The organism is Kitasatospora sp. NPDC059408 (assembly GCF_042751525.1).
Lineage (GTDB): Bacteria > Actinomycetota > Actinomycetes > Streptomycetales > Streptomycetaceae > Kitasatospora.
In genome coordinates this window covers 1-55,340 of record NZ_JBHYWI010000022.1, presented here as the reverse complement: position 1 = coordinate 55,340, position 55,340 = coordinate 1, and the positions used below count along the sequence as shown (strand labels likewise).

Sequence of the window (55,340 nt, the reverse complement as noted above, 5' to 3'; positions counted from 1 at the left end):
ATACCGGGCAGTAGCTTCACGGTTGCTCCAATCGCGGTCCGACCGGTTCCGCCCCGCTGCCGAGGGGCGGCCGACCGGCCGGCCGCGGAACGCTGTCCGCGCCAGGACAACGTGCCAGTGACTGCCCAATCCACCCACTCCAGGGAGCGCACATGGCCATGTCCGAGGAAGCCGCCGCCGGGGCGGAGGCACCCGACACCCCGGCCGGGCCCGGAAGAGGACGCGTCCGGCTCAAGCGGACCGCCCTGATGGCCGTCCCGGCCGTCGTCGCGGGCGGCGTCCTGATGACGCTCACCGCGCAGGGCGTGCTCGCCACGCAGTTCTCGATCTCCGGCATGCCGTTCACGATCACCGCGACCTCGCTCCACGGCGACGGCTTCGAGCAGTTCGGGAGCCTCGACCACATGATCAAGAACAGCCCGAACCAGGGGCACACCGGCGGGCAGGTGCTGGTCGCGGTGACGGCGATCAAGACGGCCCAGATCACCAACCTGTGCCAGAGCGTCGACCTCGGCGGCATCAACCTGGTGATCCACGCCGGTGACGCCGGAACCCCGGTCACCGCTCAGAACCTCACCAGCGACTCCGACATGATGTCCGGCGACGCCTCGTTCTCCAACATCGAGATCGGCGGCGACGCCAGCGAGTACACCAAGGCCGGGGTTCAGGGCAAGCCGGGCGTCTTCGGCCAGCAGGCCGACACCATCGACATGGTGAACGTGAACCAGCACAACTACGCCAGCACCGCGGCCAGCTTCAAGCTGCCGCACCTGAAGCTGAGCTTCAGCTCGAAGGGCTGCTGATGACGGAGCCCACACCGCCGAGCGCCCGTGGCGGAGGGGGCGGGGCCGAGGGGACGGCTCCCGCTCCCGCCGCGGCGAGCGCGGCCGGGTCCGGCCCTGCGCCGGTCCCTGCGCCGGTCCCCGTACCCGTCCCCGTGCCCGCGCCGACCGCCGGGGCCGCGGCAGCCGTCGCGCCCGCCCGGCCGGTCAGGCGCGACTGGCGGGGACAGCGACCCTTCTGGGGCGGCCTGCTGGTGACGCTCGGGGGCGCCGAGATCCTCTTCACCCTGCGGGCGCCGCTGCCGGTCGTCCTGCACATGGGGATGCAGGGGATCGCCGGCTACCTCGTGCCGGCGGTGATGGTGCTCTGCGGCGTGCTGATCGTCTTCAACCCGGCGCAGCGGCTGTTCTACTCGTTCATGGCCGTGCTCGCGTCGCTGGGCAGCTGGCTGACGTCCAACATGGGCGGCTTCCTCTTCGGGATGCTGCTCGGCGTGATCGGCGCCTGCGTCACCTTCGGGTGGGTGCCCGACCAGCCGCTGCGGCGCGGCCGGGCCCGGCGCGAGCGGCGCAGGGCGCAGCGGCGGGCGGCGGGCGGCGGCGGGGCGGCCGGTCCGGCCGGGGCGTGACAGTGCCCCGTCCTCGGTGTCGGGAGAGCACCGAGGACGGGGCGTCGCGTTCCGTGGCCGGGGCGGGCTCGGATGGTCGCGGGGTCGCGGGGTCGCGTTCCGTGGCCGGGCCGGGCTCAGATGGTCGAGGCGTCGATCACGAAGCGGTAGCGGACGTCGCTCGCCAGCACCCGCTCGTAGGCCTCGTTGATCCGGTCGGCGCTGATCAGCTCGATCTCGGCGGTGATGCCGTGCTCGCCGCAGAAGTCCAGCATCTCCTGGGTCTCCGGCAGCCCGCCGATCATGGAGCCGGCCAGCGAGCGGCGGCCGGTGAGCAGCGCGTGCGCGTTCACCGTGACGGGCTTCTCCGGCGCGCCGACCTGGACCATGGTGCCGTCGACGCGCAGCAGTCCGAGGTAGGCGCTGAGGTCGAGGTCGGCCGAGACGGTGTTGACGATCAGGTCGAAGCGGCCCGCCAGCTCGGTGAAGGTGGCCGGGTCGGAAGTGGCCCGGTAGTCGTCGGCCCCGAGCTTCATACCGTCCTCGCGCTTGCGGAGCGACTGGCTGAGCACCGTGACGTCCGCGCCCAGGGCGTGGGCGATCTTGACACCCATGTGGCCGAGCCCGCCGAGGCCGACGATCGCGACCTTCTTGCCCGGGCCCGCGCCCCAGTGGGTGAGCGGCGAGTACAGGGTGATGCCCGCGCACAGCAGCGGCGCCGCGGCGTCGAGCGGCAGGTTGTCCGGGATGCGCAGCGCGTACCCCTCGTCGACGACCAGCTCCGTCGAGTACCCGCCGTACGTGGGCCGGCCGTCGCGGCCGACGCCGTTGTAGGTGGGGGTCATTCCGCCGCCGGTGCAGTACTGCTGCAGGCCGGACGTGCAGTTGTCGCACTCGCGGCAGGAGTCGACGAAGCAGCCGACGCCGACGCGGTCGCCGACCTTCCACTTCGTGACGCCGGGGCCGGTCTCGCTCACGACGCCGGCGATCTCGTGGCCCGGCACCATCGGGAAGATGCCGGTGCCCCAGTCCTCGCCGACCTGGTGGATGTCGGAGTGGCAGATGCCGGAGAACCGGACGTCGATCACGATGTCGTGCTCGCCGACCGCCCGGCGCTCGACGGTGGTCTTCCGGAGCGGGGAGTTCGCGGTGAGCGCCGCGTAGGCGGCGGCGGTGCGGGTGGGAGCCTGAGCCGTGTCGTTCGTGATGCCCGTGTTCGTCATGTCCTCAAGGCTGCGCCGGACCGTACGGGCCAACCAGACCAACGATCAACGTACGCAACCCCGACGTACGCAAACCCGACGTAGGGAAGCGGAACGTAGCAGCGCGCAACCTACGCACGGCAGTATCACCCTCGCCCGCCCCCGGGAGCGGCTGCCCGCCCGCATACTGCAGACATGGACCAGCGCACCGAACTCAGCGAGTTCCTCCGATCCCGCCGCGCCCGGCTGCGGCCCGAGGACGTGGGCCTGCCCGACCTCGGCACCCGTCGCCGGGTGCCGGGGCTGCGCCGCGAGGAGCTGGCCCAGCTGGCCGGGGTCAGCACCGCGTACTACACGCGGCTGGAGCAGGGCCACGGTGAGAGCGTCTCCTCCGCCGTCCTGGACGCCATCGCCCGTGCGCTGCGGCTCGGCCCGGCCGAGCGCGAGCACCTCGGCCGGCTCACCAAGCCCGCCCGCCGCCGCCCCGGCCGCGCCGCCGCCCGGATCCAGCAGGTCAGGCCCGCGCTGCAGCAGTTGCTCGACGCGATGGAGGGCGTGCCCGCGTACGTCCTCGGGCGGCGGCTCGACATCGTCGCCTGGAACCGGCTCGGCACCGCCCTGCTCGGCGACTTCGGCGCCATGCCGCCGGAGCAGCGCAACATGGCCTGGCACGTCTTCCTCGATCCGGCCGCCCGCGAGCTGTACCTGAACTGGGAGGGCAAGGCCAGCGACGTCGTCGGCATCCTGCGCCTGGACGCCGGACGCGACCCGGACGACCCGCGCCTGGCCTCCCTGATCGGCGAACTCTCCCTCAAGAGCGAGGAGTTCCGCCGCATGTGGGCCGCGTACCGGGTGCAGGACAAGGGCCACGGCACCAAGGAACTGCACCACCCGGTGGTCGGCCGGCTCAGCCTCCAGTACGAGACGCTGCGCCCGGCCGGCGACGACTCCGACCAGGTCCTCGTCACCTACCACGCCGAGCCCGGCTCCGCGTCGGCCGAATCCCTGCGGCTGCTGGCGAGTTGGGCGGCGACGGAGCTTGCAGCGCAGGAGCTCACAGCGAAGGATCTGGCGGCGAAGGCCGAGGGGGAGCCCCGGCCGGTCGCCGAGAGCCGCACGTCGGAACCCAAGGGCTGACGTCCGGTCCGACGGTCCCGGGTGTCCCGGGGCCATCGGACCGGACGCCGGCCGCTGGCGGCCGTGACCTCCTCCCGGCCCCGGGCGGCGGCCACCGCTGGAGCGGCTACCGGTAGCAGTACGAGTCCGACGAGGCGTCGCCGCCCGCGAGGTGCGTCTGGTGCACCCGCAGCCCGCGGAACTCCTCGCCGTGCGGGAAGAACCGCTCGTCCACGGTGAGCCCGCCCGCCTCGGTGTCCGCGTCCAGCTTGACGATCCACGGCTCGATGCCGTCCGGGTAGAACTGGTCGTCCCACGCGCCGTACAGCGAGTTGGTGAGGTAGAGCCGCCGCCCGTCCCGGCTGATCTCGACCATCTGCGGCGCCCCGCTCAGCGGCCGCAGCGGCTCGGCCGGGTGCGGGGTGCGGGCGGTGACCCCGCCCAGGCGCACCGAGGCGGTCCTCCGGGGGTGGAACGGGTCCGACACGTCGAACTGGAAGATCTCGCCGGTGCCCCACGCCGACACGTACAGCCAGCGGTCGTCCACCGACAGGTTGATGTCGGTGACCAGCGGCGGCACCGCGCCGAACGGCTGGAGCGCGGGCGGCAGGTCCTCGGTCTTGGCCGGCTCGGCCGGGATGTCGATCACCTTGCGCGCGGTGAACGCCGGCCCGTCCCGGTACCAGAGCCAGACGGAGGACGAGAGGTCCTCGACGTTCGCGACGACGCCCGCGAAGCCCCACTCCGCCTGCGGGTCGTGGGCCGGGCGCAGCTCCAGGACCATCTGGTACTGGTCGCCGAGGTCGACCCGCTGGAGGTGGCGGCCCGAGTCCAGCTCCCAGAAGTGCAGGGCGTGCCCGTACTTGCGCCCGAGCAGCAGCTCGGGCACCACCCCGTCCTCGACCATCCGCGGCGTGCCCCACTCGCTGGTGATGCCGACGTTCGTCCCGAGGTGCCACCACACGTCGTACGCGAGGTGCTGCGGCCCGCGCTCGGTCTCCCACGGGCGCAGCACGTCGAAGGTGGTGTGGTCGAGCAGTGCCACCCCGCCCGGCCCGTCCGTCCCGTCCCCGGCGCCGAGGCAGGACAGGAACACCCCGCCCGGCCCGCAGTGCAGCGTGTGCGGCCGCGAGTACCCGGCTCTGGCCGCCAGCTCCTGCGCCTCCACCGTCTTCACCAGCCGCGGCCGCACCGGATCGGGCCGGGTGTCCATCACGTGCACCCGCGACGACCGCAGCCCGGGCAGCAGCAGGTAGCGCCGCTCCGGGTTCTCGTGGCAGGCGTGCGCGAGCGCGCTGGAGCAGGCGTTCCACCCGAAGTGGTGCAACTCGTCCCCGAGGGTCGGCAGTTCGGCGAAGTTCAGCACCCGCCCGTAGCTCGCCGAAGCCGGGTCGACGTCCACCGTCAGCAGCGCGTCCGGCCGCCGCCCCGCCCGGTCGAACCCGGCGACGTACGCCAGCGTCTCGGCCGGCGCGGCCATCGCCTCCGCGGCCGACCGGTACAACGACGGATCGGTGTGCCCGGCCGTCGAACCCTCGTCCTGTTGCACCATCTACGGACCCCCTCAACTCGCCTGCCGGTCACGGGAAGTGACGCGCGTCCGGGTAGCGTTCCACACCCTCACCGGCGCACCACAGGCGCACGGGGAGCGGTCCGGTGGTGCGCCGCCCGCCCACCCGCGGCCAGTACGCTGGGGAAGGCCCGCCGCGAGGGGCAAGGCCCGTGCAGGGCACCGGGCCTGTATCCGAGTGGGTGGGGTGGCGTGGGGTCGAGCCGCAAGTCGGACAAGAGGCGGTCGAAGAGTGCGAAGGTATCGAACGCGGTCATCGGCGGGACGTTCCACGGGCATACGATCCAGGCGGGGACCGCCCATGTGACCGTCCATGACCACAGATCCGGAGGCGTCCTCCACACTTCCGCATCACCGCTGCCGCCGCTCCCGCCACTGCCCGTTGCGTTCACCGGCCGCGACCGGGACGTCGACGACATCCTCGCTTCGCTGGCCCCCGACGGGGTCTCGGGCGGCGATTTCGCCGGGCTGATGCTCACGGGGCTGGGCGGGATCGGCAAGACGACCGCCGCCATCGCGGCCGGCCGTGCGGCCGTGGACCGGGGCTGGTTCCGCGGAGTGCTCTTCGTGGACATGCGTGGCTACGACGACACCCGGATGGAGGCCGGACAGGCGCTGGACACTCTGCTGCGGATGCTCGGCGTCCCCGCGGAGAACATCCCGCCCGACACCGAAGCGCGTGCCGCGTTCTTGCGGGCGGAACTCGACCGGAGCGAGTCGGGTGTTCTCGTCATCGCCGACAACGTGTCCAGTGCCCGGCAGGTCATCCCTCTTCGGCCTGCTTCGGCTCGCCATCGTCTGCTGGTGACCTCTCGGGAGATCCTCCCGGGGCTGGGCGCTCGTGTGCTTCGACTCGGCCTGCTGGATCCCGAAGCGGCCCGGGATCTCATGGCGTCGGAGGTGAGAGCGGCCTGGCCGCATGACGACCGGGTGGCTGCGGATCCCGATGGTGCGCTGCTCGTCGCGGAGTTGTGTGGGTACCTGCCTTTGGCGCTGCGACTTGCGGCCGCGCAGCTCATCGTCGATCAGCACCTGCAACTCGGCTTGCTGGCGAAGGACTTGACGGACTCGGCCGGCCGGCTGGACCTGCTGCAGGACGGGGAAACCGGAATTCGGCTGACTCTGGACAGTTCCCATCGGCGCCTCTCCGTTTCGCAGGCCGAGCTGTTCCGCCTGCTCGCGCTCAATCCCGGCCCCGAGATCTCCACCGTGGCGGCCGCGGTCCTGGCGGGCCGGACGCTTCGTGAGACCAGGATCATGCTCGCCCAACTCGCCCGTACCGCCCTCGTCTCACAGACCCCCGAGGGGGGCAGGTGGTACCTGCACGACCTCGTTCACGTGTTCGCCGCCGAACGGGCCCGGATGCATCCGGAGCCGAGTCGGCAAGCCCGGCGACGCCTGTTGGAGTTCTACGTCGCCGCTGCGGGTGCGGCCAACGACTCCGTGACGGCACTGCCCGACAGTCCTCCTGAACTCGGCGTGTTCCACGACCGTTCGCATGCGCTCACGTGGATGGATCGTGAACGTCCGAACCTCGTCGGGACGGTGCAGGCAGCGGTGGCGACGAATCATCCTGAGCTCGTCACGGAGCTGGCCCCGGCGCTGGGCTCCTACCTGATCAGGAGGTTCCGGACGGACGACGGTCTGACGGTCACCCGTGCGGCCCTGGATGCGGCTCGTGCCCTCGACAGCACGTCGGACGAGGCTGCCGCCTGGAACAACTTCGGTCTGGCACTGCACGAGGCCCGTCGCTTCGACGAAGCCGCAGAGGCCTTCGGACGGTCCGGCGAGCTCTTCCGTCAGTGCGGCAACCGCAGGGGCGAGTCCAGCGCGCAGGGCAACCTCGCCAACTCGCTGCGCAAAGTCCGGCGCTTCGACGAGGCGCTCGCGGCCCACCAGCACGCCCTCGCCATCGATCGGGAGCTGGGCCACCGCCGTCGTGAGGGCGGGACCCTGAACAACATCGCGGCCACCCTGCAGGACATGCGGCGCTTCGACGAGGCCATCGAGATCCTCGAGTGCGCCCGCGACATCCATCGCGAACTGGGTGACGTGGACGGGGAAGCGACGGTGTGGTCGAACCTCGCCATGGCCATGCGGGAAACTCGTCGCTTCGACGAGGCCGTCGAGGCCGGTCGGCATTCCGCCCGACTCGCGAGAGGTCTCGGGGACCCCCACCTCGCGGCGACGGCGTTGGAGGAGATCGGGGCGGTCTTCCAAATGACCGGCCGATTCGAGGAGGCGATCGCAACCCACCAGAAGACGTGCATCGGGTTCCGCGAACTCGGAGACCGTCATGGTGAAGCCCTGTCGTGGGGGAACCTCGGGCTCGCCCTGGGGGCCGTCCGGAGGTTCGAAGAGGCGGTGGATGCGCACGAGAACGCCCTGGCCATACATCTGGAACTAGGAGACCGCCACGATTGGGCCCGTACCTGCGGCAATCTCGGCGCGGCCCTGAACGGACTGGGCCGGTTCGAGGAGGCCGAGGACGTACTCCGGCCGGCACTGGCCGTGTTCCAGGAGCGCGGTGACCGGCACGGTGAGAGTGCGGTGTGGAACAACCTCGGTGCCGTGCTGGAGGAAGCAGGCCGTCGGGGCGAGGCGATCCAGGCCCACCAGGAGGCACTGCGTGCTGTGCAGGAGGTGGGTGACCGACTTGCGGAGAGCCGGTCCTTGACCAACCTCGGCGACGTGCTCCGGGAAGCAGGCCACGTCGGCGCGGCGATTGCCGCTCACGAACAGGCCCTCGAAATCCATCGGGCTCTGGGCGATCGCCACGGTGAGGCGAAGCTGCAGGACAAACTCGGTCTTGACTTCGGTGAGGGAGGTGATCATCAGGCCGCAGCCGACGCCTTCCAGCGGGCCCGGCGGCTGTACCTGGACCTCGGTGACGAGGACGGTGAGGCCGTGGCACTGCTCGGTCAGGCTGATGCCCTCTGTTCTCGGAGCGGGTTCCAGGAAGCAGCGGACGCGGCCCGCGAGGCTCTCGTGTTGTTCCGGCGGCTCGGCTCGGCCGACGGCGAGGCGGCGGCCTGGTACTGCCTCGGCGATGCCTTGCACGGGGTGGGCGAGACGGCTGAGGCCGAGACGGCGCTCCGGCGGGCCGAGACCTGTGGCCAGGTGCTCGATGCCGACGGTGACGACGGGTCGGGCCCGGACGCGGTCGCCGATTGATTCCCGCCGGGTGGGCACCGCCGCGCGGGGCGGGGCTACCGGCCGGTATCGTCGGGGCTCGGGAACGGTGGAGACCTGCTGCGGCGGGCCCGAGTGCGGATAGGTGCGGCGAGAAGCGATGGAGTTTCGGGAAGACATCCTGGGTGCCCCTTACGAGGCGGTCGAGCTGCCGCTGCGGCGCGACTACGAGGGCGAGGTCTGCGCGACGCTCGTGCGCCGGCTCGTGCCGGGGTCCGAGAAGGCCGTGCTGTACGTCCACGGGTACAACGACTACTTCTTCCAGACCAACCTCGCCGACCACTTCGTCGCGCTCGGGTTCTCCTTCTACGCGCTCGACCTGCGCAAGTACGGGCGCTCGCTGCGCCCGCACCAGTCGCCGAACTTCGTGCGCGACCTCGTCGAGTACGACGAGGAGATCGACGAGGCGGTGCGGATCGTCCGCGAGGCGGACGGGCACCGGCAGGTGCTGCTGAACGGGCACTCCACCGGCGGCCTGATCGGGGCGCTGTGGGCCGGACGGCGCTCCGGGCGGGGCCTGATCGACGGGCTGTTCCTGAACAGTCCCTTCCTGTCCATGCCGGCCTCGGCCGCCGCCGTGACCTTCGGCGGCCCGGCCGTCTCGGCCATCGCCCGGGTCGCGCCGACGCGGGTGCTGCCCTCCGGGCTGAACCCGCACTACACGCACAGCCTCCACAAGGACCACCGCGGCGAGTGGGACTTCGACCTCCGGCTCAAGCGGCCCGAGGGCTTCCCGCTGTTCGCCGGCTGGCTCGCGGCCATCCACCAGGGGCACCGGCGGGTGCGGCGCGGGCTCGGCATCGACGTGCCGGTGCTGCTCATGGCCTCCACCGCGTCGATCTCCACCACCAAGTGGCACAACGCCCTGCACCACGCCGACGGCGTCCTGCGCGCCGACGACATCGCCGCCCAGGGCCCGCACCTCGGCCGGCACGTCACCATCGTCCGGATCGAGGGCGGCATGCACGACCTCGTCCTGTCCGGCGAGAGCGCCCGCACGCAGGTCTTCGCCGAGCTCGACCGCTGGCTCGACGCCTACCTGCCGGCCGTGCCGGTCGGGGAGCCCGCGTGACCGACGAGCCGGTGCCGGTCGGGCGGCCCACCGACCTCGGGTTCGCCAAGCTCATGCCGGACATCGACCGCGACGGCGGCTGGCTGCTCACCCTCGACGGCACGCCGCAGTCGTACGTCGACCTCGCCGACCCCACGCACCTGGAGTTCGAGTACACCCGCCGCCTCGGCCACCTCGCCGACGCGCTCGCCCCCGCCGGGCATCCCCTCGACGTGCTCCACCTCGGCGGCGGGGCGCTCACCGTGCCCCGGTACGTCGCCGCGACCCGGCCCGGGTCGCGGCAGCAGGTCGTCGAGGTGGACGGTCCCCTGCTCGCCCTGGTCGAGGAGCACCTGCCGTGGCAGGGGCCCGGCGTCGACATCACGGCGACGGTCGGCGACGCCCGCGCCGCCCTGGCCGCCGTCCCCGCCGGATCGCTGGACCTCGTCGTCGCCGACGTCTTCCACGGTTCCCGCACGCCCGCGCACCTCACGTCGGTGGAGTTCCTGCGCCTGGCAGCCGCCGCGCTGCGCCCCGGCGGCTGCTACGCCGCGAACCTCGCCGACGGCCCGCCGCTGGCCTTCGCCCGCGCCCAGGCCGCGACCGTGCGAGCGGTGTTCCCCGAGGTCTGCCTGATCGCCGAGGCCCCGGTGCTGCGCGGCCGCCGCTACGGCAACATCCTGCTGGCCGGCTCGACCGCCCCGCTCCCGGTCGCGGACCTCTCCCGCGCCCTGGCCGCCGACATCTTCCCGGCCCGCCTGACGGACGGCACCGACCTCGCCACCCTGGTCGGCCGCACGCCCCCGGTGACGGACGCCGACGCCACCGACTCCCCGCCACCCCCGGACGGCGCCTTCAGCGTCGGCTGAGGCGGCTGGCCCCTTCCGGTGGGCCCGGCCGCGCGTCGGCTCGCGCGGCCGTCGTCCCGGGGTGTGAGAATCGGCGGGTTCGAGCGGGTGCTCGGGTGGACGGCGGAGGGAGAGGGCGATGGGCGGCGTGGAGCGGCCGGACTTGGGGGAGGTGCCGGAGACGGCGCTGTGGACGCTGTGGCACCGGGCGGTGGAGGCCCGGCGGCCGGACGCGGTCCTGCACGACCCGAAGGCGGTCGAGCTGGTCGGGCGGATCGACTTCCCGTTCGAGGAGCGGTTCGGGCGCCGGGCGGCGGTCGCACAGCTCCAGGCGCTGCGGGCGGCGTGCTTCGACCGCGAGGTGGCGGACTTCCTCGCCCGCAACCCGCGCGGCACCGTCGTCTGCCTGGGCGAGGGCCTGGAGACGCAGGCCTGGCGGGTCGACAACGGGCGCGCCCGCTGGATCTCCGTCGACCTGCCGGAGACGGCCGCGCTGCGCGAGCGCCTGCTCCCGCCGGACGAGCGCCACCGCATCGTCGTGTGCTCCGCCACGGACCCGCGCTGGATGGACGAGGTGGACCCGGCGCAGGGGGTGCTCATCAGCACCCAGGGCCTGCTGATGTACCTGCGCCCGCCCGAGGTCCGCGGGCTGATCGCCGCCTGCGCCGAGCGCTTCCCCGGCGCGACCTTCGTCCTCGACGCGGTGCCGCGGTGGTTCAGCGCGCGGGCCGTCCGGGGGAAGCTGCGGGACAAGTACTACAAGGCGCCGGCCATGCCGTTCGGCATGGACGCGGGCGAGCGCGGGAAGCTCGCCACCGCCCACCCGGCGGTGACGGACGTCCGCGAGGTGTACCCGGAGGGCGGGCGCGGGATCGTCCGGGCGCTGCTGCCCCTCGCGGCCCGTGTGAACGGCAGGCCGTCCGTGGTCGCACTGCGCTTTGCCAAAAAGAGGGAATCGGCCGAAGGTAGCGGAACCTCCGCCGCGGCCCGTACGTCGTAAGACCAGGTAAGACCAGGCGATCGGCGGGGAGAACACGACCGGCCGGCACGTTAGGCTGCCTGGTCAGAGGGGGAGCGGCCCGCGTGCCGCCATCGGAAGACCGCCGGGACGGGCGCACCGCACAGGGGCGCGCCCGCACCGACCTGCCACGGAGGTACTGGCCTTGCACATCGACGCCTGGATCGAGAGCGTCCCCCCGGGGGCCGTGTACGGCCTCGTGGGCTTGATCATCGGTCTGGAGTCGCTGGGCATCCCGCTGCCCGGCGAGATCGCGCTGGTCACGGCGACGCTGATGGCCGTCAAGGGCGTCGTGAGCCCGTGGGGCATCGCCGGCGTGGCGATCGCGGGCGCGATCATCGGCGACTCGATCGGCTACTCGATCGGGCGCAAGGGCGGCAAGCCGCTCTTCGAGAAGCTCGGCCGCAAGTTCCCCAAGCACTTCGGGCCCTCCCACCTGGCCACCGCCGAGCGGTCGTTCCAGCGCTGGGGCATGTGGGCGGTCTTCTTCGGCCGCTTCATCGCGCTGCTGCGCATCTTCGCGGGGCCGCTGGCGGGCGCGCTGAAGATGCCGTACTGGAAGTTCCTGATCGCGAACGTGCTCGGTGGCGTGGTCTGGGCCGGCGGTACGACGCTGCTGGTCTACAAGGTCGGCAAGAGCATCGAGCCGTGGCTGTCGCGCTTCTCGTGGGCCGGGCTGGCGGCGGCCGTCGTCGTGGGCGCCGGCTCGGCGTGGTTCATGAAGCGGCGCGCCGCGAAGGCGCACGCCGCGCACGAGGCGGCGGAGGCGGCGGCGTCGGAGAGCGTTAAGGAGCCGGTGGCGGACTGACGTTCGGGCCGCGGGGTCACCTGCGTCGGCGGCGGTGCGGAGTAGCGTGTGATCACGCACGGCCCGCACCGAGCGCACCGCCCGCACCGCACCGAGCACTGGAGGCCCCGATGACGCAGCCGACCTGGGACGCCGTGGACGCGTACTTCTCGGACACGCTGGTCGGCCACGACCCCGTCCTGGAGGCCGCGTCCGCCGCCGCCGACGCGGCGGGCCTGCCGCACATCGCCGTCGCCCCCAATCAGGGCAAGCTGCTGCACCTGCTGGCGCTGACGGTCGGGGCCCGGCGGATCCTGGAGGTCGGCACGCTCGGCGGCTACAGCGCGATCTGGCTGGCGCGCGCCCTGCCGGCCGACGGCACGCTGATCACCCTGGAGATCGACCCGAAGCACGCCGAGGTCGCCCGCGGGAACCTCGCCCGCGCCGGGCTGGACAAGGTGGCCGAGGTGCGGCTCGGCAGCGCCCTCGACTCGCTGGCCGTGATCGGCGCGGAGGGCGGCGAGCCCTTCGACCTCGTCTTCATCGACGCCGACAAGGTCAACAACCCCGCGTACTTCGCGTGGGCGCTCAAGCTGACCAGGCCGGGCTCGCTGATCGTGGTCGACAACGTGGTCCGCGGCGGCGCCGTCGCGGACGCGGCCGGCACCGACCCCGCCGTCGTCGCCACGCGTAGGCTGCACGACGTGATCGCGGCCGAGCCGCGCGTCACCGCGACGTCCGTGCAGACCGTCGGCAGCAAGGGCTACGACGGCTTCACGCTGGCGCGCGTGCAGAACTGAACCACCGCAACACCTTGGAGGACCCTGTGCGGATCGGACTGCTGGGCACCGGCCCCTGGGCGGAGCGCGTGCACGCGCCCGTCCTCGCCGACCACCCCGGGCTGGAGTTCGCGGGCGTGTGGGGACGCCGTCCCGAGGCCGCCACGGCGCTCGGCGCGGCGCACGGCGTGCCCGGGTACGCGGACCTCGACAAGCTGCTCGCCGAGGTGGACGCGGTCTCGATCGCGCTGCCGCCGACCGTCCAGGCCGACCTCGCGGTGCGCGCCGCCGAGGCCGGCTGCCACCTGCTGCTCGACAAGCCGGTCGCGCTGACCGTCCCGGACGCGCGGCGCGTCGCCGGGGCCGTCGAGCGGCACCGCGTCGCGTCCGTCGTGTTCTTCACCGTCCGCTTCGGCGGCGACCAGATCCCGTGGATCGAGCAACAGGCCGCGCTGGGCGGCTGGTTCACCGGCCGCTCGGACTGGCTCGGCTCGGTGTTCGCCCCCGGCAGCGGCAGCCCGTACGCGGCGTCGCCGTGGCGGCAGGAGAAGGGCGCGCTGTGGGACGTCGGCCCGCACGCGCTGTCCGTGCTGCTGCCGGTGCTCGGCGACGCGACGCGGGTGACGGCCGTGGCGGGCCCGCTCGACACGATCCACCTGGTGCTGCGCCACGCGGGCGGCGCGTCCAGCACGCTGGCGCTCAGCCTGACGGCGCCGGTCGCGGCCGGCGGCACGGGCATGGAGATCCGCGGCGAGCACGGCGTGGCCCACCTGCCGGAGCGCGGCGAGGGCCCGATCGCGGCCCTGCACCGCGCCCTGGACGCTCTCCGGGACTCCGCGCGCACGGGCGAACCGCACGCGTGCGGCGCGGAGTTCGGGCTGCGCGTGGTGGAGATCCTCGCGGCCGCCGAGCGCTCGCTGGAGTCGTCGGCGCCCGTCGAGGTCTGACGGGGCCACCTACCGTCCCTTGGCCTACCGGCCCTTGGCCTCGAAGCGGACGAAGTCCCGCCCGGCGGGCCCGGCCTGGAGGCCGAGGGACTGGCCGATCACCGCGGTCGGCGCGCCGACGAGCTCGCACAGGCGGCGCATCAGCTCCTCCCCGGAGGTCCGACTGCCGTCCGGCGCCGGGTCGTTGCGCAGTGCGGCGAGCGCGGCCGGGTCGGCGAGGCCGGCCTTGCGCGCGATCTTCCCGCAGTAGGAGTCCCAGTCGGCCCGGTGGGCGGCGTACTCGGCCGGGTCGGCCGGCGGGGTCCAGTCGCGGGCCCAGCCCATGTTCTCGTACCCGCCGCCGGGGAAGCAGACGGTGACGCACAGGCCCCACTCGGCGTCCTCCAGCAGCCACACCGTCGTCTTGGAGTCGACGGCGAGCATCCAGGCCGGGTCCATGATGCGGCTGCGGCTGATCCGGCCGAAGCGCGGCTTCGGCGGGTCGAACAGCAGGCCGGTGCCCTGCGGTCCCCGGTAGAGGTAGCCGCCGCGCTTGCCTCGTGCGAGGGCGGTGAGCACCTGTTCGGAGCGGGCGGAGGTGATGGCGGCGTACGTGGGCACGGTGGATCCTCGGAAGTGATGGTCGGGTCGGTGGCGGTCGGCGCCGGTCGGGTCGGGGCCGGTCGGTCGGTGCCGGTCGGTCGGTGCCGTCAGTCGGCGCTGCGCAGCGCGGAGGCGTGGTAGACGAGGTGCGCCGGGACGGCGGCGTCGACGGCCCGCGCGGCCGCGCCGATGTCGCCGATCAGGTCGGGGACGACGGGCACGAAGCAGGTGCTGTGCCCGTACACGATCCGGGCCGGACCGCGCACCTCGACGGCCGCGATGTCGTCGAACGGCACGTGGTGGATCTCGCCGTCGGGTTCGCGCGCCCACACCCCGGCGTGGTTGACGACGAACCGGGTCTTGCGGGCCGCCGAGTAGCGCAGCCGGTCGGCCAGCGGGGGCTTGAACACCTCGCCGTCGGCGGGCAGTTCGGTGTGGTGGGTGCAGCGGTGGCGGGGCACCGGGGTGCCGTCGGGCAGGACGGGGGAGACCTCGACGCCGCAGGGCACGACGAGCAGGGCGGTGCGCAGCGCGTCCGCGAACGCCCGGCGGGCCCGGTCGGGGGTGACGGCGGCGAGGGCGTCGAGGCGCGCGGCCGTGTCGCGATAGGTCTCGCCGAACAGCGACCGGGCGGCGGCGTGGCCGAGTTCGGCGATCGTGTTGCGCGGGTCGGTCCAGACCTCGCGCATGCCCTCGCGCTCCTCGGCGAGTTCGGCCTCGGTGACGCCGTCGCGGGCGAGCCGCAGCGCCTCGTGCCAGAGCAACTCGCTGACGGTCTGCTCCTGGCCCTCGCGGGCGTCGAGGTAGACGGTGTGTTCGCCGGTGGCCGCGCCGGCGTTGTCGAGGCTGCCGCCGACGTCGTAGGTGAGGCCCAAGGCGTGCCGGGCGCTGTCGCGCAGGCGCTGAGCGAACACGGCGACGGCCGCCATGAGGGCGGCGTCCGCCAGTGCGCCGTGCAGCGCGATGCCGGGCCCGGGGACGTCCTCCTGGCGCCAGGACCGGCCGCTGAGCAGCGCGGGCCGGGCTCCGGCGCGGTCGGGCCGCGTGCCGGCGGGCAGCGGCAGGCGCAGCCCGGCGGGCGGCGGGCCGGTGAGGACGAGGACGGCGTTGCCGGCGTGGAAGTACCGGAACAGCGTGTCCTGGACGGCCTCGACGGTGATCCGGTCGGCGCCCGGCCCGCGGTAGGCGGCGAGCCCGAGGCCCTGGACGCCGTACCGGTGCGAGAGCAGCTCGGCGGTCTGGGGGACGGCGACCCGGCCGTCCTCCGCCTCCAGGACCCCGGCCTCCCGGTCGATGCGGTCCAGCGGCAGCTCGCTCAGCGCGGCGCACACCCGGCCCAGGTAGTCCACGACCTGCTCGGGCTGCCCGGAACACGTGAACCGGGTGAGTTCGAGGTCGACGGACGCGTTGTGGTCGTGGTGGAGCCGTGGCAGCGTGCTCATCGCCAGGTGCTCCACGAGGTGGACCACCCCGAGCGTGCGCAGCGTCTCGTCCCGCGCCCCGCACCCGAAGATGAGCTCGGCCTCCAGCGGGCCGGGCGCGGGGGCCCACAGGACTGGTATTCCGTCGATGACCTCGTGATTCACGCGGCGATCATAAGGGGTGAAGTTCTTTACCCAGTAATGACCCCCATTTTGCCTGCTCGCGAGATGCGGCCCACGGCGGGCCGGGGGACTCCTCGCGAAGCACGTCGATCCGCTGTCGGCCCTCGTCCGGCCGGTGCCCGCCGGGGCTTGCGGGGACGAGGACGGCCCCGGTCGCCGATACGAGAATGAAACGTCGTCACACGAAGCTGATGTGACCGATGAATGAATGAAACGCGGTCCAGACGAGAACCTGATGTCCCGTCCCTACAGTGCCGCACATGTCACATACCGATTGCCGGAATCGCCTTCGCCGCAGCCGGACCCCCGGCCGAGCGTGCACCCAAGCCGCCCTGACCGCAGTCGTGTTGGCCGCCGGCCTCGCGCTGGCCCCGTCCGCAGGGGCGGTGCCGGAGGACGGGGCCGCCACGAGCCGGGTGGCCGTCCATCCGGAGGCGGTCACGGCCGCGCAGCAGCAAGCCGTCCTGGACTACTGGACCCCGGCGCGGATCGCCGCCCTGACCCAGCCGTCGTCCGGCAACCCGCCCAGGAGCGGCCCCGACGGAGCCCCGTGGACCGGTGCCGCCACCCTGAGCGGGACGGTGGGCAGGCTCTTCTTCACCAACCACGGCGAGGACGAGAGCTGCACCGCGACCGTCGTGAACAGCGCCAACCGCAGCACCGTCGTCACGGCGGCGCACTGCGTCAACAGCACCGACCTCCTCGGTGAGGACGACGAGTGGCTGTCGAACGAGATGTTCGTCCCGGGCTACCACGACGGCCTCGCGCCGTACGGCAGGTTCGTCGCGCGCGCCGGGGTCGCCGATGCCACCTGGCTCCTCAACGACCAGCAGAACGGCCTGAAGTTCGACGCGTACGACCAGGCGTTCCTGGTCCTGAACGGCAACGCCGCGGGCCAGCGCGTGCAGGACGCCGTCGGTGCCGCACAGCGCATCGGCTTCGACCGGCCGGGCAACGCGTCGGTCCACCAGTTCGGCTACCCGCGCGAGGCCTCGGGCGACCCCTCGCGCGCGGGTCTGCCCGAGTTCACCGGGGCCAGGCTCGCCCACTGCGCGGGTCGGACCCGTGAGTACCCCGGTACCAAGGAGCACCCGGAGCCCCGGGGCGAGTGGGGCGCCCCTTGCGTGATGGGCGGCGGTTCCAGCGGCGGTCCCCGCGTCGCCGACTTCGACCCGTCCTCGGGGATCGGCACCGTCGTGGGCGACAACACCCAGGGCGCCTTCTTCGACTCCTCGGGCCGGGTGTGCGAGCGCGGCACCGCCTCCTGCACCCGGCACCTCGTCGGTCCGCAGTTCACCTCCGCGATCACGGAGCCGCTGTACCGGGCCGCCGAAGCCGCACCCGTCGCCTGATCGCGACCGTCCCCCGAAACGAACCGGACCCTACCGAGAATGGCAACGATGTCAGCCGAACACCGAGCATTCCCCCGCAACCTCGCCGCCGCGGGAGCCCTCCTGCTGAGCGCGGCCACGGCGGCGGCCGTCCTGCTGCCGGCCGCCGCCCACGCCGCGGAACCGGAGCCCATCGCGATGCACGCCGGAGCCACGACCGACCAGGAGCGCAGCCGGATCGACGCCTACTGGACCCTGGCCCGGATGAAGCTGGCGGGCGCGGTGGTCCCCGAGATCACCCCCGTGCCCGAGGACGACAACACGCCCGACGATCCGCTGCCGCTTCCCCCGAACACGCCGGACCCCGGGACGACCTGGACGCACGGCGGCGCGGTGAACGAGAGCGTCGGGCGGCTCTTCTTCACCTTCTCCGACGGCTACGACGGCAGCTGCACGGCGACGGTCGTCGAGAGCGCCAACCGCAGCACCGTCGTCACGGCGGCGCACTGCCTGCGGGGCGTCGGCCCCTCCGCCGCCGACGGCACCTGGCGGCACAACGTCTACTTCGTGCCCGGCTACCGCAACGGCACCAAGCCGCTCGGCGGCTTCAGCATCAGGAGCATGGCCACCTCCGCCCGCTGGGACGCCGACCCGGCCACGACGACGTCGAGCGACGTCGCCGTGGCCGGCCACGACACGGGAGTCCTGGTGGCGAACCCCTCGGCCGGGGGACGGCGCATCGCGGACGTCACGGGAGCCCAGCGGATCGCGTTCACCAGGCCCGCCGAGGGGGAGTTCATCCACACCTTCGGGTATCCGAAGGACCGGCTCAACAACCCCGCCGCCAAGTACGCCGGCTCGCGGATGATCCACTGCGCCGGACCGGCCCGCCCCGGCCCCAAGGCCCCCCTCCTGTGGGGCGAGTCCTGCGACATGTCCCACGGAGCGAGCGGCGGCCCGCACCTGGCCCGCTTCGACACGCGCACCGGCGTCGGCACCGTCGTCGGCGTCACCACCACCAGCGAGGACCTCGCGGGCGGGCAGACCAACACGCTCTACGCCACGCGCTTCGGTGACAGTGCCCGCCACCTCTACACCTGGGCCCAGACCCGCCAGGCCTGACCTCCCACCCCGCCCCTGCCCGGCCGGCGTCGCCGCCCGGCCGGGCAGGGCACCTTCTCGACGCAGCCGGCGGGCCGCCGTCAGGCCGGGGGCAGGCCGGGCCCGGCCTGGTCGGGGCGGCGGTCGGCGGGGCGGGTCGGGGGGATGACGGGGGCGCGGAAGTCGCGGGGGCCGGACCACAGGGCGGGGACGGCGTCGCTGCGCCGGGCGAGTTCGTAGGCGAGGGCCTCGTAGTTGACGCGCCAGCCGTTGAAGTGGCGCCAGGCGTCCTCGACCGGCCGCTCGCGGGTGAACCCGGCGGCGGTGATCATCGCGACGGCGCCGATGTACTCGGCGTAGGTGAGGCGGATCGGGGTGGCCGGGTCCGGGTCGGCGTCGAAGTCGACGCGCAGGGCGCGCGCGATGTCGCGCATCGCGGTGAAGCCGGCGCGGATCACCAGGCGGGCCTCGGGCGGGGCGGAGCGCGGGCACAGGGCGAGGTGGAGGGCGGCGGCGTCCATGACGGCGATCAGGCCGACGACCCAGCTGCGGTTGGGCTGCGGGGAGCGGAAGGAGAGCAGCACGGGGTAGTTGGAGTGGCTCTCGCCGATGTCGGCGGCCAGCCGCTCCCAGTCCCGGTAGAGCTGCGGCAGGGCCGTCTCGGTGTCGACGAGGGACTGCCGGGCCAGCAGCTCCGGGCCCCACGCGGGCTCGCCGGCCCGGGACTGGAGCAGCGTCACCTCGGTCTCGCGCCGCTGGTAGGCGGCGTAGAGGGTGGGCAGGTAGGCGATCTGCAGCGCGATGACGAGCGGGCCGCTGGAGGCGGCCATGAAGTCGATCACGGACAGGTGCAGGCGGTCGCCGCTGGCGAAGCCGAGCGTGAAGAGGCTGGATCCGGCCTCGCGGAACGAGACCGACCAGTCGAGCTCCGACGTGCCGTGCAGCAGCAGCGTGTACGCGAGCAGCATCCCGCTGAGCCACACCCCGAGCATGCCCAGCAGCACGAGCGGCGCGAGCCAGGTCAGTGCCCGGTCCTGCGCCCGGTAGGTGCCGAAGGGCGCGGCCCAGACGCGCAGCAGCAGCCGGAGCGCGGCCCAGAGCCGGAAGACGAGCGCCGAGTACAGGCCGCGGGGTACGACGAGCGTGCGCAGGATGCTGCCGATGACGAGCAGGAGCACGAGCACGCCGGCCACGGTGTGGATCAACCTCATGGGGTCATTCTGGCGGTCGTCCAGGTCAGGCGCGGCGCGGGGCGCCGACGGTGGCGGTTCGGCGGCGGGTACGGCGGTGGCTCGGCGGTGGTTCAACGCGAGCGGTCGTGTGCGGTATGAACATGATCACACCGATTTGGTGGCGTCCTGGCGCGGCCCCACAGGCGTCTACCCCTTTGACGGGGACTGCATCCACCGACAGATCGGAGACCGGGCTGTGCGTTTACACAGGGTCGGGGGCAAGGGCGGGGGCAAGGGCGGGGCCGACGAGGACCAGACGGGGTGCCGACGACGGCACCCGCTACGGCGGCTCGACTACCCGCGCCGGGGCCGGCGCGGGATCCGCCGCTGGCTGCCGTCGTGGCGGCAGCTGCTCCTGCTCACCGGTGCCGGAGCGGTGACGCTCACGGCGCTGGCGGCCTGGCTCTACGCGACCACCGAGGTGCCCGAGGACCTCAACGCCTTCGCCACCCAGCAGAACAACGTCTACTACTGGGCCGACGGCACCGAGATGGCCCGGATCGGCGAGACCAACCGCCAGGAGGTGCCGCTCGACCGGGTGCCGGAGCCGGTGCAGTGGGCGGTGCTGTCCGCGGAGAACGAGACCTTCTACTCGGATCCGGGGATCTCGCTCTCGGGCATCGGCCGGGCGGTCGTCTCGATGGCCACCGGCGGCGACACCCAGGGCGGCTCGACCATCACCCAGCAGTACGTCAAGAACAGCTACCTGAACCAGCGCCAGGCCATGTCCCGCAAGCTCCGGGAGGCCGTCATCGCGATCAAGCTCGACCAGCGGATGAGCAAGCGGGACATCCTGGCCGGCTACCTGAACACCAGCTGGTTCGGGCGCGGCAGCTACGGCATCGAACGGGCCGCCGCCGCGTACTACGGCAAGGACGTCTCGCAGCTGAACCCGAGCGAAGGGGCCTTCCTGGCGGCCCTGTTGAAGGGGGCGGGGCAGTTCGATCCGGCGATCAGCGAGGAGAACCGCGAGCGCGCCGAGGACCGGTGGTCCTGGATCCTGGACCGGATGGTGAAGGCCGGAAAGCTGTCCGCCGCCGAGCGCGCCGGCTACACGGAGTTCCCCGAACCGAGGCCCCAGCCGAAGGCGGCGGGGCTGAGCGGCCAGGTCGGCTACCTGGTGGACATGGCCAGGGCCTACGTGGAGGGCCACAGCGACATCACCCCGGCGCAGTTCGACCTCGGCGGCCACCAGATCTTCACCACCTTCGAGAAGCCGCGGGTCACCGCCCTGGCGGCGGCCGTGCAGGAGGCCACGAAGGGCATCGACCCGAACGCCCGCGAGGCCGACAAGCTGCTGAAGGTCGGCGCCGCGTCGGTGGCCCCGGACGGGCGGATGGTCGCGCTGTACGGCGGCCCGGACTACCTGAAGCAGGGGTACGACAACGCCAACGCCTCGTCGGTGCCGATGGGTTCGGCCTTCACCCCGCTGGTGTACGCGGCGGGGCTCGGCCAGGGCGTGCAGCGCCAGCGCGGCGGCGGCCGCTCGCCGGTGACGCCGGCCACCGTCTACAACGGCGACCACGGGGTGAACGTCATGACCCCGGAGGGGCCGTACTGGGGGCGCGACGGGAAGACCGCCAAGACCGCCAACGACGGCGGACGCAGCTGGGGCCCGGTGAGCCTGCGGAGCGCGATCGAGCAGTCCGTCAACGGGCCGATGGCGCAGCTCGCCATGGACGTCGGCCTGGACCGGGTGCAGCAGACCGCCACGGACCTGGGCCTCCTCCCGGGCAGCATGGGCGAGCTCGTGCCGGCCTTCGGTGTCGGCAACTCCACGCCGAGCGCGATCAGGGCCGCCGACGCGTACGCCGCCTTCGGGGCGAAGGGCAGCCGCACCGACCCCTACTCGGTGCTGCGGATCACCCGCAACGGGGAGGTGCTCGCGCTGCGGCTGCCGACGGCCGTCCAGGCGCTGAGCGCGGCTGCGGCGGGGGAGGTCGACGCGGCCTTGAAGGGCGCGGTTCGTGGCGGCAGCGCGCAGGCGGCCGCGGAGGCCGGACCGGACGTGGCGGCGAAGCCCGGTACCACCGTGGACCGTACGGCGGGGTGGTTCGTCGGCTACAACGCGCGTGTGTCGACGGCGGTGACGGTGTTCCGGGCGGACCTGAAGGACATGAAGCTGCTCTCTCTGGAGGGCCTCGGCGGGGCTGCCCCGGACACCCTGGACTCCGAGCTGCCGGCGCGGATCTGGACGTCCTTCATGAAGGCGGCCGGGTAGGGCCTACTGACCCCAGGGCCCGAGCTTCTCCGGGTTGCGGACCGCCCAGATCCGGGTGACCCGGCCGTCGGCGACGTCGAACGACGCCACCGTCATGACGACGCCGTTGCGCCGGGCCACCAGGCCGGGCGCGCCGTTGACCGACCGCTCCAGGAGCTCCATGCCCGGCGCCTTGTCGGCGATGGCGAGCATGTACTGGGCGATCAGCGCGCCGCCCTCGACCGGGCGCAGGACAGTGCCGACCAGCCCGCCGCCGTCGGCGGTCATCACGGCGGCGGGGTCGAGCACGGCGACGAGGGCCGCGACGTCCTTGTTCTTCCAGGCCTTCTTGAGGCGCCGTACGGTGTCGGCCTGCCCGGTGGCCGTCGCGGGGGCGGGAGTGGTGCCCACCCGCCGTCGGGCGGAGGCCGCCAGTTGCTTGCAGGCCGCGGGGGTGCGGCCGAGGACGGCGGCGATCTCGGCGAAGGGGTAGCGGAAGACGTCGTGCAGGACGAACGCCACCCGCTCGGCGGGCGTCATCGACTCCAGGACGACGAGGAAGGCCATGGCCACCGACTCGTCGAGGACGATCTGGTCGGCGAGGCTCTCCTGGCCGTTCTCGCGCTGGGGACGGTCGGGCAGCGGCTCCGGCAGCCAGGCGCCGACGTACCGCTCACGACGGGCCCGCGCCGAGCCGAGCACGTCCAGGCAGATGCGGCCGGTCACGGTCGTCAGCCACGCGCCGGGGGACACGATCTCGTCGCGCCGGCCGCCCGGCAGCGCGTACCAGCGGGCGTACGCCTCCTGGACGGCGTCCTCGGACTCGGCGAGGGAGCCGAGCAAGCGGTAGGCGATGTTGAGCAGTTGGCGCCGCTCGCCGGCTATGCCGTCCTGTGCCGATCCCATGATCTTCGGCCTTACCTTTCCCGGGCCTGTGTCGTCGTGTTCGTGAGACCTTACTGAAGAGAGGACCGAGACATGGCGACGACTCAGGCGACGCAGGCGACTCCCGTGCGGCGTACGTTCCCGTTGGTGCGGATCGCGATCGCGCTCCAGACCCTGACCATCTTCCTGCAGGCCGCCTCCGCCGGGTTGCTGCTGACCGCGTCCTACGGGGAGACGCTGCACAGCGTCGGCGCCCGCGTGATGTACGGGGCGTCGATGCTGTACGTGCTGGCGGCGGTGCTGGCGTGGAAGCCGGGCGGCGGCCCGGTGCGGCCGGTCTGGGAGGCGTCGGGCTTCCTGGTCCTCGCGTCCGTCCAGGTCGTGCTCGGCGTGGCGCACGTGCCGTCGGTCCACTTGCCGTTGGGCGTGGCGATGTTCGGGCTGAGCGTGCTGGCGCTGGCGCGGCGGTGACGTCCGGTCCCGGGGTGCGCGAGAAGTCGGTGAGGCCGACTTCTCGCGCAGCGCGCCCGTGGGGGGTGGTCACTTCACGAAGCGGGACCAGTCGGCCGGTTGTCCGGGGTCGAGCTGGCGGAGCTTGTCGAGGACCTTCGGGTCCTGGGCGTCGAGCCAGTCGGCGACCTGGCGGAAGGAGACGCAGCGGACGCCGTCGCGTTTGCACACGCTCTTGATCACGTCCTCGACGGCCTGCATGTAGATGCCGCCGTTCCAGGTCTCGAAGTGGTTCCCGATGAAGAGCGGGGCCCGGCTCCCGTTGTAGACGCGCTCGAACCCGGCGAGGTAGCTGTCCCGGGCCTCCTTCTCCCAGGCCGGGTACTTGGCCGGGTCGCCCTTGAGGTTGTCCCCGGACTGGCCGGCGAGGAAGTTGTAGTCCATGGAGAGGCCCTGCGAGGACCTTGCGGGGAACGGCAGCAACTGAAGCGGGAAGTTCCAGATGCCCTCCTTCTTGATCGGCCAGACCTGGAACTCGCCCTTGGAGCTGGCGTCGTAGCGGAACCCGCTGGCCTTCTCGGCCACGAGCAGGTTCCGCTGGCCCTCCAGACAGGGGGCGCGACCGCCGACCAACTCCTTGGTGTAGTCGAAGGGGAGGGGCGGGAGGTCCTTGTAGCCGGTGTTGGTCTTCCAGTTGGTGACGAAGGAGACGGCCTGGTCGAGCTCGCTCTTCCACTCGTCGGAGGTCCAGTCGCCGCCGCCGTTCGGGCCGCAGAAGTGCCCGTTGAAGTGGGTGCCGATCTCGTTCCCGTCCAGCCAGGCGAGGCGCAGCTGTTCGAGGGTGTCCTTGACGTGGGCGTCGGTGGCGAAGTCGATGGAGGCGGCGCCGGGGTCGTGCTGGGGCGGCTGGTAGAGGGTGCGCTTGGATTTGGGGAGGGTGTAGATGCCGGTGAGGAAGTAGGTCATCTGGGCGTTGTTGGCGGCGCCGAGCTCGCGGAAGCGCGAGAAGAGGTGCTCGTCGCCTTCGAGGGCGCCGTCCCAGGAGAAGACGACGAACTGCGGGGGCTTCTCGCCGGGTTTGAGCCTCTCGGGGGTGGGCTGCTTGGGCTGGGGGCCGGTGTAGGAGGTCGAGCCGTCGCCGAGGATTTTGACCTGCCCGTCCCAGGTCGGAGTTGGGGAGGGAGATGGGGACGGGCTCTCGGCGGCCGGGATCGGGGCGGGGTTCTCGGCGGGGGTCGTGCCGGCGGCGGTGGGTCTGCCCTGGGAGTCGGGCCCTCCCGCAGCCAGGGCGAGAGCCGCGAGGACCCCCACCGCCAGCAGACCGGCCGTGCCGCGAGAGACCCGCACCGTACCTCCGAGAATAGATCGACAGTTCGATCATCAGAACACTTCGATCGGTGCCTGTCGAGGCTGGAGTGGCGTGGGTGAAGGAGTTGAACTGGCAGGCACCTGTCGGACGTTGAACTGTGTCTGACGATCACTCATGGCAAGACTTGTTCGGCGGACATGCGGGAGGAGGGGACCTGCCTAAAGTCGGCACACCAGGAATCCGCCGAGACATGTGATCTTGAACAGCCCCTCGGTCGCGATCGTGGCGGCGACGATCGCGGCTGCCCGGTCGACGGTCTCGTGGAAGGGGACGCCGCATTGGTCGGCCCACGCCTCGTAGGAGGCAAGGTGGGCAACGACTGGTGCGGGGTCGGTGAGCTCGATGGTGCCGGGCAGCTTCCGGACTCGGATGTCCTTGAACGCCGTTCCGAGGTAGCCGGGTGCCTTCTCCAGGGAGAAGCGGGAGCTGAGGGAGACCCGTGCCGGCCCCTCGGGAATCCCGAGGACGTCGCCTGCGGCCCGGGCCCAGAGCCGGTCCAACTCCTGTTTGTCGGCTTCGCTGTTGGTCGAGGCAATGAGCACGCCGCCAGGCCGGAGGGTGCGGGCCAACTCCGTGATCGTGGCCTCGATGTCGCCGACGTGGTACAGCATGTGCAGGGCCAAGACGCCGTCGGCGCTGTTGTCGGCGACGGGGAGGGCCTGGGCGTCGGCGACCAGGACCGGCTTCTCGACGTCGGCGAGGATGCCCGCGGAGATGTCCATCCCGACGACCTGAAGGTCCGGCCGGTCCTTGTGCAGGCGGTTGACGAACTTGCCGTTGCCGCAGCCGACGTCGAGGACGATCCCGCTTGTGCCGGCCAGTTCTTCGAGGACGATCCCGGGCAGGTCGTACCGTGGCTGCTGCCACCGGTAGATGGACTGGCGGGCGGCCAGGTGGCGTCCGTCCGCGTAGGCGCTGTTCGCGAGGATGGATCTATCGGCGACTGCGGCGTCCTGCCGTGTGGTGTTGCTCGTCACTGGGGCAGCTCCGGAGAGTTCGTGAGTGCGGGTCGAGAGCAGGCTTCTCTGACATTCTCACGGAGACTCAGGACGATCGGGGAGCCTGCATAGACAGGCTCGGAAAGACGAGCGCTCAGGGCCCGAAGGCGGCTGGAGATGCTCGCTGTTCGCCGGTCCGGTGCGGCGTCCAGCAGCACCGAAAGCTTCTCCTGCACGCCGTCGAGGTCACCGTGGGCGAGGTGGGCGTTGGCGAGATCAAGGCGGGCGGCCAGCAGATCGCCGGAGGACTGTTCCTGGCGCGGTCCGGACTCGTACAGACTGATGGCCCTTGAGGACGCTGCGATGGCGTGGTTCACGTGACGGTCGCTGTTCAGGGCAAGGAGAGCGGTGCCGGCGTAGGCCCACTGCTTGGCCTCGGGAAACGTGAACACGCCGGGAAGATCCACGGCGGCCACCGTGCTCCGAGCCGTCTCGGCCGCTTCCACGGCTCGAAGCGCGCTTTCGGTGTCGCCGAGGGCGGCGGTGGCCCGTGCTTCGAGGCTGAGCAGACGAGCCGCGATCGTCCCGCTGTCCGCGTACGGCAATCCGGCTCTGGCCAGGTCGGCGGCCTGGCGGTGGTCCTGCTGCCAGTAGGCGATCAGGGACTGGACGGATCGGATCCAGGCCCGGAGACCGTTGTGGCCGGCTGACTCCGCGCAGCGCCAGGCCGTTCGCGAGTGGGTGGCCGCAGCTGTGTACTGGCCGAGGTCGAGGGCGACATGGGTGGCCAGGCCGCAGAGGCGTCCGGCCTGCAGGTAGAGATGGCTTGCCTGGTAGGGGTGTTGGCGGCCCCGGAGTAAGTCGAACACTCCTCGCCGGAGGGTTCCGATGTCGTGGAAGAGCTCGGACACCGGCCTGCTCACGTAGTCCCCTGCCAGCCTCGCAAGGTCCGCGTCGATCTGTTCGAGCAGCGTGTCGTCCACGTTGGACGCGCTCGCGAAGCGAAGGAACCACGCGGACTCTGCCGAGTCGGCTGCCACGGCCGCAACGAGATCGATGTCGCGGTTCGTGCGCCGGACAGGCGCAGTACGGGGAACATCTTCGACGGCCGTGGTCGGTGCTTTCAGCAGGTCGGCCAACTGGTCGACCGTGAGTTTCAGGGCGCGGGCGAGCTTCGGCCGCATCCAGGGCTGTGGGGCACTGCGACCGCTCTCCCATCGCCCCACGGTCGTGCGGTCCACGTCGACGGCTTCGGCCAGGGATTCCTGGGTGTGGCCGACCGCCTCCCTGCGCTGGATCAGCCGGGACCTCTTGGATGCCATCCCATGTCCCCCAGAGGTACGTCAGTTCGTGTCTCGCAGTAACAGAGCAGGTCATGCCCTGGTTTGCAGCACGGATGCCTCGTTGCTGCCTCAATTCTGCTCTGGTTCATCGGCGTTGGAGGCGGTTCTGTAGAGACCTGCCGGGTGAATCCCGGCGCGAATCGGCCCGCTGCCGACCTCGTCCCGGTGAAAGGTCCGCGCTCATGTCCGTCGCCACCCGGCAGGCCACTGCCCCCGCCCCGTTCGGCTTTCGCGTGTTGCCCAGTGCCGAGGCCGTGCCGACGGCCCGGCGGCGGGTGATACGGGCCGTGCGCGGTTGGGGCCTGCCGCTCGCGGAGGACGCGCTCCGCGATGTCGAGTTGCTGTCCAGCGAGCTGCTCACCAACGCTGTGTCCCACACTCACGCCGCGTGCGTCGTGTGCGTGTCCTGGGACGGTGACCGGCTGCGCGTCGAGGTGACGGACGTCGGCCACGAACTTCCGGCTGTCGGCGGGATTGATCTCGACGCCACCGACGGGCGAGGGCTGTTCCTGGTGGCAGCGCTCGCGACGAACTGGGGCGCCGAGCCGGACCCCGCCGGCAAACGGATCTGGTTCGAGGTCGGTACCACCTCCGCCGTTTCGGGCGACGAGCGACTCACCGCGCTGGTGAGGGCTGCGGCCCCGAAGGCACGGGACATCCTCCCGACCAGTGCCTGACAAGACTTCCTCCCGCCCCGACGCGGGCTTGGGGGATGCAGGTGGCCGTGCTGGTCAACAGCCATGCGGCAAAAGCACCTGAGGTTCCTAGCCAACGGCTTGCCCTGGCAATGGATCCATCGCTGCACCCACGACGGGGCCGGGCAATCGGCCCGCCCCATGAAACCGAAGGAGTGCTTCATGCCCGAGAACCTGACGACCAACACCGAGCTGGAGGGCGATGGCCTGCTGGTCGCCCGTTCGAAGGTCGCCGCGGCCCGCTCGCGTGGCGAGCAGTCGTCGGACGGCGGCTCCACCGGCCGAACCGACACCAACGACTGACGGCTGCATCACGATGACCGCCGAGCACTTCTCGGTGGTTGAGCGTCTGGGCGGGGATGACTTCCTCGCCCGGACGCTCGGCCGCAGCTTCAAGGTCGCACGCGGTGAAGCCGCGTCGCTCGCCGGGCTGATGAGCTGGGATGACCTCAACGCCATCCTGACCCATCACCGGTTCGAACCCCCTCGCCTCCGCCTCGCCGCCAACGGGGAACAGGTGCCCGCGCACACCTACTCCCGGCCGATCACCACCCGGCGCAACACCGTCTGGCACCAGCTCCAGCCCTCCGAGCTGCACCAGCGTCTCGCCGAAGGGGCCACGCTGGTCCTGGACGCCGTCGATGACCTCCACCCCGGTATCGGTGCTTTGGCCGGCCAGCTGGAGCGCTGGCTGCGGACCGGCGCGCAGGTCAACCTGTACGCCTCCTGGACCGGTACCGAGGGCTTCGGCGTCCACTGGGACGATCACGACGTGGTCGTCGTCCAGCTCGACGGCGCGAAGCGATGGCGCATCTACGGCCCCACCCGCGCGGTGCCGATGCACCGCGACGTAGAAACGCCGGAACCGCCGCCCGAGGAGCCCGTCGCCGATCTGGTCCTCACCGCCGGCGATGTGCTCTATCTGCCTCGGGGCTGGTGGCACGCCGTCGCCGCCTCCGAGGGCCAGCACTCGCTGCACGTCACGTGCGGGCTGCAGAGCACAACCGGCGCCGATCTGATCACATGGCTGTCTGAGATGCTGCGCGCCCACGAGGCCGTCCGAGCGGACATCCCGCGCTTCGGGGCCGCCGAGGAGCAGCGTGCCTTCCTCGACACGATCGGCAAGCTGATCGCGGCCGAGCTGGAGAACGACCGCCTGCTCGCCCGCTTCTCCTCCGCTAGCGACGCCACCGAGCGAGCCCGGCTCGCGCCGTCACTGCCCTACATCACGGCGGCTCCGCCGGATGGCGACCTGCAGGTTCGCCTGGTCGCCACGCGGCCCGCGCTCACGGCGGTGGCCGACGGCATCGTCCGGCTGACCGCCGGCGGCGAGGAGTGGACGTTCGTCGGCAAGGCCGGGCCGATGCTCGCGCTCCTCGCCGACGGGGAACCTCACCGGCTGGCCGATCTCGCTCAGGCCGCAGGCATCACGCTAGGCCAGGCGGCCGGTGTCGTGACGGAGCTGGTCGACGGCCAGGCCGCCGCGATCGGAAGCCCACGATGACCGTCCGGCTGGGCCTCGGCACCTACCGCTGCCTCGATGTGGCCGAGGCCGCGCTGATGGCCGCCTCCCGTGGTGCCGACTGGGTGGACACAGCGCCCAACTACGCAGGGGGCCGGGCGGAGACGTCACTCGCTGTGGTGCTGGCTGCCTACCCGGACCTGTGCGTCTCCACGAAGGTGGGCTTCGTCCCGGCCGGCGCCAGGCAGATCGGTGTGCGAGCCGGTGCTCTGTCCCCAGCGGATGCCGAACGAGGGCATTGTCTCGCCCCGGACTACATCACCTGGCAGCTCGCTCGCAGCAGGCTCATGCTCGGCCGGGTACCCGACCTGGTGTTCGTGCACAACCCAGAGTACGCCTGTCCGGACGGCGAGATCACCGGCCGGCTCTACAACGCCTTCCTGGCCCTGGAGGAGGCGTGCAGCCAACAGATCATCAGCGCCTACGGAGTGGCAACCTGGCACGGCTTCAGCAGCGGGCTCTTCGACGTACCCACGCTGGTCGAACTCGCGACCAAGGCCGGCGGGCCGAATCATCACCTGTGGGCCATCCAGCTCCCGATCTCCCTCGTCCACCTTGCGTCCGTCGCCCAGGCTCTCGACGGACACGGCCCGTTGGCCGATGCCCTGGATGCGGGACTGGAGGTGTTCGCCTCCGCCCCGCTCCACGGCGGCGAGATCCCTGGCCTGGTGACCCCGGAACTGTCCGAGCTGATCACCCCTGGCAAGACCCCTGCCGAGACCGCCCTCGCCGTCGTCGCTTCTGCCCCAGGGGTGAAGCGCGTGCTCCTGTCGACGGGAAACCCGGAACACTGGATGCGGGCCGCCGAAGCCGTCGGCCAACCGCCGTTGTCTCCGGACGTACTCCGAAGGGTCGTTGATGTACTCGGAACCTGAGCCGGATACCGCCAGGCGGATGCGCGAGATGCACGCCGTAGCAGCAGCGGAGCTCTACGCGACGCCGATCGGCTCGCGCGAGGCGTGGGGCTGGCGCGGACGTACCCTCAGCCGCCCGGTTGCCACGGCGTCCGGCGAGGGCTGGCTCCGCCTGGTGTCCGCCCCCGCCGACAAGGCCGGCGGAAAGCTCTGGGAGGGACCGCAGGAGGCAGAACGGCTCATGCCTCCTTCGGTACCCAGGCCACGCCTGCGGGAGCGGCGTACCTGGACCGAGGGCGAGCACGGCTACCTGGCGGAGCTGTACGACAAGATCACCGCCTCCACCATCACTACCCAGGAGCCGATCCTCCGGGAAGCTCCTGACCTGGACGACGCCTGGTGGGACGGACTCAGCACCGCCCTCGACGCCATTACCACCGTTCCCAGCGACCGGGTGGCGGTCCGGCAGGAATACCTGGACCGTGCCATGCCCCAGTACCTGGGCATCCCGATCGACACCAAGGTGCCCACCTGGACAACGGCCCACGGTGACCTGCACTGGGCCAACCTCACGGGTCCGGCCCTCACCGTCTTCGATTGGGAGGGCTGGGGCGCTGCGCCTGCCGGGTACGACGCGGCGCTCTTGCACTCGTACAGTCTTCTGGTGCCGGACATCGCCGCCCGGATCCGTCAGCAACTCGCCCATGTCCTCGACACGCCGGCTGGGCAGTTCGCCGAACTGGTCGTCATCACTGAACTTCTGCAGACCACGACCCGTGGCGACAACCTCGACCTCGAGGAGCAGCTACGAAGGCGGCTCTTCGCGATCATCGGGTGATTGTGCCGTTGTGCTACAGCTGCTGCAGCGGCAACGGTGGCTATTGTGTCGAGGCGGCGCCCGCCTGCTCCGGCCTTGTGCCCGTCCGTGACTCGAAGGACCCCGAGGGGCCGGATTTCCTCCTCCTCTCCTCTGCATGGTGATCGTTCGTGATGGCCCCGTCCGTCGGTGAGTTCGGCGACATCTGAACAAAGGTGCATCTCTGCGTGCCCCCGGACCGGGTCGGTCCGGGGGCACGCGTCATTGACAGGGGGAACGCCGGGATGAATGCTAAGCAAGCGCTTAGTCAACGAGATGGAACCGACGCCACCCCCAGGAGCCGCCCGATGCCCGAGACGACCCCCGCCGATCCGCCCGGGCTGGACCTGGGGCGCCTCCGGGCCCACCTGGACCGCGAGCTGCCCGGCCTCGTCCAGGGCCCTCTCTCTGCCTCGCTCATCGAGGGCGGGCGCTCCAACCTGACCTACGTCCTCACGGACGGCTCCTCCCGCTGGGTCCTCCGGCGGCCGCCGCTCGGGCACGTGCTCGCCACCGCGCACGACATGGGCCGCGAGTACCGCGTCATGACCGCCCTCCGCGACACCGACGTCCCCGTCCCGCGCACGCTCCACCACGACCCCACCCCGGACGTCCTCGGCGCGCCCTGGTACCTCATGGAGTTCGTCCCCGGCGTCGCTCACCGTGACCCCGCCCCCCTCGTCGCCCTCGGCGAGGACCGTGTCCGTGTCCTCGGCCGTCGCCTCGTCTCGACCCTCGCGGCCCTGCACCGGATCGACCCCGCCGCCGTCGGGCTCGCCGACTTCGGGCACCCGGACGGCTACCTCGAACGCCAGCTGCGCCGCTGGTCGAAGCAGCTCGCCGCCTCCCGCAGCCGGGACCTCCCCGAGCTCGACAGGCTCCACGACCTCCTCTCCGCCCGCCGCCCCGAGTCGCCCGCCCCCGCGCTCGTCCACGGGGACTACCGGCTGGACAACGTCCTCGTCGACGACGGCGACGCGATCGCCGCCGTGCTCGACTGGGAGATGTCCACCCTCGGAGACCCCCTCACCGACATCGGCCTCCTCGTGATGTACACCGAGGTCGCCGGCGTCGGCGGCGGCATCATCCCGGCCGCCATGACCGCCCCCGGCTTCCCGTCCAGCAAGGAAATGGTCGCCCACTACGCGGAATTGACGGGTCGTCAGGCCGAAGACCTCGAATGGTACGTCGCCTTCGCCGCCTTCAAGCTCGCCGTCGTCGCCGAGGGCATCCGCTACCGCTTCCAGCAGGGCGGCACCCTCGGCGCCGGCTTCGAGCGGGCCGGCGAGATGGCCCCGATCCTCGCCCGGTACGGCCTGACCACCCTGAAGGAAGCAGCCTGATGGACTTCGCCTACGACGCCCGCACGAACCAGCTCCGCGAGCAGCTGCTCGCCTTCATGGACGCGCACGTGTACCCCGCCGAGCCCGTTCTCGAAGAGCAGCTCGCCGACCCCGCCCGCCCCGCCTGGAGCGTCCCGCCGATCGTCGCGGACCTCCAGGCCGAGGCCCGCAAGCAGGGCCTGTGGAATCTCTTCCTCCCTGGCGACGAGGGCGCCGGCCTCACCAACCTCCAGTACGCCCCGCTCGCCGAAATCACCGGCCGCAGCCCCCAGTTGGCCCCGCCCGCGTTCAACTGCGCCGCCCCCGACACCGGCAACATGGAGCTCCTCGCCCAGTTCGGCAGCCCCGAGCAGCGCGAGCGCTGGCTGCGGCCCCTCCTCGACGGCGAGATCCGCTCAGCCTTCGCGATGACCGAGCCCGAGGTCGCCTCCTCCGACGCCACCAACATCGCCACCCGCATCGAGCGCGACGGCGACGAGTACGTGGTCAACGGCCGCAAGTGGTACATCACCGGCGCGATGAACCCGCAGTGCCGGATCCTCATCGTGATGGGCAAGACGGACCCGGCCGCCGCCAAGCACCGCCAGCAGAGCATGATCCTCGTGCCGCGCGACACCCCCGGGGTCACCGTCAAGCGCGGCATGAAGGTGTTCGGCTACGACGACTCCGACCACGGCGGCCACGCCGAGGTGCTGTTCGAGGACGTCCGCGTCCCCGCCGCGAACCTGATCGGCGAGGAGGGCGCCGGCTTCGCCATCGCCCAGGCCCGCCTCGGGCCCGGCCGCATCCACCACTGCATGCGCGCAATCGGCATCGCCGAGCGCGCGCTGGAGCTCATGTGCCGCCGGTCCATCGGGCGCGCGGCCTTCGGCCGGCCGCTCGCCGACCAGGGCGTCGTGCAGGACTGGATCGCCGAATCCCGGGTCCGCATCGAGCAGTTGCGGCTGCTCGTGCTCAAGACCGCGTGGCTGATGGACACCGTCGGCAACCGCGGCGCGCACACCGAGATCCAGGCCATCAAGATCGCCACCCCGATCACCGTCGAGTGGATCCTCGACAAGGCCGTCCAGGCCCACGGCGCCGCCGGCGTCAGCCAGGACACCCCGCTCGCCCAGCTCTGGGCCGGCAACCGCACGCTGCGCCTGGCCGACGGGCCGGACGAGGTGCACAAGCGCTCGCTGGCACGCCGGGAGCTGAAGAAGTACCTCTGACCGTATGGACGTCATACCGGGGTACTACGGGCCGACTTGGCACCCCGGTATGACGGCCCGGGCCCCTCCTCGCCCGTACCGTCCCTCGTGTCGAGAGACGGATCCCGAACGAGGAGGAACGGCGATGAACAGGCGAGGACGGGCCGTGGCGGCCGTGCTGCTGGCGGCGACGGCGACACTGGGCGTGGTGGCCGCACCGGCCGCGCTGGCAGCCACCGGGCAGGGCACCGCGCAGCAGGCCAGGGCCTGGCTGCCGCAGCCCACCGGGCCGTACCCGGTCGGCACGACGTCCCTGCAGCTCACGGACGACCACCGGGACGACCCCTGGAAGCCCGGGCAGGCCCGCAAGCTGATGATCAGCTTCTGGTACCCGACCACCCGGCCCGCCACCGGCAACGACCGCGCGCCGTACATGCTCCCCGCCGCCGCCGACCACTTCGGCAGCGCCGGCAGCGTCGGCCAGAGCGACCTCGGCTTCGAGCCCGGCCGCACCGACTGGGCCGGCATCCGCACCCACGCCCGTGCCGACGCGCCCGCCCTTCCCGGCGGCAAGCGGCCCGTCGTGCTGTACTCGGCGGGCTTCGGCGACCCGCGCACGTGGGGCACCGGCCTGGTCGAGGACCTCGCCTCGCGCGGGTACGTCGTCGTCACCGTCGACCACACCTACGACGCCTCCGAGGTGGCCTTCCCCGACGGGGACCTCGCCACCTCCGTGTTCCCCGCGCTGATGGCCCAGCCCGGCCTCGACATGGAGGCCCTCCTGCGCAAGACGCTGCAGACCCGGGTCGACGACACCCGCTTCGTGCTGGACCAGCTGGCCGGGCTGCGCCACGACAAGCAGCTGCCGCCCGGCCTCGCCGCCTCCCTCGACCTCGACCGGATCGGCATGGTCGGCCACTCCGGGGGCGGCTCCGCGGCCCTCCAGACCATGCACGACGACCCGCGCCTCAAGGTCGGCGTCAACCTCGACGGCCAGCTGCACTTCCCCGGCCCGGACGGCACCGGCGTCCACCTGACCAGCGTCGCCGAGGACGGCCTGACCCGCCCCTTCCTGCTCATGGGCACCCAGAACCCCGACTCCGGCAGCTATCACAAGCAGCCCGGCTGGGACGCCCTCTGGCAGCACAGCACCGGCTGGCACGCCGATGTCACCCTCACCGGCTCGCGCCACGGCTCCTACACCGACGCGCAGTCCCTGCTGCCCCAGCTCGCCCGCCAGGGCGCGATCAGCCAGGCGCAGCTGACCGAGGACGTCGGCGACGTCCGCCCGGACCGCGCGGTGCTCGCCACCCGCTCCTACGTCGCGTCGTTCTTCGACCGCTGGCTGCGCGGCCACGACGACCACCTCCTGGACGGCCCGTCGCCGCGCTTCCCCGAGATGGTCTACGAACGCTGAACAGCGGGTCCCCGAGCCGGCCGGTGCATCCTTCCGGCCGGCACCGAGCTTGTGTAACAAACCATCAGTTCCTCTGGACCCGGGGCGTTTCGTCGTAGAGGCTATCTTCGTCACGGTTGGTACGTGATGAGTGTTCAGCCTGCACTCCTCCAACTGACTGGCGCGGCGCGCCCGTCGGCCAGGCGGGCAACGACGTGAACGCGACGTCGAGGCCAGGAGGAGGAATGGAAGAGCACGACCCGTCGTGCGAGCCGGGCGATCCATCGTCGATGGTTTCCCGCAACGCCGACGGACAACAGAACAGCACGACGACACCCACCTCGCCGGATTACTGGATCCGGATCCGGTCGGGGCTCAACGTCCTTCAGGCGGGGCTCGCGCTGGCAAACCAGCCGGCCCCCGCCGCAGTGACGGGGGCTGTCGTGGCTGTGGGCGACCTGATCTTCCGCTGTCGAAGGATGAGTTGATCAGCTCGCTGAACCAGCGGGCCTGTGTCCTGGTCGCCACCATGGACTCAGGCCCGCGTCATGCGTTCCGGGCCCGCTGGAAGGCAGAGGGCTCCGCGGGAGTCCATGCAAGCCGTTCTCGCCGTCTGCCTCGATGTCAGATGTCATACTCTGGCAGTTCTGACAGATCTGACAGATTCAGTGGGCCGCTCTCTTCGAGGAGGTGGGAGATGGGAGTTGAGGAATCGTCGGCGAGTGACGGCCCGCTGGCAGCGCTGCGTGAGCAACTCCAGCGGCTGCATCGGCAGGCCGGTGAACCGAGCACGCGGGAGCTCGCGGAGCGGCTCGACCGGCGTCTGAGCCACGACACCGTTCACCGGGCGCTCAGGGCGCGCACCTTGCCCAAGTGGTCCACGGTCGAGGCATTGGTGGTCGCCCTCGACGGAGACCCGGATACCTTCAGCGGCCTGTGGGCCGACGCTCGGGAGGCGACCTCGGGTCCCACCCGAGAGACCGGGGCGCGGCGCCGGCCCGTAGTGAACAAAGGCTTCGGTTCGGGGCTCGAGCAAGGTCTTCGACTGGGGGACGGCCACGCTCGGCAGGACGGTTTCTGGGAGGACCTGTCCCTCGATGACCGATTCATGCTCCAGGCAAGAGGGAGGCGCCGGGGCTTTTGGGCAGAGGACCTCCTTGTCTCGGAAGGTACGCCTCTCAACAGCGTCTTCGTGCTGCTGCGCGGATTCGTCAAACTGACCAAGAGCAGTGAATTCGGATTCGAGACGATCGTCAGGCTGGGCGCTCCCGGAGACCTGCTCCTTGAGGACGCGCTGAGCGACCGTCCGGCAGGGGCGGCGATCCGGGCTTTGACCGCGGGGGAGTTGCTCATCCTCGATCGGGACGCCGTCCTGGACCTCTTGGCGGGGAACCGGAGAATTGTCGTCGCCCTGACAGCCGCACTCGCAAGCAAGGTGGCGGCGGCCGACCTCAGACGGGTATGGGCCGCTTCCGGGGCCCTGCCAAGGGTCTGCGAGGAGTTGCTGCAGATGGCCGCCTCATACGGGCGGCCGAGCTACGGCGGCGGAGTGGAATTCCCCTTTCCCTTTTCGCAGCGGGATATGGCCGGTTTGTGCGACCTGTCGTTGAGAACCTGCGCTCGGGTGCTCGAAGATCTGCGGAATCGGCAGATCATCGGGGTCAGCCGGCGTCGACTGAGAATTCTGAGAACCAGTGACCTCAGGGACATCGCCCGGCGGGTCAAGGTTTGACGACAGACGCTAATCCCCCAGCACGACGATCCGCCCCACGCTCAGCCCGTCCGCCACCCGCTGGACGGCCTCCGCGGCCGAGGCGAGCGGGAGGCGGGCGCCGACCAGCGGGCGGACGACGCCCGTCTCGGACAGCTTGGTGAGCTCCTCGTGCGCGGCCTGGACGGTCTGCGGGGCGCGCGTGTTGTACAGGCCCCAGTGCAGGCCCAGGATCGCGTAGTTCTTCACCAGGGCGTGGTTGAGCGCGGGCGCCGGGATCTGCCCGGCGGCGAAGCCGACCACGACGATCCGGCCCTCGAAGGCGATGCACTTCGTCGAGCCGGTGAAGGCGTCGCCGCCGACCGGGTCGAAGACGACGTCGGCGCCGCGGCCGTCCGTCGCCTGTTTCACGACGGCGACGAAGTCCTCGGCCGTCCGGTCCACGACGACGTCGGCGCCGAGCGCGCGGGCCGCCTCCGCCTTGGCCGGGCCGCCGACCACGGCGATCACCCGGGCCCCGGCGGCGCGGCCGAGCTGGACCGCCGCGCTGCCGACCCCGCCCGCCGCCGCGTGCACCAGCAGCGTCTCGCCCGCGCGCAGCCGGGCCCGCCGGTGCAGGGCGAACCAGGCGGTCTGGTAGCCGATGTGCAGCGCGCTCGCCTCGGCGTCGTCCAGCGCCTCGGGGGCGGGGAACGCGGCGGCGGCGTCGAGCAGCGCGTACTCGGCGAACGCGCCGTGCGGCAGCACGGGGTTGCCGATCAGCCGCTCGCCGCGCCGGGCGCCGGCCACGACCTCGCCGCACAGCTCGACGCCGGGCGTGAACGGCAGCGGCGGGCGCACCTGGTACTGGCCGCGGACCATCAGCGCGTCCGGGAAGTTGACGGCCGCCGCGCGCACCCGGACGAGCAACTGCCCGGGACCGGCCACGGGTCGGGGCACGTCCTCGACCAGCTTCATCACGCCGAGCGGCTCGCCGAGCTCGCCCACCTGCCAGGCCCTCACAGCGCGCCGCCCTTCTCGAGTCCCTGCTGGAGCCGGTTCATCGAGCCGAGCCAGCGGTCCGGGTCGGTGGCGCGGGCGCGGTAGTACTCGGCGACCTCGGGGTGCGGGAGGATCAGGAAGCGGTCCTCGCGCAGGCCGGCGAGGGCCGCCTCGGCGACGTCCTCGGGGGCGATGGCGGTCGGCGCGAGCAGGGCCTCGCCGACGGCGCCCGTACCGGCGAGCATGTCGGTGCGCACGCCCTGCGGGCAGAGCGCGTGGACGTGGATGCCGCGGTGGCGGTAGGTCGCGGAGAGCCACTCGGCGAAGGCGAGCGCGCCGTGCTTGGTGACGGCGTACGGGGCCGAGCCGAGCATGCTGAGCAGCCCGGCGGCGGAGACGGTGGCGAGGAACCGGCCCCGGCCGCGCTCCAGCCAGCGGGGGAGCAGCAGGTCGGCGGCCCGGACGTGGGCGAGGACGTTGACCTCCCACGCGCCGGCCCAGGCCGCGGCGGGCGCGTCGGCGCCGCCGATCGGGGCGACGCCCGCGTTGGCGCACCAGACGTCGATCTCGCCGACGGCCTCGCGGGCCCGCCCGATCAGCTCGGCGAGCCCGTCGGCGGAGGCTGCGTCGCCGGGCAGGGCGGTGCCGCCGATCCGGGCGGCGACGGCGCCGGCGGCATCCGCGTCCAGGTCGTTGACCACGACGCGCGCGCCGGCGGCGGCGAAGGCGGTCGCGAGCGCGGCGCCGATGCCGCGTCCGGCGCCGGTGACCACGACGCCCTGTCCGGTGAAGTCCTGCCCGTCGAAGCCCTGTCCGTCGAAGGCGCTCACATGCCACCGCCCAGCGTCACGCCGCCGTCCAGGACGACGGTCTGGCCGGTGATCCAGCCGGCGTCGGGGGAGAGCAGGAAGGCGACGGCGCCGGCGATGTCCTCCGGCACGCCGAGGCGGCCCAGCGGGTACTTGGCGGCGACCTTCTCCTCGCGGCCCTCGTACAGCGCCTCGGCGAACTTCGTCTTGACGACGGCGGGGGCGACGGCGTTGACCCGGATCCCCTGCGGGCCGAGCTCGGCGCCGAGCTCCGCGGTGAGCCGGATCAGCGCGGCCTTGCTGACGCCGTACATGCCGATGCCGAGCGAGGCGCGGATGCCCGCGACGGAGGCGACGTTGACGATCGACCCGCCGTGCTCGCCCATCCACGCGGCGTGCACCCGGCGGGTCCAGGCGAGCGGGGCGAGCACGTTGACGGCGAGGATCTTGGCGGCGGCGTCCTCGTCGGTGGTCAGCACCGGCCCGTAGACCGGGTTGATCCCGGTGTTGTTGACGAGGTGGTCGAGCCGCCCGAAGGCCTCCAGGGTGCGGGCGACGGCCTCCTCCTGGTGGGCCGGGTCGTCGGACTTGCCGGCGACGGCGATCGCGTTCTCCGGGCCGCCCAGGTCGTGGACGGCCTCGGCGAGCGGCTCGGGGTTGCGGGCGGTCAGGCAGACCTTGGCCCCGCGGGCGACCAGCTCGCGCGCGATCCCGAGGCCGATGCCCCGGCTCGATCCGGTGACGACGGCCACCTTGCCCTTGAAGGAGTGCACCACGGAGGGTCCTGCCTTTCGCGCGGTTCGACGGGAGGAGCAGCGGTGAGAGGAGCGCTGACTAAGCGCTTGCTCAGCATGGTGTCGGTGGGGGAGCCTGTCAACAGCCCACCCGGACCGTCCGGGGCCGGGGCGAACCGGGGACGTCCGGGGCGGCCGGCGCGAATGCGCGTACGAGTTCCCGGTGAGGATGATGCGAGGATGACGCCATGACCAGCACGCCCATCGCCGACCTCTGGCCCGCCCCGCCCGGCGGCACCGACTCCCGCCCCGAGGCGGCGTACCGGCTGCTCCAGGCCGCCGTCGAGTCCTTCGCCGAGCGCGGCTTCCACGCCACCACCACCCGCGACATCGCGACCGCCGCGGGGATGAGCCCGGCCGCGCTGTACATCCACTACCCGTCCAAGGCCGCGCTGCTCGCCGAGATCAGCCAGGCCGGGCACGCCGCGACGCTGGCGCTGGTCCGGCGGGCGGCGGCGGGCGAGGAGGAGCCGGCGCAGCGGATGCGGCGGCTGGTCGAGGAGTTCAGCGCCTGGCACGCGCGGGGCCGGATGGTCGGCCGGGTGGTCAACTACGAGCTGCACGCGCTGCCCGAGGACGCGTACGCGGTCGTCGCGGCGCTGCGGCTGGACATCGAGCGCGAGGTGAGCGCACTGATCGAGGAGGGCGTCGCGTCGGGCGCCTTCGCCGTCTCCGAGGTGCGCACGGCCGCCCGCGCGGTCACCTCGCTCGGCATCGACGTGTCCCGCTGGTACACCGACCGCAGCACCGAGACGCCGGAGGAACTCGGCCGCCGTTACGGCGAGTTGGTGCTGAGGATGCTCGGCGCGCAGGTCTGAGCGCCGAGCCCGCCGTTCCCGGCCTTGACCGGGCTCCCCGCGGCGAGCAGACTCGTATACGAAGTACGTGTGCCTCGTAGGTCTACAACGCAGGTGTACGCCGCAGGTGTACATCGCCGCCCGGAGCGCGCGGGCCCGACACCGCGCCGCCGCCCCGCCCGGCGAACTCCCAAGCGGTCGTGACACTCCGGAACCGAGCAGGAACGTCCAGCGAGAACCCCGCAAGATCCCCGAGCAGACCCCGCCCCGGGCCGTCCCGGCGCGGTCGTGCACCGCGCCATGAGCGGCCCGGGCGTTCCGGTCTGGAGAAGGGGAGGTGCAGTCATGCCCTTCCAGCCCTTCCAGTTCTTCGAGTCCTTCCAGTCCCGCGAACCAGCCCGTCGCGAGAGCCGGGTCCGGCCCCGCTTCTGGCTGGAGACCGCCCTCGGCAGCCTCTCCGGGCTGCTGTTCCTGATCACCCTGGTGTGGCCGCAGTGGATCGAGACCCTGCTCGGCGTCGACCCGGACGCCGGCAGCGGAGCCGCCGAGTGGCTCGTCGTCGCGCTCGCCGCGGCCGTCACCGCCGCCTGCGCCCTCGGCGCGCGGACCGAGTGGCGCCGGACGCACCCGTCCGCCGCCCGCGCCGCGCACTGACCGCGCCACCCAAGGAGGATCGCCATGACCGATCCCACACCGGCCGCGGCCCCCGCGGTGCCGCCCGGCGAGATCACCGACCTCGTCCGGCGCACCCCGCTGAGCTTCGTCGGCACCGTGACCCGCACCGGCGGTACCCCGCTGTCGACCGTGGAGGCCGACCAGCACACCGCCGTCGTCCGGGTCGACCACGTCCTGCACGCGCCCGACGCGTTCCGGCGGCTCGCCGGCAGCCGGGTCACCGTGCAGCTGAAGGCCGATGCTCCCCGGCTGGAGGTCGGCGACTCGGCCGCGTTCTTCACCGAAGGCCTGCACTACGGCGCCGACCTCGCCGTCACCGAGGTCGGCCGCCTGCCCGCCCACGCCGTCCGCCCGCACATCGCCCTCGCGGCGACGACCGCCGACGAACTGCCGTTCTCCGCCGTGCTGCGCGAGATCCACCGGCAGGACCTCGCCGTGCACGCCCGGGAGGCCGATGCCGTGCTGCTCGGCACGGTGACCGGGCTGGAGCGGCTGGACGGGGCGGGCCCCCGCTCCGAACACGACCCGCACTGGTGGCGGGCCGGCCTGGACGTCGAGCACGTGGAGCGGGGCACGGTCCCCGACCGCACCGTCCGGGTGCTGTACCCCAACAGCCGTGACCGCCACTGGAACCACGTTCCCAAGCCCGCGGCCGGCCAGAGCGGGCTGTGGCTCCTGCACGCGACCGAGGGCGACCAGCGGGAGCTGGCGCCGTACGCGCTGCGGGACGCCGACGACTACCAGCCGGCGCACCGGCTCGCCGCGCTGCGCGAAGGGATGTGAGCCGGCATGCCCACCTTCAAGGTCGTCGACCTGACCCCCAAGGCGTTGAGCGGCGAGTCCGAGCAGGACTCCGAGCCGTTCCTCGCGGTCAATCCGGAGAAGCCCACCGAGATGGTGGCGACCGCCTTCACCTCCGACCCGATGGGCGGCCGGTTCGCGCCGGTGTACGTGTCCACGGACGGCGGGAACACCTGGTCGCTGAACACGATCGTCCCGGGCGGGGGGCGGGGCTTCGGCACGGGCGACATCACCGTGGCGTTCGCGGACCGGGGCGGTGCCCTCTACGCGGGCATCCTGAACGGCGTGGCCGCCTTCCGGCAGAACAAGACCCTCCTGCAGATCCTGCGCGCGCCGTCCCTCACGTCGACCGCCCCGATGGAGGTCCTCGTCAGCCGGGACCAGGTGGACCAGCCGTGGACCATCGCCGACACCGTCGCGAGCGCCGGCGCAGACCACGACCGCGTCCTCGTCGGCAACAACAACTTCAACCACCCGTCCCCGACCTCCCAGACCGCCACCGTGGACGTCTCCGCCGACGCCCGGACGGCCCGCGCCCCGGCCGGCTTCGCGTCCACCGGCATCGAACGGCGCACCCCGGACGGTCAGGACGGCCCGCCGGTCAGGCTGGCCCTGCACCCCGACGGCACGGTCTACGCGGCGTTCGAGAGCTGGACGTCCACGACCGCCGTCCAGGCCGTCTCCGACGTCACCTTCGACGTCGTGGTGACCCGCGACGACAGCGCCGGCGCCGGGGCCAATCCGTTCCAGGACCTCAAGGACGCCACCGACAGCAGCCCGGGCCAGCGGGTGGCGACCGGCCGCTTCGTGGCCTTCAACTCGACCCTGGGGCAGGAACGCCTCGGCGGTGACCTGACCATCGCGGTCGACCCGAAGGACGCGGACAGCGTCTGGATCGCCTGGTGCGACCGGGTCGGCGGAGCGGGCGGCACCGACAACACCCTGCACGTCCGGCACTCGGCCGACCGTGGCCAGAGCTGGGCGCAGGCGCGCCAGGACATCACCGACGTCAAGAACCCGGCGCTGGCCGTCAACTCCGCCGGTCTGGTCGGCCTGGCCTACCAGAAGTTCGCCGACAACCAGTGGACGACGGTCCTGGAGACCACCGCGGACGGCTGGAAGAGCACGCCGGAGACCACTGTGCTCCACCAGGCCCCCGCCGACGTGCCCGTGGCCGTCGGCCTGCCGTACCTCGGCGACTACATCCGGCTGCTCACGGTCGGCGCCGACTTCTACGGCGTGTTCTCGGGCAACAACACCCCCGACAACGCCAACTTCCCGGTGGGCGTGACGTACCAGCGCAACGCGGACTTCACGACCCACCAACTGCTCGATGTCGACGGCACCTCCGGCGTGGCGGTGTCGATCGACCCGTTCTTCTTCCACCGGGCCGCCTGAGCAGACGAGTTGCAGACGCCTTGGAGCGCCCGCCACGACCGGTCGTGGCGGGCGCTCCGCTGTCGGGCACTATGGCTCAGGGGATTTCACTCAGGGGGTTTCACGCGGTGGCAGGGGCTTTCACGCGGTGGCCAGGCAGAACGCCACGAGGCCCGCGTCCACGTCGAGGATGATCTTCTCCATGTCCGCCCACTTCGGGTGGAACTCCGTTCCCCACTCGACGGTGAACCCGAGCACCCTGCCCTTCTGCGGGTCGACGAAGTGCCGCGCGAACGCGTAGTCGTCGCTGGTCCCGCTGGTCGGGTACAGGTTGAACCCGGTCTTCGGCGTGTAGACGATCCCGCGGACGCTCGCGACGCCCTGGCAGAACCGCTCGGCGAGCAGCACCTCGTTGTCGACGTCGCCCTTGTCGATGTACTCGGCGTAGTCGAGGTCGTTCGCGACGCCCCGCCTGTGGTCGAACGTCGCGTTCTGGAAGTTCATCCGGGGGTTGTCGGACTGGTTGTCGTCGTCGCCCCAGTTGTAGAGCATGTCCTCGGAGTAGCTGTGCACGTCGATCAGCCAGCCGGTGCGCGGGTACTGGTCGAGCAGCCAGCGGACGTTGCGGGTCTCGGGCTCGGAGAACGCGTGCGGGCCCGCGTAGACCATCGGATCGCACGGGTTGGTCGACATGTGGGTGACGTCGGCGGCCGGCGAGAAGGCGGTGGTGAAGTCGAAGAGGAAGTCGTAGTTGCGGTTGAGGTCGACGCCGGTGCAGCCGGGGGCCGGGTTCCCGCCGCCGTAGGCCGGGTTGCGGTTCTTGCGCCACATCGGCTGGACGGTCTGGCTGTAGAGCCGGCCGTCGGGGTTGACGAGCGGGAGGAGCACCAGGTCCAGGCGTTGGAGCAGCCCGCTCACCTGGGCGGCGGTGTACGTCGCGCCGCCGTAGCCGAGGCCGGTGCCGTTCTGGTGGGCCTCCAGCAGGTCGGCGGCGAGGTGCACGAGGATCTCGCAGCTGCCCCACTCGCGGGCGTGCACGCCGCCGAGCATGACGACGGCGTCCTTGGGGAAGGGCGCGGGGGCGCCGATCTTCAGCGCGTGGATCGTCCGGTTCTCGACGGAGGTCTCGGGCAGGTCGACGAGTTGGGCGAGGCCCGGGTACGCGGTGGCGAGGTTCTCCAGCGCGGACTCGACCTCGACGATGTTCAGGTACGGCATGACGCTCTCCTCCCAGGTCAGCCGGGGAGCTTGGCGGCCAGGCCGCGCGGCACGGCGCCTTCGGCGAACCGGTTGCCGGTGCCGACCTCGGCCTGGGCGGCCCGGCCCTTGGCGCTGGCGTTCGCGATCCGGACGACCGTGACGCCCTCGCGTTCGAGGGCGGGGATCCGTTCCTCCGGGACGTACGCGTCGATGCCGACGCTCCCGTCGGGGGCGATGCTCGGGCTGCCGCCCCTGTCGGGGCGGACCTCGCGCAGGAGCGCGCGCAGGGTGTCCGCGTCCCTGGCGGTGACGCGGACGCGGAGAATGTCGTCGGGGAGTGGTTCGTTGGGAACGGCGGACATCATGGCGGCCTCTTTCGGGCGCGGGGGATATGTCCGACGTGTACCTCGTATCCTCAGGATGCGCCGCCGCCGTAGAACCCGTCAAGCGGGGACGGGGGCATCCGGTCGAGCAGGCTGTCCAGGCCGGCCAGCAGCTCCGCCTCGTCGTCGAAGTCCGCGAACCGGGGCACCAGCGCGCGCAGCCGGGGGTAGTCGGCGGCGGACAGCCGGTGCAGGCCCAGGCGCAGCGCCGGGTCCGGCTCGGCCTCGTTGTCGACGACCTGGCGCTTGTCGACGAGCATGCAGCCGAGGCTCCAGGCGACGAAGGCGCGGTAGACGGTGAGCGCGGTGGAGTCGTCGAAGCCGGCCCGGCCGAGGACGGCGAGGATGTGCTCGGTGAGGTCGAGCACGGACGCGGGCCGGCGGGCCATCGGCACGGCGAGCGGGCGGGTGGCGACGAGCGGCAGGATCTCGGGGTGGGCGTGCGCGACGGCGGCGAACGTCCGCGCGATGCGGCGCAGTTCGGCGCGCCAGGCGGGCTCCGGGGTCTGCGCGGAGCTGCGCAGTCGCTCGTTGACCTCGCCGAAGTAGGCCTCGATCAGTCCGTCGAGCAGCGCCTCCTTGCCGGGGGTGTAGCGGTAGAGGGCCATGGACTCGACGCCGAGCTCCCCGGCCAGGCGCCGCATGGTGAGCGCCGCGAGGCCCTCGCGGTCGACGAGTGCGACGGCCGTGCGCAGCACCAGCGGACGGTTCAGGCGTCCCCGCTTCTCGGGGCCCTCGTGTGCGCGGCTGTCGGGTGCGGGGCCGACCTGACCGGTGTCGTCCGGCCCGGGGCTGTCCTGCTCGGCCATGTCCGCACTCCTTCGCGGTGGGGGACGGCGAGGGATGTCCAGGGATACGAATCCAGGATACAAGGTAAATGTGCTACCGAAGCGGATGAACTGCTCCGATTCAGGGTGAACCGGGCGCACCGGCGAGGAGGTGCACCGCCAGCCCGCCGATCACCGCCGCGGAGGCGAATGCCGTGAGCAGCCGGGCGCGCGGGCCGGTGAGCGCCCGGCCCAGCAGGGCCCCGCCGGTGGCGAGCAGGAGCTGCCAGCTGGCGGAGGCCGCGAACGCGGCGGCGACGAAAACCGCCCGCCCGGCCGCGCCCGGAGCCGCGCCCGGAGCCGTGTCCTGCCGGCCGAGGACGAGTGCGGCGAAGTAGAGCACGGTGAGCGGGTTCATCAGCGTGATGCCGAGCAGCGTGAGGTAGGCCCTGGCCGGTCCGGGCGGTGCGGCCTCGACGGCTTGCCCGGACCGGAACCCGGCGCGGAGCGCGGTGACGGCCGTCCGGACGGCGAGGGCGAGCAGCACCAGCGCCGAGGCGATCCGCAGCGGCCCGGCGACCGGCGTGAGCAGCGGCGCCAGCCCGGCCCCGCCGACGGCGGCGAGCAGCGCGTACAGCCCGTCGGCCGTGGCCACGCCGAGGGCCGCGCAGGCCCCGGTGCGCAGCCCGGTGCGGGTGGTGAGTGCCACGAGGTAGGCCCCGACGGCCCCGACCGGGACGGCGATGCCGTAGCCGGCGAGGAGCCCCGGGACGAGCTCGGCGCTCACGCGTGGGCGCGGTCGGGCCTCCGGGGGCGGCGGCGCTGCTGCTGGGCCCGGGCCGGGCGGGCGGCGGGGGCAAGCGGCAGCGGGCGGGCGGAGGTCCTGGTCATGCCCCGATCGTGGGGTCTCAAGTGCCCATCCGGCAACCGGTTTTCCGGGCCGTTCGGTTACGGTGGGCGCACGTTGTCCGCGCCCCTGCCGGAGGAGACCGAATGACCCGTCACATCGCCCCCGCGACCGAGCTGTTGGCCGAGGCCTGGCTCTCCTGGGCGGAACGCGGCAAGGGGCTGGACGCCGAGACGTGGGCCCGGCAGACCCGGCTGCCGGAGTGGACGGTCCTGGACCTGTTCGCGCATGTCGCCCCCAGCGCCGAATCGTTCACGCAGCTGCGCTCCGCCATCGTCGACGGCCCGGCGAAGGTGGAGTCCGCTGCCGACATCCTGCGTTTCTTCAACCAGCCGGGCGGTCTCGCGCACACCGCCGCCGGGCAGGTCGCCGACGCCGCGAAGCAGACCGCCGCCGGGACGGACCCGGCCGGGCTGATCGCCCGCTTCGAGGTCGAGGGCCCTGCCGCGCTGGCCGGCTACGCGGACCTCCCGCCCGACACCGTCGCCGCCCACCCGCTCCTCGGCACCGTGCGGATCGGCGCGCTGGCCGAGGTGGCGCTCATGGAGGCGACCGTCCACCTGCTCGACCTGATCGCGGCCGTCGGCGGCCCGCCGCCCGCCGACGCGGCCCTGCGCGCGGTCCGCGCGCTGCTCGCCGAGGTGGCCGACCCGGTCGCGTTCATCGAGGCGGCGTCGGGCCGTTCGGACGCCGCGGTGCTCCCCGTGATCCGCTGACCCGAGTCCTCGTCGGATCCTCGTCGGATCCTCGTTGGGTCCTCGTTGGGTCCTCCACCGCAGGTCAGGCGTACGATGTGCGCCGGAACCCCGCAAGGGGGGAATTCGGGGACGACGGGGGATGGGCCGATGTTCGACATCGCGTGGTGGATCGTGCCGGCAGTGCTGTACGGCGGCGGGTACGTCGCCAACAACGCCCGCCGGGCGCTGAAGACGCGGCACGAGCGCAAGCTGGAGCTGCTGGACGCGGCCGACCGCCAGCAGGCCGCGCTGGAGGCGGCCAAGCGCCCGCCGGAGCCGGTCTGCGGCTGCACGCACCACCTGGCCAAGCACGACAAGCAGGGCCGCTGCCACGAGGAGGTCGAGGCGCCCACCGCGTGGGACGCCGAGCGCCGGCCGGTGCAGTTCGAGCCGCGCCAGTGCAACTGCCAGCAGTACGTGGGCCCCGAGCCGCTCGGGACGGTCTTCGCCCAGGACCTCGTCGACCCGCGCTGAGCGCGACGCAGGGGAGCCCCCGGGCATCTGCCGGGGGCTCCCTTCGCGCGTCAGCCGGCGGCGAGCGCCTGGAGGCGGTCGTAGGCGCCGTTGAAGAGGTCCTGGTCGCCGGGGAAGGTGCCGGAGGAGGCGTACTGCCAGATGGTCTGGTAGCCCCAGCCGTTCGGCAGGGTGCCGGGCGAACTGGCGTAGCGGGCTATCCAGAGCGGGTTGGTGGCGCCGAAGTCACCGTTGTTGCCGGTGCACTGGGACCACCAGTTGGTCGTGGTGTAGATCGTCGGGTAGCGGCCGGTGCGGGCGAGGACGGTGTCGCTGAAGGAGTGGATCCAGGCGACCATGGCGCCCTGGCTCAGCCCGTAGCAGGTCGCGCCGTACGGGTTGTACTCGATGTCGAGCGCGGGCGGCAGCGTGACGCCGTCGGCGGACCAGCCACCGCCGTGGTCCACCAGGAAGTCGGCCTGGGTGGCGCCGGAGGAGCGGTCCGGCAGCGCGAAGTGGTAGGCGCCGCGGATCAGCCCGGCGTCGTAGGAGCCGTTGTACTGCTGTGCGAAGGACGGGTTCCGGTACGTGGTGCCCTCGGTCGCCTTGACGTAGGCGAAGGTGGCGCCGTTGGCGGCGGCCGTGGCCCAGTCGACGCTGCCCTGCCAGCCGGAGACGTCCATCCCGGCGGTCTGGGTGACGGCGAGCGAGCGGATCGCGGCCGGGTCGGCGTCGCCGCCCTCGTGCGCGGCGACCGTGGAGCCGGCGAAGTCGAGCTCGGGGTGGTCGCCGCGGGCGGCGGGTGCGGCGGCGGGCGCGGGATCGTCCGCGTACGCCGGGGCGGCGGCGCCCGCGACGAGCGCGACGGTCGCGGCCAGCGCGGCGAGCGTGGTGCGGCGGCGGGTCGCGGTGGATCTGGTGGTGCGGGCGGAGCGGGAAGTGCTGGACATGAACACTCCTCTGGTCCGGTGCGTGGCGGCCCAATGGGGCCGGTGTGGCGGGGAGTTGGCCCGGCCGGGGAGCAGAGTAGCCATGCACCCGCCAGGAAGACCAGACGCCGGGGCCACATCCTGAACCGCCGCCCCGTGTGGCGGGGTGACACCGCGCGCCCCGGACGTCCGCCCGTTGCCCGTGCGCCTCCCGTTTGTCGTCCGCGGTTCGCCCCGGGCCTGCCGGTCAGGGGTCTCCACGGCTGTGACACGATGCCCGCAAGGCCGCCCCACCTGGGCCGATCGCGACAGACCAGAGCAAGCGGAAGGACCGCCCCCATGACCGAGACCGCTCACCCGCCCGTCTTCCGTCCGGCGACCGCCGCCGACGTGCCCGCACTCGTCGCCCTCGTCGAGTCCGCCTACCGCGGCGACTCCAGCCGCACCGGCTGGACCACCGAGGCCGACCTCCTGGACGGTCAGCGCACCGACGCCGACGCCGTCGCCGAGGCGGTCGGGGACCCCGACGGCGTCGTCCTGGTCGCCGAGCGGGACGGCGAACTCCTCGCCTGCTGCCAGCTGGAACGCCACGCCGGCCACGCCTACTTCGGCATGTTCTCGGTGCGCCCCGGCCTCCAGGGCGGCGGCCTCGGCCGGTCCGTGCTGGCCGAGGCGGAGCGGCTCGCGGGGGAGGAGTGGGGCGTCACGGTGCTGGAGATGAAGGTGATCGAGCAGCGCGCCGACCTCATCGCCTGGTACGAGCGCCGCGGCTACCGCCGGACCGGCGTCTACACGCCGTTCCCGTACGGCGACGAGCGCTTCGGCATCCCGCGCCGCGAGGACCTGCGCTTCGAGACGCTGACGAAGGAGATCTGACCCTTTCCACGACGGGAGCGGTCGCGGTCCCGACGCCCCCGGACGTTGCCCACGAGGCACGGCCGGGGGCGTCTTCTCGTGTCCGGATCCATGATCCCTGGAGGGCGGTCCCGAGCTGATGTGCCGTCAAAGTCGCTGACCAGCACCGATGCGGAGATGTCATACCTCGTTCATGATTGGTCTAGGCCAATGTGAGACCCTGGGCTCGAACGGCCGACGTTCCGTCCCACTCCCAGGGGGCCAATTCCGCATGCCCGTACTCCATGGCACCGCCATGCCCGCACCCGACACCGGCCCGCGCCGGACACCCGATCCGGGCCGGCCCGACGACCCCGACCGCCCGGACCGCCCTGACGACCACCGACTGCCCGCCCCGCCCGGCGACGACGAGCTCTACTGGTACTTCGGCCCGCAACGCCGCTGGGTGCCGCTGTGCGCGACGCTCTCCTACGCCGGAGCCACCGCCACCCTCGGCCTGTTCGCCCTGAGCCGGCCGCTGCTCTGGCCCTTCCTGCTCCTCACCGTCCTCAACGCGGCCACCTGGCTGCTCTCGCTCACCGACGGCCAGCGCGCCCGCCGCTACACGCGCGACTCGCACGACCTGCTGATCCGCGCCTGGCGGCCCGCCCGGCACCCCGGCGTCGACCTGCTGCTGCCCACCGCCGGAGAGCCGCTGGCCGTCCTCGACAACGCCTACCGGCACACCGCCGCCGTCCACTGGCCCGGCGAACTCACCGTCCTCGTCCTCGACGACGCCGCCCGCCCCGAGGTGCGCGAACTCGCCGAGTCCTACGGCTTCCGCTACCGCGCCCGGCCCGACCGCGGCCGGTTCAAGAAGGCCGGCAACCTCAACCACGGCCTCGCCGAGGGCGACGGCGAGATCATCGCCGTCCTCGACGCCGACTTCTGCCCGCGCCCCGACTTCCTGCACCACCTGGTGCCCTACCTCGACACCCCCGAGGTCGGCATCGTGCAGAGCCCGCAGTGCTTCGACACGGACGCCGACATGTCCTGGCTCGAACGCGCCGCCGGAGCCACCCAGGAGATCTTCTACCGCTGGATCCAGCCCTCCCGGGACGCGCAGGACGGCACCGTCTGCTGCGGCACCAACGCCCTCTACCGCCGCGCCGCACTGATGCGCGTCGGCGGCTTCGCCGAGACCGACCACAGCGAGGACCTCTACACCGGCCTCTCGCTCGCCCGCGCCGGGTGGACCACCCGGTACGTGCCGGCCCTGGTCGCCAAGGGCATGTCGCCCACCGGCCTGCCCGCCTTCATCAGCCAGCAGTACCGCTGGTGCCTCGGCTCCCTGGCCCTCGTCCGCGACCCGGACTTCCGCCGGGGACCGCTGCCCCGCTCCGCCCGGCTCTGCTTCTGGAACGGCATCCTCGGCTACGTGACGAGCGCGGTGAACGTCTTCGCCGTTCCGCTGCCCGCCCTGATCATGCTGTTCTTCGCCCCGGACGACATCCGGCCCTGGCAGGTCCTGCCCTTCCTGCCGCCGATCTGGGTCGCGCTCGTCCTGCTGCCCGCGATGTCCCGCACCCGCTGGCGCTTCGAGGTCACCCGCGTCCAACTCCTCGGCGGGCTCTGCCACGTGGTCGCCATCGCGCACGCGCTGCGCCGCCGCAGCGCCGACTGGGTGCCCACCGGCGCCGTGTCGCGCGGCGGCTCGCTCGCCCGGACCGTCGCCCGGATCGGCGTCGGCTGGCTCGGGCTCGTCGTCCTCGCGGGCGCCGCCGGACTCGGCCGCGCCGTCGCCGAGCACGGCTGGCGGCCGTACTGGGCGCTCAGCGCGCTCCTCGCGCTCACCGCGTACACGATCGTCCCGCTCATCAGGGCCCTGTGGCCCCTGCTGCGCGGCGGCAACGGAGCCGCCGTCGCCGACGTCGCCCCGCCCGCGCGGCGCCGCACCGACCCGGGCTTCGGCCGGGCCGAGGCCGTCGCCGTCACCGCCGTGCTGCTGCTCTGCGGCCTGCTGGCGTCCGGCTGGGCCGACCCGCTGGTCTTCTGACCCGCGCCCCCCTTACGAGCCCTACGAGCTCTTCCCTTCCTTGCGCGTCGCCCCACCGGCGCGGACCCGCCGCCCGGCCGCCCCATCGGCCAGGCGGCCCCCGATCCCCGCTGCCTGCCCAGCAAGGAGCCCCGCCGTGCCGACGGCCGTACCACCGGCGAGCGCCGAACCGCCGACCTCATCCGACTCCGACACCGCCTCCGACTCCGCGTCCCTGCTCCCCGGCGTCGTCCGGGTCGAGCGGCCCGTCGTTCCCGCAGCCGTTCCCGTTACCGCAGCCGACCCCGTGCCCGTTCCCGATGCCGGCGCGCCGCGCAAGCGTGCCGCCTTCCGTCCCGACGTCGAGGGCCTGCGGGGCGTCGCCGTCCTGTCCGTCCTCGCCTACCACGCCGCCGTGCCCGGCCTCACCGGCGGCTACGTCGGCGTCGACGTCTTCTTCGTCATCTCCGGATTCCTCATCACCGGCCTGCTGACCGGCAGTTCGTCCGGCGGTTCGTCCGGCCGTCCGCCCGGCCTCGTCGACTTCCTCGCCCGCCGCGCCCGCCGCATCCTGCCCGCCGCCGCCGTCGTGCTCGTCGCCACCGCCGTCGCGGGCGGCGTCCTGCTCGACCCGCTGCGCGGCACCGACCTCGCCCGCGACCTGATCGCCGCCGCCGGGCAGTACGCCAACTGGCGGTTCGTCGGGCAGCAGACCGACTACCTCGCCGCCGGGCGCGACCCGAGCCCGCTCCAGCACTTCTGGTCGCTCGGCGTCGAGAACCAGTTCTACCTCCTGTGGGGGGTCCTGCTGCTCGGCCTCGCCCGCCACCTCCACGGCCGCCGCCGCACCGCCGCCACCCTCCTCGTGACGGCGGGCGTCGGTGCCGCCTCGCTGGTGCTGTGCATCCAGTGGACGCAGACATCGGCGCCGCTCGCGTACTTCTCCACCGTCGGCCGGCTCTGGGAGTTCACGGCGGGGGCGCTGGCGGCGCTGCTCGGCGGGGTGCTCGGCCGCGGTGGGTGGGCACGGCGGATCGTCGGGTGGGGCGGCCTCGCGGCCGTCGTCGCGCCCGTCCTCCTGTACGACCACACCACGCCCTTCCCCGGCACCGCCGCACTCCTGCCCGTCCTCGGCACCGCCGCGGTCCTCCTCGCCGGCCCGGGAGGTGCACCGGACGCCGGACGGCTCCTCGCCACCCGCCCGCTGCGCGCCGCCGGGCGCCTCTCGTACGCGTGGTACCTGTGGCACTGGCCGGTGCTGACCATCGCCCAGGCCCGGTACGGCACGCTGTCCTGGCCCGTCCAGCTCGCCCTCGTCGCGGCCGCCGCCCTGCCCGCCTGGCTCACCCTGCGGCTCGTCGAACAGCCCCTGCGGTACGGCAGCAGCCCGGCCCCGCGCCGAGGCCTCGCCGTCGGCGCCAGCGCGCTCGTCATCCCGCTGATCGCCGGCCTCACCCTCGGCGGCGGCACCGTCCGCGCCCTCGGCACCGCCGACACGCCGACCGTCGCCCCGGCCGGCGCCGTCGACGGGCCCGGCCTCCTCGCCCCCGGCACGCGCGTCACCGGGCTCACGCCGTCGCTCGCGCGCGCCCGGGCCGACTTCCCGCCCGGCAAGGGCTGCGAGATCCCGCTCAACGCCGACACCAGCCCGCGCTGCCTGTTCGGCGACGAGAACAGCCCCGACCGCGTCGTCCTGCTCGGCGACTCGCACGCCGGACAGTGGATCTCGGCCGGCATCGCCATCGCCGAACAACGGCACTGGGCCCTGGAGGTCCTCGTCAAACCCGGCTGCCCGCTGGCCACCCTCACCGTGCGCAACGACGTCCTCGGCCGGACGTTCGACGAGTGCGACCGCTGGCGCGAGAACACCCTCACCCGGCTCGCCACCGGACCCAGGCCACGCCTGATCCTCATGGCCGGCCTCAACCGCTACGGCAGCCAGGACGAACGCACCCGAGGCTGGACCCGCACCCTCGACCGCCTCGCCGCCACCGGTGCGCCCCTCGCCTACCTCGGCGACACCCCGATGGCCGGCAAGGACGTCCCCACCTGCCTCGCCGCCTCCGACGGCCGCTCCGACGCCTGCTTCTTCCCCCGGGCCACCGCCTTCGAGCCCGACCCGATGCTCGACGGCGGCCTGGCGGCGCGGTACGGCGTCCGCGTGGTGGACGTCGGCCCGCTCCTCTGCCCGGGCAGCGGCCCCGACTGCCCGGCGGTCCTTGAGGGCGTGGTCCTGTACCGCGACACCGGCCACATCACCGACACGCTGGCGCGCGTGCTGGCACCGCGGCTGGACAGGGCACTTCTGGGCCCGGCCTGACGGCCGGGGCGCGACGTGCGTCGAGGGGTGAGCCGGCCCCGCCCGGGCAGGGCGCAGGCGGGGCCGGCCCGGCGGCGATCGTCGCCGAACGGGACCGCCGGGTGCACCACCGGCCGACCGGACGGACCGTCGAGTCCCCACCTGGGAATGCGGCCGCGAGACGGGCCAAGCCCCGCATCACCTCGTGGCTTCGGGCCTCCCCGCCGCACACCACCGACCCCCTTCGAGCCGACCGGCTAGCCGTAGATGCTCCGGCAGAGGCGGGCCTGTTCCGAGTCGGCGGACCAGCGGCCGATGCGTTCGGCCTGGTCGCAGAGGGAGCCCGGGCCCAGGGTCGGGGGCTTCCCCGGCGGGCCGGCCCGTCCGGCGGAGGACGCCGCCGGGGCGGAGGTCGGGTGGGGCGTCGTGTGCGGGGCGCGGCTCGACTTCGGGTGCGGGCCCGAGGCGTGTTCCGTCGCCGTCGGCTCCTCCTCCGCCATGGGTGCGACGCTGCCCGCGTTCGCCGACTCGCCGCCCGCGGGGGTCGGCGCGGGCAGCGGGGACGGCGCCGGCGTCACCGGGCGCGGAGGGACCGGCAGCAGGCGCGGCGCCGCCGGGACGGACGGGGACGGCGAGGCCGCCTGCGGCACGGCCACCACGGACACCTCGTCGCCCGCCCCCGGCCCGCACATCGCCAGGACGGCCGCCATCAGCGCCACCGTCCCCAGCGCCGCGGCCGCCCACGTCCTCCGCGAGCGCTTCGGGGCGGGCGCCGCCGGCGGTGGCACGTCGGGCGGCGGCGGGGGGACGGACGTGTAGGCGGGCCCGGTCGGCGGCGGGGCGGGAACCGGCGGTGGCTGCCAGGCCTGCTGCGGCCACTGCCACTGCCCGCCGCTGGGCTGCCCTGTCATGTCGATGTCCTCCTGCGTCCGGTACCCCCCGGTTCGTGGCGTGCTTCGTGCTCAACGAGCCACCGGGCCCAACGGGCGCGCCGAAACCCGGACATGACCCGGAAGAGGGTTCCGGACGGGCGCGGATTGCCATCGCGCCACATATTGGGGGCATGGAGACCAACAGCACGTCCGGCCACCTGGTCGATGTCGCGGAGTTCCGCACCGACAGCCGCTACCGGCTGGTCCACTTCGAGGGCCACGGCTGGGAGCCGCTGGCCCCCGAGGAGTTCGAGCCCCGGATCCACCAGCTGTTCCCCGACGTCGACCCCCACGACCCCGCGCGCGTCCACTGGGCCGACCGCCCGTGGGAGTGGCCCGCCTGGCACGCGGGGGAGGCCTGACCGCGCCCGGCGCCCCCGCGCCCGGAGCCCTCGCGCCCGTGCCCTCCCTCCCGGCATGATCCGGCGGCGCTAGGCTGTTCGGGTGAGCGACCACTTCTGGCGGCGCCTGCCCGGGCAGGCCGTGGACACCAGCTCGCCGACCGAACTCGGCGCGCTCGTCCCCTCCCGGTACGACGCGGGCTTCGCCGAGCTGACGGCCGCCGGGCTCGCCCTGGCCGTACGGCGCACCGCGCGGCTGATGGCGCTCGCCCTCACCGAGAACGGCCTGCACCCCGATCCGGCGGCCCGCCTGCCCCTCCACGGCGGCGCACCGCGCCCGGCGGGGGAGCCCGACGTGCTCGTGCTGCGCCCCGAACAGGTCGCCGCCGCCTCGGTGTTCCTGCGGGGCTCGGCCCTCGGCGAGCTGGTCCGCCAGCAGGACCCGGTGCTCGCGCGGACCGTCGTCGCGCTCGGCTTCGCGACCCCGTGGTCCGAGACCCTCGCCGCCGAGGTCGTCGCCGACCTGCGGGAGCTGCGGGACTTCTTCGCGGACGCGGCGGCGGCCGGCGATGCGGTGATCATGCGGGGGGCATTGTGAACGGGCCGTCCGGCACGGCGGGTTACGGCGCCGAGGCGCAGGCGTTGGCCCTCCAGTACGAGAGCGTCACCTTCGCCGAGGTGCACCGCGAGATGCTCCACCTCTTCCCTGCGCCGCCCGCCGCCGTCCTCGACGTCGGCGCCGGCACCGGGCGCGACGCGGCGGCCCTCGCCGCCCTCGGTCACTCGG

General features: G+C 72.8%; 54 protein-coding genes and 1 pseudogene. 37 read left to right on the top strand and 18 right to left on the bottom strand.

Annotation, left to right across the window (positions count from 1 at the left end):
* Window positions 1-152: 152 nt before the first annotated feature.
* Window positions 153-803 carry a DUF6230 family protein gene (locus tag ACFXDE_RS16995; RefSeq protein WP_380446922.1) on the top strand — a complete coding sequence of 217 codons (651 nt, stop codon included), beginning with the start codon at window positions 153-155 and terminating at the stop codon, window positions 801-803.
* 134 nt (window positions 804-937) lie between these two features.
* On the top strand, window positions 938-1,411 hold the full coding sequence (locus ACFXDE_RS16990) for a DUF6114 domain-containing protein (RefSeq protein ID WP_380494926.1): 474 nt from the start codon (window positions 938-940) through the stop codon (window positions 1,409-1,411).
* A 116-nt stretch (window positions 1,412-1,527) separates the two neighbouring features.
* On the opposite strand, the gene ACFXDE_RS16985 is transcribed toward ACFXDE_RS16990, so the two are convergent.
* Entirely contained in the window at window positions 1,528-2,613 is a 1,086-nt protein-coding gene (locus ACFXDE_RS16985; protein WP_380494924.1) for an NAD(P)-dependent alcohol dehydrogenase, read from the bottom strand.
* 174 nt (window positions 2,614-2,787) lie between these two features.
* On the opposite strand from ACFXDE_RS16985, the gene ACFXDE_RS16980 reads away from it, so the two are divergent.
* On the top strand, window positions 2,788-3,729 hold the full coding sequence (locus tag ACFXDE_RS16980; RefSeq protein ID WP_380494922.1) for a helix-turn-helix transcriptional regulator: 942 nt from the start codon (window positions 2,788-2,790) through the stop codon (window positions 3,727-3,729).
* A gap of 106 nt (window positions 3,730-3,835) precedes the next feature.
* On the opposite strand, the gene ACFXDE_RS16975 is transcribed toward ACFXDE_RS16980, so the two are convergent.
* On the bottom strand, window positions 3,836-5,260 hold the full coding sequence (locus ACFXDE_RS16975; RefSeq protein ID WP_380494919.1) for a selenium-binding protein SBP56-related protein: 1,425 nt from the start codon (window positions 5,258-5,260) through the stop codon (window positions 3,836-3,838).
* Between the two features lie 321 nt (window positions 5,261-5,581).
* Here ACFXDE_RS16975 and ACFXDE_RS16970 point away from each other — a divergent pair, with 321 nt between their 5' ends.
* The 7 genes from ACFXDE_RS16970 (at window position 5,582) to ACFXDE_RS16940 (ending at window position 13,900) form a co-directional block, all read left to right on the top strand.
* Window positions 5,582-8,452: a tetratricopeptide repeat protein gene (locus tag ACFXDE_RS16970; RefSeq protein ID WP_380494917.1), complete on the top strand. Its 2,871-nt coding sequence runs from the start codon at window positions 5,582-5,584 to the stop codon at window positions 8,450-8,452.
* Between the two features lie 118 nt (window positions 8,453-8,570).
* Window positions 8,571-9,542 carry an alpha/beta hydrolase gene (locus ACFXDE_RS16965; protein WP_380446938.1) on the top strand — a complete coding sequence of 324 codons (972 nt, stop codon included), beginning with the start codon at window positions 8,571-8,573 and terminating at the stop codon, window positions 9,540-9,542.
* Window positions 9,543-9,595: 53 nt separating this feature from the next.
* A complete protein-coding gene (locus tag ACFXDE_RS16960) occupies window positions 9,596-10,390 on the top strand; it encodes a spermidine synthase (RefSeq protein WP_380495031.1) in 795 nt (264 codons plus the stop codon).
* A gap of 118 nt (window positions 10,391-10,508) precedes the next feature.
* Entirely contained in the window at window positions 10,509-11,369 is an 861-nt protein-coding gene (locus ACFXDE_RS16955; protein ID WP_380494915.1) for a class I SAM-dependent methyltransferase, read from the top strand.
* A 163-nt stretch (window positions 11,370-11,532) separates the two neighbouring features.
* Window positions 11,533-12,195, top strand: a complete 663-nt coding sequence (locus ACFXDE_RS16950) for a DedA family protein (protein ID WP_380494913.1) — start codon at window positions 11,533-11,535, stop codon at window positions 12,193-12,195.
* Window positions 12,196-12,305: 110 nt separating this feature from the next.
* Window positions 12,306-12,974: an O-methyltransferase gene (locus ACFXDE_RS16945; RefSeq protein ID WP_380448784.1), complete on the top strand. Its 669-nt coding sequence runs from the start codon at window positions 12,306-12,308 to the stop codon at window positions 12,972-12,974.
* A 26-nt stretch (window positions 12,975-13,000) separates the two neighbouring features.
* Window positions 13,001-13,900 carry a Gfo/Idh/MocA family protein gene (locus ACFXDE_RS16940; RefSeq protein WP_380494912.1) on the top strand — a complete coding sequence of 300 codons (900 nt, stop codon included), beginning with the start codon at window positions 13,001-13,003 and terminating at the stop codon, window positions 13,898-13,900.
* Window positions 13,901-13,924: 24 nt separating this feature from the next.
* Here the strand turns inward: ACFXDE_RS16940 and ACFXDE_RS16935 are convergent, their stop codons facing one another.
* Both ACFXDE_RS16935 and ACFXDE_RS16930 read right to left on the bottom strand, forming a co-directional pair.
* On the bottom strand, window positions 13,925-14,500 hold the full coding sequence (locus ACFXDE_RS16935) for a hypothetical protein (RefSeq protein WP_380494911.1): 576 nt from the start codon (window positions 14,498-14,500) through the stop codon (window positions 13,925-13,927).
* A gap of 89 nt (window positions 14,501-14,589) precedes the next feature.
* The gene (locus tag ACFXDE_RS16930) at window positions 14,590-16,068 is read right to left on the bottom strand and encodes an insulinase family protein (RefSeq protein WP_380494909.1); all 1,479 of its coding nucleotides are present in this window, start codon (window positions 16,066-16,068) and stop codon (window positions 14,590-14,592) included.
* 362 nt (window positions 16,069-16,430) lie between these two features.
* On the opposite strand from ACFXDE_RS16930, the gene ACFXDE_RS16925 reads away from it, so the two are divergent.
* Together ACFXDE_RS16925 and ACFXDE_RS16920 are read left to right on the top strand one after the other, a co-directional pair.
* Window positions 16,431-17,438, top strand: coding sequence for a trypsin-like serine peptidase (locus ACFXDE_RS16925; RefSeq protein ID WP_380494907.1), 1,008 nt, complete (start codon window positions 16,431-16,433; stop codon window positions 17,436-17,438).
* A gap of 48 nt (window positions 17,439-17,486) precedes the next feature.
* The gene (locus ACFXDE_RS16920) at window positions 17,487-18,539 is read left to right on the top strand and encodes a trypsin-like serine peptidase (RefSeq protein WP_380494905.1); all 1,053 of its coding nucleotides are present in this window, start codon (window positions 17,487-17,489) and stop codon (window positions 18,537-18,539) included.
* A gap of 80 nt (window positions 18,540-18,619) precedes the next feature.
* Here ACFXDE_RS16920 and ACFXDE_RS16915 read toward each other — a convergent pair whose 3' ends face one another.
* Complete coding sequence (locus tag ACFXDE_RS16915; RefSeq protein ID WP_380444034.1) at window positions 18,620-19,729, bottom strand: hypothetical protein; 1,110 nt, start codon at window positions 19,727-19,729, stop codon at window positions 18,620-18,622.
* A gap of 217 nt (window positions 19,730-19,946) precedes the next feature.
* Between ACFXDE_RS16915 and ACFXDE_RS16910 the strand changes: the two genes are divergently transcribed.
* On the top strand, window positions 19,947-21,971 hold the full coding sequence (locus ACFXDE_RS16910; RefSeq protein ID WP_380494903.1) for a transglycosylase domain-containing protein: 2,025 nt from the start codon (window positions 19,947-19,949) through the stop codon (window positions 21,969-21,971).
* 3 nt (window positions 21,972-21,974) lie between these two features.
* Here the strand turns inward: ACFXDE_RS16910 and sigJ are convergent, their stop codons facing one another.
* Window positions 21,975-22,856 (bottom strand): RNA polymerase sigma factor SigJ, encoded by an 882-nt coding sequence (gene sigJ, locus ACFXDE_RS16905; RefSeq protein WP_380494901.1) that lies wholly within the window; start codon window positions 22,854-22,856, stop codon window positions 21,975-21,977.
* A gap of 72 nt (window positions 22,857-22,928) precedes the next feature.
* Between sigJ and ACFXDE_RS16900 the strand changes: the two genes are divergently transcribed.
* A complete protein-coding gene (locus tag ACFXDE_RS16900; protein WP_380494898.1) occupies window positions 22,929-23,306 on the top strand; it encodes a hypothetical protein in 378 nt (125 codons plus the stop codon).
* Window positions 23,307-23,375: 69 nt separating this feature from the next.
* On the opposite strand, the gene ACFXDE_RS16895 is transcribed toward ACFXDE_RS16900, so the two are convergent.
* The 3 genes from ACFXDE_RS16895 to ACFXDE_RS16885 form a co-directional block, all read right to left on the bottom strand.
* A complete protein-coding gene (locus tag ACFXDE_RS16895; protein WP_380494896.1) occupies window positions 23,376-24,632 on the bottom strand; it encodes a hypothetical protein in 1,257 nt (418 codons plus the stop codon).
* 180 nt (window positions 24,633-24,812) lie between these two features.
* Complete coding sequence (locus ACFXDE_RS16890) at window positions 24,813-25,631, bottom strand: class I SAM-dependent methyltransferase (RefSeq protein ID WP_380494894.1); 819 nt, start codon at window positions 25,629-25,631, stop codon at window positions 24,813-24,815.
* Complete coding sequence (locus ACFXDE_RS16885) at window positions 25,628-26,914, bottom strand: helix-turn-helix transcriptional regulator (protein ID WP_380494892.1); 1,287 nt, start codon at window positions 26,912-26,914, stop codon at window positions 25,628-25,630. The genes ACFXDE_RS16890 and ACFXDE_RS16885 overlap by 4 nt, the downstream gene beginning before the upstream one ends.
* Before the next feature lie 203 nt (window positions 26,915-27,117).
* On the opposite strand from ACFXDE_RS16885, the gene ACFXDE_RS16880 reads away from it, so the two are divergent.
* The 11 genes from ACFXDE_RS16880 to ACFXDE_RS16830 all read left to right on the top strand — a co-directional run bounded on the left by ACFXDE_RS16880 (window position 27,118) and on the right by ACFXDE_RS16830 (window position 36,523).
* Window positions 27,118-27,612: an ATP-binding protein gene (locus ACFXDE_RS16880; RefSeq protein WP_380494890.1), complete on the top strand. Its 495-nt coding sequence runs from the start codon at window positions 27,118-27,120 to the stop codon at window positions 27,610-27,612.
* Window positions 27,613-27,792: 180 nt separating this feature from the next.
* Window positions 27,793-27,933, top strand: a complete 141-nt coding sequence (locus tag ACFXDE_RS16875) for a hypothetical protein (protein WP_380494888.1) — start codon at window positions 27,793-27,795, stop codon at window positions 27,931-27,933.
* 13 nt (window positions 27,934-27,946) lie between these two features.
* Complete coding sequence (locus ACFXDE_RS16870; protein ID WP_380494886.1) at window positions 27,947-29,134, top strand: cupin domain-containing protein; 1,188 nt, start codon at window positions 27,947-27,949, stop codon at window positions 29,132-29,134.
* Complete coding sequence (locus tag ACFXDE_RS16865) at window positions 29,131-30,027, top strand: aldo/keto reductase (RefSeq protein WP_380494884.1); 897 nt, start codon at window positions 29,131-29,133, stop codon at window positions 30,025-30,027. The genes ACFXDE_RS16870 and ACFXDE_RS16865 overlap by 4 nt, the downstream gene beginning before the upstream one ends.
* A gap of 19 nt (window positions 30,028-30,046) precedes the next feature.
* On the top strand, window positions 30,047-30,844 hold the full coding sequence (locus ACFXDE_RS16860) for a hypothetical protein (RefSeq protein ID WP_380494882.1): 798 nt from the start codon (window positions 30,047-30,049) through the stop codon (window positions 30,842-30,844).
* Complete coding sequence (locus tag ACFXDE_RS16855) at window positions 30,841-30,987, top strand: DUF397 domain-containing protein (RefSeq protein ID WP_380494880.1); 147 nt, start codon at window positions 30,841-30,843, stop codon at window positions 30,985-30,987. The genes ACFXDE_RS16860 and ACFXDE_RS16855 overlap by 4 nt, the downstream gene beginning before the upstream one ends.
* Before the next feature lie 183 nt (window positions 30,988-31,170).
* Window positions 31,171-32,205: a phosphotransferase family protein gene (locus ACFXDE_RS16850; RefSeq protein ID WP_380494878.1), complete on the top strand. Its 1,035-nt coding sequence runs from the start codon at window positions 31,171-31,173 to the stop codon at window positions 32,203-32,205.
* Entirely contained in the window at window positions 32,205-33,416 is a 1,212-nt protein-coding gene (locus ACFXDE_RS16845; protein WP_380494876.1) for an acyl-CoA dehydrogenase family protein, read from the top strand. The genes ACFXDE_RS16850 and ACFXDE_RS16845 overlap by 1 nt, the downstream gene beginning before the upstream one ends.
* A gap of 124 nt (window positions 33,417-33,540) precedes the next feature.
* Window positions 33,541-34,812, top strand: a complete 1,272-nt coding sequence (locus ACFXDE_RS16840; protein WP_380494874.1) for an alpha/beta hydrolase family protein — start codon at window positions 33,541-33,543, stop codon at window positions 34,810-34,812.
* 224 nt (window positions 34,813-35,036) lie between these two features.
* On the top strand, window positions 35,037-35,279 hold the full coding sequence (locus tag ACFXDE_RS16835; protein WP_380494872.1) for a hypothetical protein: 243 nt from the start codon (window positions 35,037-35,039) through the stop codon (window positions 35,277-35,279).
* Between the two features lie 209 nt (window positions 35,280-35,488).
* A complete protein-coding gene (locus ACFXDE_RS16830) occupies window positions 35,489-36,523 on the top strand; it encodes a Crp/Fnr family transcriptional regulator (RefSeq protein ID WP_380494870.1) in 1,035 nt (344 codons plus the stop codon).
* A gap of 9 nt (window positions 36,524-36,532) precedes the next feature.
* On the opposite strand, the gene ACFXDE_RS16825 is transcribed toward ACFXDE_RS16830, so the two are convergent.
* From ACFXDE_RS16825 to ACFXDE_RS16815, 3 genes are read right to left on the bottom strand one after another with little or no spacing between them, the layout of a single operon-like run.
* Window positions 36,533-37,504, bottom strand: a complete 972-nt coding sequence (locus ACFXDE_RS16825; protein WP_380494868.1) for an NADPH:quinone oxidoreductase family protein — start codon at window positions 37,502-37,504, stop codon at window positions 36,533-36,535.
* Complete coding sequence (locus ACFXDE_RS16820; protein ID WP_380494866.1) at window positions 37,501-38,313, bottom strand: SDR family NAD(P)-dependent oxidoreductase; 813 nt, start codon at window positions 38,311-38,313, stop codon at window positions 37,501-37,503. Before ACFXDE_RS16820 ends, ACFXDE_RS16825 begins: the two co-directional genes overlap by 4 nt.
* Window positions 38,310-39,068, bottom strand: a complete 759-nt coding sequence (locus ACFXDE_RS16815) for an SDR family oxidoreductase (protein WP_380494864.1) — start codon at window positions 39,066-39,068, stop codon at window positions 38,310-38,312. Before ACFXDE_RS16815 ends, ACFXDE_RS16820 begins: the two co-directional genes overlap by 4 nt.
* Before the next feature lie 206 nt (window positions 39,069-39,274).
* Between ACFXDE_RS16815 and ACFXDE_RS16810 the strand changes: the two genes are divergently transcribed.
* The 4 genes from ACFXDE_RS16810 (at window position 39,275) to ACFXDE_RS16795 (ending at window position 42,757) form a co-directional block, all read left to right on the top strand.
* Window positions 39,275-39,904: a TetR/AcrR family transcriptional regulator gene (locus ACFXDE_RS16810; protein WP_380494862.1), complete on the top strand. Its 630-nt coding sequence runs from the start codon at window positions 39,275-39,277 to the stop codon at window positions 39,902-39,904.
* Between the two features lie 324 nt (window positions 39,905-40,228).
* Window positions 40,229-40,537 (top strand): ABC transporter permease, encoded by a 309-nt coding sequence (locus ACFXDE_RS16805; RefSeq protein WP_380494860.1) that lies wholly within the window; start codon window positions 40,229-40,231, stop codon window positions 40,535-40,537.
* Between the two features lie 24 nt (window positions 40,538-40,561).
* Window positions 40,562-41,341, top strand: a complete 780-nt coding sequence (locus ACFXDE_RS16800) for a hypothetical protein (RefSeq protein ID WP_380494858.1) — start codon at window positions 40,562-40,564, stop codon at window positions 41,339-41,341.
* Between the two features lie 6 nt (window positions 41,342-41,347).
* Window positions 41,348-42,757, top strand: coding sequence for a hypothetical protein (locus ACFXDE_RS16795; RefSeq protein WP_380494856.1), 1,410 nt, complete (start codon window positions 41,348-41,350; stop codon window positions 42,755-42,757).
* A 120-nt stretch (window positions 42,758-42,877) separates the two neighbouring features.
* Here ACFXDE_RS16795 and ACFXDE_RS16790 read toward each other — a convergent pair whose 3' ends face one another.
* From ACFXDE_RS16790 to ACFXDE_RS16775, 4 genes are all read right to left on the bottom strand, one after another.
* Complete coding sequence (locus ACFXDE_RS16790; RefSeq protein ID WP_380494854.1) at window positions 42,878-43,954, bottom strand: M14 family zinc carboxypeptidase; 1,077 nt, start codon at window positions 43,952-43,954, stop codon at window positions 42,878-42,880.
* A gap of 17 nt (window positions 43,955-43,971) precedes the next feature.
* Window positions 43,972-44,301, bottom strand: coding sequence for a hypothetical protein (locus ACFXDE_RS16785; RefSeq protein ID WP_380494852.1), 330 nt, complete (start codon window positions 44,299-44,301; stop codon window positions 43,972-43,974).
* A 50-nt stretch (window positions 44,302-44,351) separates the two neighbouring features.
* Window positions 44,352-45,128: a TetR/AcrR family transcriptional regulator gene (locus ACFXDE_RS16780; protein ID WP_380494850.1), complete on the bottom strand. Its 777-nt coding sequence runs from the start codon at window positions 45,126-45,128 to the stop codon at window positions 44,352-44,354.
* A gap of 100 nt (window positions 45,129-45,228) precedes the next feature.
* Entirely contained in the window at window positions 45,229-45,873 is a 645-nt protein-coding gene (locus tag ACFXDE_RS16775; RefSeq protein ID WP_380494848.1) for a LysE family transporter, read from the bottom strand.
* Window positions 45,874-46,079: 206 nt separating this feature from the next.
* Here ACFXDE_RS16775 and ACFXDE_RS16770 point away from each other — a divergent pair, with 206 nt between their 5' ends.
* A complete protein-coding gene (locus ACFXDE_RS16770; RefSeq protein WP_380494846.1) occupies window positions 46,080-46,709 on the top strand; it encodes a maleylpyruvate isomerase N-terminal domain-containing protein in 630 nt (209 codons plus the stop codon).
* Window positions 46,710-46,838: 129 nt separating this feature from the next.
* On the top strand, window positions 46,839-47,204 hold the full coding sequence (locus tag ACFXDE_RS16765) for a hypothetical protein (RefSeq protein ID WP_380444103.1): 366 nt from the start codon (window positions 46,839-46,841) through the stop codon (window positions 47,202-47,204).
* A 50-nt stretch (window positions 47,205-47,254) separates the two neighbouring features.
* Here the strand turns inward: ACFXDE_RS16765 and ACFXDE_RS16760 are convergent, their stop codons facing one another.
* Window positions 47,255-48,133 carry a lysozyme gene (locus ACFXDE_RS16760; protein ID WP_380494843.1) on the bottom strand — a complete coding sequence of 293 codons (879 nt, stop codon included), beginning with the start codon at window positions 48,131-48,133 and terminating at the stop codon, window positions 47,255-47,257.
* A 318-nt stretch (window positions 48,134-48,451) separates the two neighbouring features.
* On the opposite strand from ACFXDE_RS16760, the gene ACFXDE_RS16755 reads away from it, so the two are divergent.
* From ACFXDE_RS16755 to ACFXDE_RS16745, 3 genes are all read left to right on the top strand, one after another.
* Complete coding sequence (locus ACFXDE_RS16755) at window positions 48,452-48,988, top strand: GNAT family N-acetyltransferase (RefSeq protein ID WP_380444107.1); 537 nt, start codon at window positions 48,452-48,454, stop codon at window positions 48,986-48,988.
* A gap of 250 nt (window positions 48,989-49,238) precedes the next feature.
* Window positions 49,239-51,002, top strand: coding sequence for a glycosyltransferase family 2 protein (locus ACFXDE_RS16750; protein ID WP_380494841.1), 1,764 nt, complete (start codon window positions 49,239-49,241; stop codon window positions 51,000-51,002).
* 136 nt (window positions 51,003-51,138) lie between these two features.
* Window positions 51,139-53,301 (top strand): acyltransferase family protein, encoded by a 2,163-nt coding sequence (locus ACFXDE_RS16745; RefSeq protein ID WP_380494839.1) that lies wholly within the window; start codon window positions 51,139-51,141, stop codon window positions 53,299-53,301.
* Window positions 53,302-53,537: 236 nt separating this feature from the next.
* Here the strand turns inward: ACFXDE_RS16745 and ACFXDE_RS16740 are convergent, their stop codons facing one another.
* Entirely contained in the window at window positions 53,538-54,191 is a 654-nt protein-coding gene (locus ACFXDE_RS16740) for a hypothetical protein (protein ID WP_380494837.1), read from the bottom strand.
* 152 nt (window positions 54,192-54,343) lie between these two features.
* On the opposite strand from ACFXDE_RS16740, the gene ACFXDE_RS16735 reads away from it, so the two are divergent.
* The 3 genes and pseudogenes from ACFXDE_RS16735 to ACFXDE_RS16725 all read left to right on the top strand — a co-directional run.
* Complete coding sequence (locus ACFXDE_RS16735; protein ID WP_380444115.1) at window positions 54,344-54,574, top strand: hypothetical protein; 231 nt, start codon at window positions 54,344-54,346, stop codon at window positions 54,572-54,574.
* An 82-nt stretch (window positions 54,575-54,656) separates the two neighbouring features.
* Window positions 54,657-55,151: a hypothetical protein gene (locus tag ACFXDE_RS16730; protein WP_380444117.1), complete on the top strand. Its 495-nt coding sequence runs from the start codon at window positions 54,657-54,659 to the stop codon at window positions 55,149-55,151.
* Window positions 55,148-55,340, top strand: a pseudogene (locus ACFXDE_RS16725) (SAM-dependent methyltransferase); the annotation flags it as partial. The gene ACFXDE_RS16730 and the pseudogene ACFXDE_RS16725, both read left to right, overlap by 4 nt.

Bases quoted from the DNA above. Each gene is read 5' to 3' on its own strand.
- sigJ (WP_380494901.1), bottom strand. From the start codon at position 22,856: ATGGGATCGGCACAGGACGGCATAGCCGGCGAGCGGCGCCAACTGCTC.
- ACFXDE_RS16765 (WP_380444103.1), top strand. From the start codon at position 46,839: ATGTTCGACATCGCGTGGTGGATCGTGCCGGCAGTGCTGTACGGCGGC.
- ACFXDE_RS16735 (WP_380444115.1), top strand. From the start codon at position 54,344: ATGGAGACCAACAGCACGTCCGGCCACCTGGTCGATGTCGCGGAGTTC.
- ACFXDE_RS16875 (WP_380494888.1), top strand. From the start codon at position 27,793: ATGCCCGAGAACCTGACGACCAACACCGAGCTGGAGGGCGATGGCCTG.
- ACFXDE_RS16805 (WP_380494860.1), top strand. From the start codon at position 40,229: ATGCCCTTCCAGCCCTTCCAGTTCTTCGAGTCCTTCCAGTCCCGCGAA.
- ACFXDE_RS16755 (WP_380444107.1), top strand. From the start codon at position 48,452: ATGACCGAGACCGCTCACCCGCCCGTCTTCCGTCCGGCGACCGCCGCC.
- ACFXDE_RS16985 (WP_380494924.1), bottom strand. From the start codon at position 2,613: ATGACGAACACGGGCATCACGAACGACACGGCTCAGGCTCCCACCCGC.
- ACFXDE_RS16860 (WP_380494882.1), top strand. From the start codon at position 30,047: ATGCGCGAGATGCACGCCGTAGCAGCAGCGGAGCTCTACGCGACGCCG.
- ACFXDE_RS16900 (WP_380494898.1), top strand. From the start codon at position 22,929: ATGGCGACGACTCAGGCGACGCAGGCGACTCCCGTGCGGCGTACGTTC.
- ACFXDE_RS16850 (WP_380494878.1), top strand. From the start codon at position 31,171: ATGCCCGAGACGACCCCCGCCGATCCGCCCGGGCTGGACCTGGGGCGC.
- ACFXDE_RS16865 (WP_380494884.1), top strand. From the start codon at position 29,131: ATGACCGTCCGGCTGGGCCTCGGCACCTACCGCTGCCTCGATGTGGCC.
- ACFXDE_RS16785 (WP_380494852.1), bottom strand. From the start codon at position 44,301: ATGATGTCCGCCGTTCCCAACGAACCACTCCCCGACGACATTCTCCGC.
- ACFXDE_RS16750 (WP_380494841.1), top strand. From the start codon at position 49,239: ATGCCCGTACTCCATGGCACCGCCATGCCCGCACCCGACACCGGCCCG.
- ACFXDE_RS16945 (WP_380448784.1), top strand. From the start codon at position 12,306: ATGACGCAGCCGACCTGGGACGCCGTGGACGCGTACTTCTCGGACACG.
- ACFXDE_RS16760 (WP_380494843.1), bottom strand. From the start codon at position 48,133: ATGTCCAGCACTTCCCGCTCCGCCCGCACCACCAGATCCACCGCGACC.
- ACFXDE_RS16770 (WP_380494846.1), top strand. From the start codon at position 46,080: ATGACCCGTCACATCGCCCCCGCGACCGAGCTGTTGGCCGAGGCCTGG.
- ACFXDE_RS16975 (WP_380494919.1), bottom strand. From the start codon at position 5,260: ATGGTGCAACAGGACGAGGGTTCGACGGCCGGGCACACCGATCCGTCG.
- ACFXDE_RS16915 (WP_380444034.1), bottom strand. From the start codon at position 19,729: ATGAGGTTGATCCACACCGTGGCCGGCGTGCTCGTGCTCCTGCTCGTC.
- ACFXDE_RS16870 (WP_380494886.1), top strand. From the start codon at position 27,947: ATGACCGCCGAGCACTTCTCGGTGGTTGAGCGTCTGGGCGGGGATGAC.
- ACFXDE_RS16810 (WP_380494862.1), top strand. From the start codon at position 39,275: ATGACCAGCACGCCCATCGCCGACCTCTGGCCCGCCCCGCCCGGCGGC.
- ACFXDE_RS16780 (WP_380494850.1), bottom strand. From the start codon at position 45,128: ATGGCCGAGCAGGACAGCCCCGGGCCGGACGACACCGGTCAGGTCGGC.
- ACFXDE_RS16790 (WP_380494854.1), bottom strand. From the start codon at position 43,954: ATGCCGTACCTGAACATCGTCGAGGTCGAGTCCGCGCTGGAGAACCTC.
- ACFXDE_RS16795 (WP_380494856.1), top strand. From the start codon at position 41,348: ATGCCCACCTTCAAGGTCGTCGACCTGACCCCCAAGGCGTTGAGCGGC.
- ACFXDE_RS16800 (WP_380494858.1), top strand. From the start codon at position 40,562: ATGACCGATCCCACACCGGCCGCGGCCCCCGCGGTGCCGCCCGGCGAG.
- ACFXDE_RS16845 (WP_380494876.1), top strand. From the start codon at position 32,205: ATGGACTTCGCCTACGACGCCCGCACGAACCAGCTCCGCGAGCAGCTG.
- ACFXDE_RS16980 (WP_380494922.1), top strand. From the start codon at position 2,788: ATGGACCAGCGCACCGAACTCAGCGAGTTCCTCCGATCCCGCCGCGCC.
- ACFXDE_RS16740 (WP_380494837.1), bottom strand. From the start codon at position 54,191: ATGACAGGGCAGCCCAGCGGCGGGCAGTGGCAGTGGCCGCAGCAGGCC.
- ACFXDE_RS16965 (WP_380446938.1), top strand. From the start codon at position 8,571: ATGGAGTTTCGGGAAGACATCCTGGGTGCCCCTTACGAGGCGGTCGAG.
- ACFXDE_RS16880 (WP_380494890.1), top strand. From the start codon at position 27,118: ATGTCCGTCGCCACCCGGCAGGCCACTGCCCCCGCCCCGTTCGGCTTT.
- ACFXDE_RS16995 (WP_380446922.1), top strand. From the start codon at position 153: ATGGCCATGTCCGAGGAAGCCGCCGCCGGGGCGGAGGCACCCGACACC.
- ACFXDE_RS16885 (WP_380494892.1), bottom strand. From the start codon at position 26,914: ATGGCATCCAAGAGGTCCCGGCTGATCCAGCGCAGGGAGGCGGTCGGC.
- ACFXDE_RS16920 (WP_380494905.1), top strand. From the start codon at position 17,487: ATGTCAGCCGAACACCGAGCATTCCCCCGCAACCTCGCCGCCGCGGGA.
- ACFXDE_RS16830 (WP_380494870.1), top strand. From the start codon at position 35,489: ATGGGAGTTGAGGAATCGTCGGCGAGTGACGGCCCGCTGGCAGCGCTG.
- ACFXDE_RS16840 (WP_380494874.1), top strand. From the start codon at position 33,541: ATGAACAGGCGAGGACGGGCCGTGGCGGCCGTGCTGCTGGCGGCGACG.
- ACFXDE_RS16955 (WP_380494915.1), top strand. From the start codon at position 10,509: ATGGGCGGCGTGGAGCGGCCGGACTTGGGGGAGGTGCCGGAGACGGCG.
- ACFXDE_RS16960 (WP_380495031.1), top strand. From the start codon at position 9,596: ATGCCGGACATCGACCGCGACGGCGGCTGGCTGCTCACCCTCGACGGC.
- ACFXDE_RS16835 (WP_380494872.1), top strand. From the start codon at position 35,037: ATGGAAGAGCACGACCCGTCGTGCGAGCCGGGCGATCCATCGTCGATG.